The sequence below is a fragment of the Streptomyces rectiviolaceus genome, assembly GCF_039533825.1.
In the GTDB taxonomy this organism is placed as follows: Bacteria; Actinomycetota; Actinomycetes; order Streptomycetales; family Streptomycetaceae; genus Streptomyces; species Streptomyces rectiviolaceus.
This window is the reverse complement of the sequence record NZ_BAAAUG010000041.1, coordinates 64,562-119,867: the sequence shown is the minus strand read 5'-3', so window position 1 is coordinate 119,867 and position 55,306 is coordinate 64,562. Positions and strand designations below refer to the sequence as shown.

The following is a 55,306-nucleotide window of genomic DNA, read 5'->3' as shown; positions in this document are numbered from 1 at the left end:
GGGTTCGTCGAGGCCGCCGATGACGGGGTTGTGGCCTTCGAGCCACCGGTACACGTACCAGGGCCACGGGAACCCCTCACCGGGCTCGCCCTTTCCCAGCGGCGCGGGAATGGCGACGGGGAGCGAGGCCGCGAGCCGCGGCAGATGATGCACCTCGCGCTGTACGTCCGCGACGCCTCCCTCGATGCGGGGGAGCCGGACGGCCATGTCGTCGCCGAGGCGGTAGATGGCGTTGACGGTGCCGTTCGAGTCGACGGGCTCGACCGTGAGGCCCGCCCAGCCGGGGAACTGCGCGGCGAGCAGCCGGCGTACGAGGGGCGTGTCGATGTCGGCTTCGTCGGCGTGCATCTTGGCGGGGGACATGTGGGCCTTCCGGGACGGTGGGGAAGCGAGGGCCGACGCTGATCGAAGCTGGCCGGGGTGCGTCCGGTCAACAGGATTCCCCCTCACCGACGGCGGGAGGCGTGGCCCGGTGCAGGCCCGGTGCCGGGACCGCTACGAACGCCGCGCCGCGCGCCCGTAGTGCTCGGCCACCGCGTGGAACGCCTCCTTGGGCTCCCAGTGCCAGCGGCCGGACGGCCCCTCCTGGATCGTCTTGACGAGGCTGTAGCTCGCCATGTCGAGGTCGTGGCGCGGCTCGGACCTGTGCGGGGCGTCGGGGCTGACGAAGTTGTAGAGCGTCGCCGAGTAGAGGTTCATCGACTCGAAGACGTCCAGTACGTCGGTGATGTACGCCGCCTGCGTCCGCTCGCTGCGGACGAGCCCGTCCTTGATCTCGGGCGGATCCTTGGTGTAGTCGACGACGTCCCACCCCATGCCGCCCTGCTCCGGCGCGCCCCGGAACGTACACGTGCCGAATTCGGTGATCGCGACCGGCTTCCCCCAGCGTTGGCAGGGCGCCAGGTCACGCACGTATCCGGACCGACTGGGGTGATACCCGTAGTAGTTGACGCTCACGATGTCGAACAGACCCCAGTCGACCTCGTCACCCTCCGCCGCCCCGTACGTGAGCCCGCCCCCGAAGACGGACCTGCCGACCGCCGCCGCCCGCCCGATGAACCGCTTCAGACGCCGCTGCATCAGTACGGGGTCGAAGTTCCCCTTGGTGACGTTCTCGATCCGCTCCACCGCGTTGTCGCCGGGCACGATCCCCGGCACGAAGAGCACGAACTCGCAGCCCACACTCAGGTGGACCGCCGCGCCCTGCCGCCGCAGCCGCTCGGCGTGCCTGCCCGTCTCCGCGATGTGGTCGAGGATCTCCCGCTCGGGGCGGTCGGCAAGCCGGGGCTGGAGCCAGACGTGCAGTCCGCGTTCGGCTGCTTCCGTCGCGGTCGCGCCGAGCCGTTCGACGCCGTCGCCGAAGACGGAGACAGTGGTGGCGTGCAGCCGGTCCTCGATCGCGCACATGTCCTCGCGCATGCGGCCCGCGTTCCAGCCGGTCGCGGGTGTTTCCCCCGCGCCGACCTCATAGCAGACGCCGCGGTACGTGAGCCCGCGTGATCCGGGTCCGGTCGCGGCGGCCGGTGCCGCCGTCAGCAGGCCTCCTGCCGCCGCCGCGACGCCCACGGCTCCCGCCCCGGCCCTCGCCAGAAACTGCCCCCGGCTGATCCCGTCCCTACCGTCACTACCGTTACTCGGCACGGTGCCTCCCCTGTGTCCCTCCGCACGGTCCGTACGGTGGGTCCAGTCTTGTCGGCGGCGCCGCCCGGCCTCGACGGCCGTTGGTCTACGCCGTGGGCGACCTTGGTAGGAACGCGCGGCCCTGCGAGGCGACTTGAGTAGCGCGCAGCGCCTCCAGGAACGGGCCCACCGCAGGCGGAGGCACCCGGCCCCGCGCCGTCGCCGCGTACACGGCACGCGGCGGCGCGTCCTCGTCGCGCACCGGGACCAGGGTGATGTCGGGGCGGACGGACTCGGCGGCCAGGGCGGGCACGAGGGTGACGCCGAGACCGGCGGCCACATAGCCCTGCTTGGCGGTCCACTCGGCGACGACATGGGCGATCCTCGGGCGGAAGCCGTGCCGGTGCGCCTCTTCGAGGAGTGTGCCCTCGGCGTCCGCGCTGCCGGATACCCAGTCCTCTCCGGCGAGTTGAGACAGACGTACGGACGCGTGGCCCGCCAGCGGGTGGTCCGGAGGGACGGCGACGTACAGCCCCTCGTCCAGGAGGTGGTGCAGTTCGTACGCCTCCACGTCGCCGCCGCTCAGCGCCCCGCCCGTCGAGGAGACGATCGCGAGGTCGAGGCCGCCGTCCCCGAGGCGGGCGAGCAGCCCGGGCGTAAGACCCTCCTCGCGGGTGAGCGTCACGCCCGGGTGGCGGGCGCGGAACGCCGCGATGGCCCGCGGCACGAGCGCCGCGTCGGCCGTCGCGAACGCCCCGAAGCGCAGGGTTCCGCCGGTCAGGTCACGCAGGGCCGCCAACTCGCGCTGCATGGCGCGGAGTCGGGCCACTGTCTCTTCGGCGTGCGGCAGCAGCGTACGGCCGTGCGCGGTCAGGCGTACGCCCCGTGGCAGCCGGTCGAAGAGCGGGTCGCCGCCGAGCGCAGCCTCCAGGGAGGAGATCTGCCGCGAGACGGCGGACTGCGTCCAGCCGAGCTCGCGGGCGGCCACCGTGAAGGATCCGTGCCGCGAGACGTCCAGGAAGACGCGGAGCCAGACGGTGGAGAGGTCGGGCGGTGGCGGGGCCTGGACCTGGGCGGCCTGGGCCATCCGTGCGGTATGCGGAGTGGGCATGGCTGGCATGCTAGACATTCGCTTGTCGCATCACTTGCCCGGCCCTAGCGTCGGGCGCATGGAAAAGATGGAAAAGATCGCGTTCCTCGGTCTTGGGCACATGGGCGCGCCGATGGCACGCCAACTCCTCGCGGCAGGCCTTCCGTTGACGGTCTGGAACCGGTCCGCCGGGAAGGCGGAGCCGCTGGTGGCGGAGGGGGCCCGACTCGCCGCCGATCCCGCGGAAGCCGCGCGTGACGCCGATGTCGTCATCACGATGCTGGCCGGCCCCGACGCGGTGCGCGCCGTCGCCGACGCCATCGTGCCGGAGCTGCGGGCGGGGTCCCACTGGGTGGAGATGTCCACCGTCGGGCCGGATGTCGTAAGGGAGTTGGCTGCGAGGGTGCCGGACGGCGTAACTCTCGTCGACGCGCCCGTCATGGGGAGCACGGACAAGGCCGCCTCCGCGCAGCTGGGCATTCTCGCGGGGGGTGAGGCGGACGGGGTCGCACAGGTCCTCGCCTGCTTCGGTCCTGTGACCCGTACGGGCCCGCTCGGCTCGGGGGCTGCCCTGAAGCTGGTCGTGAACACGGCCGTCATCGGCGGCGTGGCCCTCGTGGCCGAGGCGATGAGGCTTGCGGACGCGCTGGGCCTTGACGAGGAGACGGCCAAGGAGGCGCTCGCCGGTGGCCCGCTCGGGGGAGCGGTGGGCCGCGCCTTCGCCACGGACGTGCACTTCGGCAGCGACCTCGCCGTGAAGGACGTGGCGCTGGCGACAGAGGTCACTCAACTCCCGGCGATGGAAGCGGTGTTGGCCCACTACAAGGCAGCCGCCGCCGACCCGGAGGTCGTCCACGAGGACATCGCGCGTGCGGTCGCCCACATCCGTTCCCGGAACACCCAGTAGTCGCGACGCAAGAGGAGTAGCCCGCACCATGCGCATAACCATCGACAACCCCGCGTCCGCGCCCCGCCCCCTGGGCCCCTACTCCCAGGTCGCCCGCGTCGAACTGGACGGCGGAGGCGCCCTGTTGTACCTCTCGGGACAGATCGCCGAAGGCGACGGCGTCGCCGCCCAGAGCCGCGGCATCTTCGAGACCCTGTCCGCCCTGCTCGAGGCGCACGGCGCGACGCTCGACGACGTCATCAACATCCGTACGTTCATGACGGACCTCGACGGCCTTCCCGAATACGCCGCCGTACGCGCCCGGTTCCTCACCGCGACGCCACCCACCAGCACGACGGTCGAGGTGCCACGGCTCTTCCGGCCACAGGCGCTCATCGAGATCGACGTCGTGGCGGCCGTCCCTGCCCCCTGATCACTCGCCTCGCGCGTCCCGCTCGCCGCCGCCCAGCAGCCCCAGGAAGGCCCTGAACGCCCCCACCATGTCCACCGATTCGGGGTCCAGGAGCCACTGGTACTGCAGCCCGTCCATCACCGCGACGAGCAGCGGCGCCGCCGCCTCCGGGGTGAGACCGCCGGGGAGCCGCTCCCCGTACTCCGCGCGCAGGACCGCCGCGAACTTCTCCCGCACCGATCCGTACCGCTCGGTGAAGTAATCCCGTGCCGGATGGCCGTCCGTGACGCTCTCGCCGAGGAGCGCGGAGAAGGTCTGGATGATGCCGGGGCGCATCGCGTTGTACTCGACGAGCGAGCCGAGCAGGTCGAGGCGGATCTCGTTCGTCGGTACCGCGTCCCACTGGTCGCGGGCCTCCAGGACGGCGACGAGCAGGGCGTCCTTCGTGGGGAAGTAGTGCAGCAGGCCCTGCTGGGTCAGGCCGACCCGCTCGGCGACGGCGCCCAGGCTCGCGCCGCGGTAGCCGCGCTCGGCGATCACCTCCAGGGCGGCCCGGAGGATCTCCGCACGCCGCTCCTCGTTTCTGGCCTTGGCCGTGGTCCTGGCCTTGGGCGCCATCGTGTCTGCCCCTTCACGTTCTCGGTCCTGCTCGCGGGACGACCGTACGTCATGCCGACATCAATATAACGTCCAGGTTACGAAAACTACCGACCTACAGGTAGACGAGGCAGGATGGAGGGAACGTACGGAACGGACTTCAACGAGGAGGTACCGCCATGGCGGGAACCCAGGGCCCCGGAGCCACGCAGGCCGACCAGGCGCGCGAGGCGGTCGTGGAGGCCGCGCTCGCCGCGCTGGATCTGGACGCGAAGGCCCGGCTGCTCGGCGGGCGTGACATGTGGTCGCTGCACCCGCTGCCCGAGATCGGCCTGGCCTCCCTCGTGATGTCGGATGGCCCGATCGGCGTGCGCGGCACCCGCTGGACCGCCGACGACCCCTCCATCGCCCTGCCGTCACCGACCGCGCTCGCCGCCACCTGGGACCAGGACCTCGCCCGCCGCGCGGGCGCCCTCCTCGCCCAGGAGGCCCGCCGCAAGGGCGTCCACGTCCTCCTCGCGCCCACCGTCAACCTGCACCGCTCGCCCCTCGGCGGCCGGCACTTCGAGGCGTACAGCGAAGACCCGTATCTGACCGGCGTCATCGGCACCGGCTATGTCCAGGGAGTGCAGTCGGGCGGCGTCGGCACGACCGTCAAGCACTTCGTCGCGAACGACGCCGAGACCGACCGCTTCACCGTCGACAACGTCGTCGGAGCGCGCGCCCTGCGCGAGCTGTACCTCGCGCCCTTCGAGGCGATCGTCACCAACGCCCACCCCTGGGGCATCATGACCGCGTACAACCAGGTCAACGGCTCGACGATGACCGAGCACCGCTATCTGGTCAACGAGGTCCTGCGCGGTGAGTGGGGCTTCGACGGCTACAACGTCTCCGACTGGATGGCCGCCCGCTCGACCACCGGCGCCGTCGAGGGCGGCCTTGACGTCGCCATGCCGGGACCGCGGACCGTGTACGGCGACGGGCTCGCCGACGCGGTGCGCGGCGGCCGGGTCAAGGAGTCGACGGTCGACGACGCCGTGCGGGGCGTCCTGCGTCTCGCCGCCCGCGTCGGCATCCTCGAAGGCGCCGAGCCCGTGGTCACCGACGTGCCCGCCGAGATCGACGGCGAGGCGCTCGCCCGTGAGGTGGCCCGCCGCGCCTTCGTTCTCGTGCGCAACGAGAACGACGCGCTGCCGCTGAGGCCCACCGCTTCCGTCGCCCTCATCGGCGCCGCCGCGCGCGATGCCCGCGTCCTGGGCGGCGGCTCCGCCACCGTCTTCCCGGCGCGCGTGATCTCCCCGCTCGACGGCCTGGCGGCGGCGCTCGGTGATGACGCCCTGACGTACGCCGTCGGCGCCGACCCGAGCGACGAACTCGCCCCCGCCGACAAGGGGTTCGAGCTGCGCGCCATCTGCCGCGACGCGGACGGCACCATTCTGGGCGAGGGCAACCTCCCCTCCGGCCAGGTCCAGTGGATCGGCGACGACCTGCCCGACGGCGTCACCCACGAGACGATGGCCTCCATCGAGGTCGTCGGCACGTTCACGCCGCGCGAGAGCGGCGAGCACTCCTTCGGCACGCGGGGCCTCGGGGCCTTCACGCTCACCGTCGGCGGCGACGTCGTCTTCGACGGGTCCGAGGTGATGGGGCCAGAGTCCGACCCCTTCGAGGCGTTCTTCGGCTCACCGGTCGAGCGCGCCAAGGTGCGCCTGACGGCGGGCGAGACGGTGGAGGTCTCCCTGCTCCACCCGCTCGACAAGACGTACGAGGCCCCGCTGCCCGGCGTCGTGTTCTCCTTCGTGCACCTCGGGCCGCGGCGTGACCCCGACGAGCTGATCGCGGAGGCCGTCGACGCGGCGCGCGGCGCCGACACGGCGGTCGTGGTCGTCGCCACCACCGAGCGCGTCGAGTCCGAGGGCTTCGACCGGCAGGACCTGCGGCTCCCGGGCCGCCAGGACGATCTTGTGCGTGCGGTGGCCGCGGCCAATCCCCGCACGGTCGTGGTCGTCAACTCCGGCTCCCCGGTGGAGCTTCCGTGGCGCGATGACGTCGCGGCGGTGCTGCTCAGCTGGTTCCCGGGGCAGGAGGGCGGCGCCGCGCTCGCCGACGTGCTGCTCGGCGCCGAGGAGCCGGGAGGGCGCCTGCCCACGACATGGGGCGCCTTCGCGGACGCGCCGGTCACCCGGGTCACCCCGGCCGACGGCGAACTCCCTTACGCCGAGGGCGTGTTCATCGGCTACCGCGCTTGGGAGAAGTCGGGCGCCACCCCTGCGTACGCCTTCGGCCACGGCCTCGGCTACACCGACTGGACGTACGAGTCCCTCGTCGTGGAGGGCACGACGGCCACGGTCCGCGTCCGCAACTCCGGCTCCCGCGCGGGCCGCGAGGTCGTCCAGGTCTACCTCGCCCCGGCCGCGAACGACGGCAACCGCCCGGCCCGCTGGCTCGCGGGGTTCGCGGGGGTCGATGCCGCCCCAGGCGAGAGCGTGGATGCGCGGATCGAACTCCCGCGCCGCGCCTTCGAGATCTGGGACGAGACCGCCAACTCCTGGTCCCACCAGGGTGGTTCGTACGAGGTGCAGGTGGGCCGCTCCATCGCCGACCGCAGGCTGAGCGAGACGATCGTCGTCTGACGCAGGCGACCGCGCGCGTTAGCGCACGGAGAAGCCGTACACCGTCTCCGACCTGTACACCCCACCCGGCCGCAGCACCGTGCTCGGAAACTCCGGCCGGTTGGGGGAGTCGGGGAAGTGCTGTGTCTCCAGGGCGATCCCGTCGCCGGGCCCGAACGGCAGCGGCTCCTCGAAGTGGTCCGCCGTGTACAGCTGGAGGCCGGGCTCCGTCGTGGCGACGGTCAGGACGCGCCCGGACGCCGCGTCGCTCAGTTCCGCCACCTCGACCGGCTGCGCGGTGACCCCCTTGTCCAGCACGTAGTTGTCGTCGATCCCGGCCCCGGCCTTCCGCGCGGCCCGGAAGTCGAACCGCGTCCCGTCGACCTCCTCGTACGCCCCCGTGGGAATCTGCACCCCGTCCGTCGGCGTGCGGCGGGCCGCCGCGATCCGCAGCTCGTGCCCGCCCGCGCCGCCGCTCCCTGCCCCGGCGAGATTCCAGTACGTGTGGTTGGTGAGGTTCACGACCGTCGGGGCGTCGGTCGTCGCCTCGTACGCGATCCGCAGCGAGCCCGCCTCGTCAAGCGTGTACGTCGCGGACACCGCGAGCCGCCCGGGATAGCCCTCCTCGCCGTCCGGGCTCACCCGGCAGATCCGCACCCCGTGCTCGACCTCCGCCGCCTCCCACACCCGCTTGTCGAAACCGGCCGTGCCGCCGTGCAGCGCGTTGGGCTCGTTGTTCCGCGCCAAGCGATACGTCCGGCCGTCGAGCACGAACTCGCCGCCCGCGATCCGGTTCGCGTACCGGCCCACCAGCGCCCCGAGGAACGGCCCGGGATGGTCGAGATAGCCCTGGAGGCCGTCGAACCCGAGAGCCACCGGCTCACGCCGCCCGGACCGGTCAGGAACTTCCGCCGACTGGATGATCCCGCCGTACGTCAGGACGCGTACCCGCACCCCGCCCCTTTCCAGGGTCCAGCGATGGACGGGCGTGCCGTCGGGGAGCGTCCCGAAGAGTTCACTGCGCATGATCGCGACCCTACGCCGGGCCGTCGGTCACTCAGGCTCCGGGATCCTTGGCCTTCACCTGCCGGTAGGCCAGCTCGGCGAGCCGCGACTGGCCGTCCTTGCTGGGGTGGAACCAGTCCCAGGGGCTCAACTGGTCGCCGTCGAAGCGGTAGTCGAAGACCGCCCCGCCGTCGTACCGGCAGCGCAGGTCCTTCGCGCACACGTCCTTGAGCACGTCGTTGTACGCGACCACGCGGCCTTGCACCGTGGCCCGCCGCTGCGTCGCCGAGGTGTCCAGGTCGTCCGGGTCCGCCAGCATCGAGGAGCAGATGCCGAGCTTCCAGATCTGCTTGCCCAGCGCGTTGGTGCGCCCCTGGGACCAGAGCCGCTTCAGATCCGGCACGGAGGTGACGTACACCTGGGTCTTGGGAAGCTCGCGCCGCAGCGTGCGCATCGCCTCCTCGAAGTCGGCGCGGAACTCGGCGACCGGGGTCATGGAATCCGCCGATGGGCGGCAGGCGTCGTTCGCGCCCGCCATCACCGTGACCAGCTCGGGGCGCTTGAGCGCCGCCTGCTCGACCTGCCCGGTGAGATCCGCCATGCGGGCGCCGGTCTTCGCGTAGTTCCAGCTGTGCCCGGCCGCCCGCTCCTTGCCCAGCAGGCGTGTCGCGAGGCTGCGCACCTCGGAGTCCGTGCCGGTCGCCCAGGACGCCTCGGGGCAGTCGGCGAGCACCGAGCAGGCGTCGAAGCCGCGGGTGATGGAGTCGCCGACGGCCGCCAGGGACTTCGGGTCCGTGTCCCAGGTCGGGGTGGGCTTGGGGGACGGCTTGTCGTGCGCCGATGGTCCCTTGGGTGCGGGGGAGTTGCCGCCGGAGGCGTCGCACGCGGCGATCGCGGTGGCGCCGAGGAGAACCGCCGTCGCGGCGGCGACGGCGGCACGCGGGCGGTGCCTTCGGTTCCGCATCCCCAGGTCCCCTCTGTTGTCGTAGGCCGATCGCTCTGTCGCCGTAGGCCGACCGCGCCGTTCAGGCGCCCCTGCGGGTGAATGGTGGGTGATTCCTGGCCTTGGGACCGACGGTACGTCACACTCCTTGTTCCGCCGCACGGTAGCCTCGCCACCCAGTGGCACCCTGCGCTTTCGGTTCCGCTAAATTACATCACGTCACATCTGTCCCGTTTTCGGGAGTTTCCCGAACGCGGGGCCGCAACGCTCGGCACGGGCCGAGGCCGCTGGGGAAGGCGAACCTCGACCCACACTGGAGGTCCCGGTGACGACACGTGGAGTTCTGTACGTGCACTCCGCACCGCGCGCGCTGTGTCCGCACGTCGAATGGGCAGTCGCGGGCGTACTCGGCGCGCGCGTCAACCTCGACTGGATCAGGCAGCCCGCGGCGCCCGGCAGCTGGAGATCGGAGTTCTCCTGGCGGGGCTCGGTCGGCACCGCGTCCAAACTCGCCTCCGCCCTGCGCGGCTGGCAGCTGCTGCGCTTCGAGGTGACATCCGAGCCGTGCCCCACGGCCGAGGGCGAGCGGTACAGCGCCACACCCGAGCTCGGGATCTTCCACGCGGTCACCGGCATCCACGGCGACATCCTGATCCCGGAGGACCGCCTGCGCGCCGCTCTGGCCCGCTCCCAGCGCGGCGAGAGCAACCTGGAGGCCGAGCTGGCCAAGCTGCTCGGCAAGCCGTGGGACGACGAGCTGGAGCCTTTCCGGTACGCGGGCGAGGGCGCGCCTGTGCGGTGGCTGCACCAGGTGGTCTGACGTACTTCCGGCACGCATGGCGAAGGGCCCCCACCGCACGGTGGGGGCCCTTCGCGTATGCGTCAGAAGTCAGACGGTCCTGAACGCGAGCACCACGTTGTGGCCGCCGAAGCCGAACGAGTCGTTCAGCGCCGCGATCCTGCCCTCGGGCAGTGCGCGGGGCTCGTCGCGGATGACGTCCGCGTCGACCTCGGGGTCGAGGTTCTCGATGTTGATCGTCGGCGGGGCGATGCGGTTCTTCAGCGCGAGGACCGTGGCCACGGTCTCCACGCCGCCCGCGCCACCGAGCAGGTGACCGGTCATCGACTTCGTGCTGGAGATGGCCATGTGGTCGACGTCGTCGCCGAACGCCTTGCGCAGCGCCTTGATCTCGGCGACGTCACCCTGCGGCGTCGAGGTCGCGTGCGCGTTCACGTGCACGATCTCGGCGGGCTTGAGGTCCGTGCCGTCGATGAGGTTCTGCAGCGCCGCCGCGATGCCGTTGCCGGACGGTTCGGGCTGCGTGATGTGGTGGGCGTCGGCCGAGATGCCCTGGCCGACGGCCTCCGCGTAGATCTTCGCGCCGCGGGCCTTGGCGTGCTCCTCGGACTCGAGGACGATCACGCCGGCGCCCTCGCCGAGCACGAAGCCGTTGCGGTCGACGTCGTAGGGGCGCGAGGCGCCCGCCGGGTCGTCGTTGTTCTTGGACATCGCCATCATGTTGCCGAACGCGACGATCGGCAGCGGGTGGATCGCCGCCTCCGTGCCACCCGCGACGACGACGTCGGCGCGGCCGGTGCGGATCATCTCGATCGCGTAGCCGATGGCCTCGGCGCCCGAGGCGCACGCCGACACGGGGGTGTGCACACCCGCGTGGGCGCCCAGCTCGATGCCGACGTTGGCCGCCGGGGAGTTGGGCATCAGCATCGGCACGGTGTGCGGGGAGACGCGGCGTACGCCCTTCTCCTTGAGCACGTCGTACTGGTCGAGCAGGGTGGTCACGCCGCCGATGCCGGAGGCGATGACCGCACCGAGGCGGTGCGGGTCCACGGACGTGTCCTCGCCCGCCTTCGCGGTGTAACCCGCGTCGGCCCAGGCCTCCTTGGCCGCGATCAGCGCGAACTGCGCCGAACGGTCCAGCTTGCGGGCCTGGGGGCGAGGAATGACCTCGCCCGGCTCAACCGCGATCTGGCCCGCGATGCGGACCGGAAGCTCGGCCGCCCAGTCCTGTTCGAGAAGACTGACACCGGAACGGCCCGCGAGCAGACCTTCCCAGGTCGAGGCTGCGTCGCCACCCAGCGGTGTGGTTGCGCCGATACCGGTGACGACCACGGTGCGATTGGTCGAGTTCACAGGAAAATTCTCCACGGTGTTGAGGGGATCAGCGGCGCCACCGCCGGGTGGCGACAGCAGAGCAGCCTTATCAGGCCTGGTGCTTGAGGATGTAGCTGGTCGCGTCGCCGACCGTCTTGAGGTTCTTGACGTCGTCGTCCGGGATCTTGACGTCGAAGCGCTCTTCGGCGGCGACGACGACCTCGACCATGGACAGCGAGTCGACGTCCAGGTCGTCGGTGAAGGACTTGTCCAGCTGGACGTCCTCGACCGGGATGCCGGCGATCTCGTTCACGATCTCGGCGAGACCGGCGACGATCTCTTCCTGAGTGGCGGCCATGTTGGCGCTCCTTCTATGTATCCAGAGGGTGTGGCGCCCGCCGCGGCAGCGGCAGGTTGGTTTACAGCCGTACGGATCGGGTGATCCGGACGTGATGCCTAGGGGAGGGTAACGACCGTGGCGGCGTACACGAGACCCGCCCCGAAGCCGATGACGAGCGCGGTGTCGCCGCTCTTCGCCTCGCCGGTCGCCAGGAGCCGCTCCATCGCGAGCGGGATCGAGGCTGCCGACGTGTTGCCGGTGGTGCGCACGTCACGGGCGACCGTGACGTGTTCCGGCAGTTTGAGAGTCTTCACCATCGAGTCGATGATCCGCTCGTTGGCCTGGTGCGGGATGAAGACATCCAGGTCGTCCGCGGTGATCCCGGCCGCGTCCAGCGCCTGCTGGGCGACCTTCGCCATCTCGAACACGGCCCAGCGGAAGACCGCCTGGCCCTCCTGCGTGATCGCAGGGAACTTGATGTTGCCCTCGCGGTCGAGCGGCAGCTTCGAGACGTCGCCGACGTGGAAGTCGTTCCACGCCACGGTCTGCTTGATCGTCTCGGACTTGTCGCCCTCCGAGCCCCAGACCGTCGGGCCGATCTGCGGTTCCTGGGACGGACCGACGATCACGGCGCCCGCGCCGTCACCGAACAGGAAGGCCGTCGCGCGGTCCTCCAGGTCGGTCAGGTCGCTCAGCCGCTCGACGCCGATGACCAGGACGTACTCCGCGGAACCCTCGACGATCATGCCCTTGGCGAGGGTGAGGCCGTAGCCGAAGCCCGCGCAGCCTGCGGAGATGTCGAACGCGGCGGGCTTGCCCGCGCCGATCTTGTCCGCGATCTCGGTCGCGATGGCCGGGGTCTGCTTGAAGTGCGAGACGGTCGAGACGACGACCGCGCCGATCTGCTCCGGCGTGATGCCCGCGTCGGCGATCGCCTTGCCGGACGCCTCGACGGACATCGCGGCCACGGTCTCCTCGTCGGAGGCCCAGTGGCGGGTCGCGATGCCGGAGCGGGAGCGGATCCACTCGTCGGACGAGTCGATCGTCTCGAGGATCACCTCGTTGGGCACGACACGGGTCGGGCGGTAGCCGCCGACACCCATGATGCGCGCGTACGGGGCGCCCTTACTGGGCTTGATCTTCGACATGCTCTCCTGGCTCCTTCTCAGGCACCCGCCGCGTCGGCGGCGGATGCGGTGTCGGCGATGAGCTCACGAGCGGCGTCGAGGTCGTCGGGTGTCTTGAGGGCCACCGTCCGCACGCCGGGCAGGGCGCGCTTGGCGAGACCGGTCAGCGTGCCACCGGGGCACAGCTCGATCATCGCCGTGGCACCCAGTTCCTTGAACGTCTCCATGCACAGGTCCCAGCGCACCGGGTTGGCCACCTGGCCGACCAGGCGGGACAGGACGTCCGAGCCGGTCGCCACGGCCAGGCCGTCACGGTTCGAGATGTACGTCAGCTTCGGGTCGGCCGGCGCGAGGGCCTTGGCGGCCTCCTCGAGCGTGGCGACCGCGGGAGCCATGTGGTGCGTGTGGAACGCGCCCGCCACCTTCAACGGTACGACGCGGCGGACGCCTTCGGGCTTGTCCTCCGCGAGGGCGGCGATCTGCTCGGCGGTGCCCGCGGCGACGATCTGACCCGCGCCGTTCACGTTCGCCGGCGTCAGGCCCAGCTTCTCCAGGTGCGGGACGGTGACATCGGGGTCGCCGCCCAGCAGCGCCGCCATGCCGGTCTCCGTGACCGCCGCGGCGTCGGCCATGGCCAGACCCCGGGTGCGGACGAGACCGAGCGCGTCGTCGTCGCTGAGCACTCCGGCGTACGCGGCGGCGGTGATCTCGCCGACGCTGTGTCCCGCGACCGCGCCGGGCTTGTTCGCGGCGAGGGCGTCACTGAGTGCCGCGGCGGAGAGCAGACCGGCGGCGACAAGGAGGGGCTGGGCCACGGCGGTGTCGCGGATCGCGTCCGCGTCGGCCTGCGTGCCGTAGTGGGCAAGGTCGAGCCCGATGGCGTCCGACCACGCGCCGAGGCGGTCGGCCGCGCCGGGGAGATCGAGCCAGGGGGTCAGGAAGCCGGGCGTCTGAGCGCCTTGGCCGGGAGCGACGAGTACGAGCACTCTCACACTCTCTCTTGTGGACGGTGCATGCCGCCCGTGGGGACAGGGACGAAGAACCGCTGGGGGAATTGTAGGGGCCCGACAAAATCCTATGGTTGGAGATCTCCGTCGGCCAGACGCCCCAGGATCAGCGCGATCCTCAGCGTGAATGCGGAGCGTACGTCGGATGGCGACCAGCCGGTGACGTCTGTCACACGTCGCAGCCGGTAGCGCACGGTGTTGGGGTGCACGAAGAGCATCCGGGCGGCGCCTTCGAGGCTGCTGGCCTGTTCCAGATAGACGCTGAGCGTCTCCAGGAGCGCGGAGCCCGCTTCCTCCAGTGGTCTGTAGATCTCCTCCACCAACTGCTCGCGCGCGGCGGGATCGCTCGCGATCGCGCGCTCCGGCAGGAGATCGTCCGCAAGGACGGGGCGCGGGGCGTCCTGCCAGGCGGCGCAGGCCTTGAGCCCGGCGGCCGCGGCCTGCGCGGACCGGGTGGCGGCCAGCAGGTCGGGGACGATGGGCCCGGCGACGACGGGACCGGCCGCGTACGGGCCGATCAGGCCCTTGGCGACCTGCAGCGGATTGTCGCTGCCGCCCGCGATGACGACGAGGCGGTCGCCGAGCACGCCGGTCAGGACCTGGAGCTTTGCGTGCCGTGCGGCGCGGCGGATGGCTTCGACGGTGAGCTCGCTGTCGCCGTCGGGCGCGGTGCCGAGGACGACGCAGACATGCTCGGGGGAGTTCCAGCCGAGCGCGGCGGCCCTGCTCACCGCCCCTTCGTCGGCTTCTCCGGAGAGCACGGCGTTCACGACGAGCGACTCGAGGCGGGCGTCCCAGGCACCCCGTGCCTCGGCGGCCTGCGCGTAGACCTGCGCGGTGGCGAAGGCGATCTCGCGGGCGTACACGAGGAGCGCCTCGCGGAGGATGGACTCATCTCCCGGGGCCGCGATCTCGTCGACCGCGGACTCCATCACCTCGATCGTCGTACGCACCATCTCGACGGTCTGGCGCAGGGTGATCGCCCTGGTCAGCTCGCGCGGGGCGGTGCCGAAGACGTCGGTGGAGATGGCCTGGGGAGCGTCGGGACGACGGAACCACTCCGTGAAGGCGGCGATGCCGGCCTGCGCCACCAGGCCGATCCAGGAGCGGTTCTCCGGCGGCATCGCCCGGTACCAGGACAGCGTCTCGTCCATGCGCGCGATGGCCTGCGCCGCGAGGCTGCCGGATGACTGCTCGAGGCGCTTCAGCGTGGCTGAGTGCGCGTGAGCCTTCCGGTGCGCGTCCTGGCGGGCGGCCTCCTCGTGGCGCGCGGCTTCCTCGTGGGCTGCCTGATGGGCGTCCTGGCGGGCTTCGTTCGCAGAGGGTTCGGGCACGGGGACAAGACTGCCTTATCGGGACGGGGGTGTGCGGTGCCGGGTCTAACGTGGGGTGTGTGATTGATGTACGACGCTCCGGCGATCGGTACCGCGGCGGGGAGCCCGGTGCCGGTATCGAGACCTTCCACGCCTTCTCCTTCGGGCCGCACTACGACCCGGACAACCTTCGCTTCGGCGCGGTCCTGGCCTGCAACGAAGAGCGTCTCGCACCCGGTGCGGGCTTCGACGAACACCCGCACAGCCACACCGAGATCGTGACCTGGGTGGCGGAGGGCGAACTGACCCACCGCGACTCGACCGGGCACGAGTCGGTCGTGGGCCCGGGGGACGTCCAGCACCTGAGCGCGGCCGGCGGCGTCCGCCATGTGGAACGCAACGACGGTGGGGCCCCCTTGGTCTTCGTCCAGATGTGGCTGTCCCCGCTCAGTCCCGGCGGCGAACCGGCCTACGAGGTGGTCCACGGCATCGCGGACTCGACTCCGTACGCGGTCCCCGCGGCGGGTGCCCTCCTCCACGTCAGGAGACTCGCCGCGGCCGAGCGCACGGCGATCCCGGACGCCCCCTTCGCGTACGTCCATGTGGTGCGCGGCGAAGTCCGCCTGGGCGGCGAGGACTTGGGGCCGGGGGACGCGGCGCGGATTGCGTCCGCGGAGGGCTTGGAGGCGGTGGCTTCGGAGGAGGGCCCGGCGGAGCTGCTGGTGTGGGAGATGTCGGGGGGCTGAGCGTCGTCGACGGTCGCCCTCGCTGTGTGCAGTCGTGCCGCCGGGGCGGCACGGGTGGGCGGTCCGGCGGTACCCCGTTTTAGTTGGGCCGCGGAACGCACGAACGCCGCCTCAGAGCTCGGAGAGCACCGCGTCAGTGAACGGAGGCCAGGCCTCGATGGCCCACGGACCGAACGCCCGGTCCGCCAGAGCGACACACGCCGCCCCCGCGTCGGGATCGACCCAGAGGAACGTCCCGGCCTGCCCGAAGTGCCCGAACGTCCGAGGCGAAGACGAACTCCCCGTCCAGTGCGGCGACTTGGAGTCCCGGATCTCGAACCCGAGCCCCCAGTCATTGGGACTCTGATGCCCGTACCCGGGAAGCACACCCTTCAGCCCCGGATGCACCACAGACATCGCCTCGGCCACCGTCCGCGGATCGAGCAACCGCGGCGCTTGCACCTCAGCGGCGAACTTCACCAGGTCATCCACGGTGGACACCCCGTCCTTGGCGGGCGACGCACTCCCGTCGAGCGAGGTGGCCCCCATCCCCAACGGTTCGAGCACGGCCTGCCGCAGATACTCCCCGAAGGGAATGTCCGTCGCCTTGGCGATGTGATCACCGAGCACCTCGAACCCGGCGTTCGAGTACAGCCGCCGTGTCCCGGCGGGCGCCGTCACCCGATGCTCGTCGAACGCGAGACCACTGGTGTGCGCCAGCAGATGCCGCACGGTCGACCCCTCGGGCCCGGCGGGCTCGTCGAGCTCGATGGCCCCCTCTTCGTACGCCACGAGCGCCGCGTACGCCGCCAGCGGCTTGGTGACCGAAGCGAGCGCGAAACGGTGCCCGGTGGGCCCGTGCGCCCCGACGACCGTGCCGTCCGCGCGGACGACTGCGGCGGCAGCGGTGGGGACCGGCCAGTTCTCGATCAACGCCAGGCTCTGCATACCTACGAGCCTAAGCGCCCTACAGGTTCAACCGCATCGAGGGGTCGGGCTTGCGCACGAAGCCGAGCGAGGCGTACAACGGCTCCGCCTCCGCCGACGCATTGAGATCGACACTTCCCGCACCACGCTCCCGGAACCAGTCGAGGAGCACCTCCATACAGGCCCGCGCATACCCACGCCGCCGCTGATCCGGATCGGTGGCGACGCTGAAGACATAGCCGACGACGCCCCGCGGATTCCCGGCCCGCCCGATGCGGTAGTCCAGAGTCCCCACCACCAGTGCCGCGAGTTTCCCGGGCCGGCCGGGCTGGTCGACGACGAACGCGGCGAAGTCGCCCGCCGGATCGGCCAGTTTGCCCCGCACGACAGCGAGGGACTCGGCATGCCAGCCGGTGTCGGACGCGGCGCCGGTCGCCGAGCCGGATGCGAACACCGAGTCGATCATCACCTGCCGCAGCCTGATCAGTTCCTCGGCATCATCTGGCGTGGCACGACGCACAACACTCATGATCGGCACCGTAGTCACCACACGAAGCGGCGTCCTCCGATTTTCCGAGGGTGTGTTTCCGTCACATGATTCCTCCCGTTCTGCTTGCTTGGAGTGCACTCCAAGGTTCTAGCGTGGTGGTCATGACGGTGATGGAGACCGAGACCACCCGCACACGGGGCCCCGCGCAGGGCGTGACCGAACCGATCACCGGCACCGCTGATAGCACCGCCGGTACCGCCGACAGCGCCACCGGCAGCGCCGACAGCGCCGGCACCAAGGCGGATGCCTGCGCCTCGGCACCCACCACGCACCCCCGTCCGAACGGACAGGACCACTACACGATCAGCGAGGTCGTCGCCTTCATCGGCCTGACCGCGCACACCCTGCGCTGGTACGAGCGAATCGGCCTGATGCCCCACATCGACCGCTCCCACACGGGCCAGCGCCGCTACCGCAACCGCGATCTGGACTGGCTGACCTTCGTCGGCAAGCTCCGCCTGACCGGCATGCCGGTGGCGGACATGGTCCGCTACGCCGAGCTGGTGCGCGAGGGCGAGCACACCTTCACCGAGCGCCACGAGCTTCTCGAACAGACCCGCCGCGACGTCCGTACCCGCATCGCGGAGCTCCAGGACACGCTCGCCGTGCTCGACTACAAGATCAACTTTTACGCTGACGCCCGCCCGGCGTCGGAGAGGCCCTGAACTGATGACCCCCGCAACTCCCGCGACCCCCGCTAGCCCCGCCACCCCCTCCACCTCCGAGTCACCCGAGGCGGCGGCTGCGACGACCGGCACCGGCGCTGAGACTGGTGAGACTCCCGAGCCGATCGCGAAGGTGCGGCTCGGGGCAGACGGCCCGGAAGTCGGCGTCCAGGGACTCGGCTGCATGGGCATGAGCTTCGCCTACGGCCCCACCGACGCCGACGAGGCCCGGGCGACCCTGGAGCGAGCCCTCGAACTGGGCGTCACCTTCTACGACACCGCCGACGCCTACGCCGCCGGTGAGAACGAGAAGTTCCTCTCCCCCTTCCTCAAGGCACACCGCGACGAGGTCGTCCTCGCCACCAAGTTCGCCCTGTCCGTCGACCCGGACGACTCGACCAAGCGGATCATCAACAACGACCCCGCATACATCCGCGCCTGCATCGACGCCAGCCTCCAGCGCCTCGGCGTGGACGTCATCGACGTCTACTACATGCACCGCCGCGATCTGGAGGTGCCGATCGAGGAGACGGTCGGCGTGATGGCCGAGCTGGTCGCCGCGGGCAAGGTCAAGCACCTCGGCCTCAGTGAGGTCACCGGCCCCGAACTCCGCGCCGCCCACGCCGTCCACCCCATCGCCGCCCTCCAGTCCGAGTGGTCGCTCTTCAGCCGGGACATCGAGCAGGGCGTGGTCCCCGCCGCCGCTGAACTCGGCGTCGCCCTCGTCCCCTACTCCCCGCTCGGCCGAGGCTTCCTCACCGGCTCGTTCGTCAGCGCCGACAAGGAGCTCGGCGGGGACGACTTCCGCCGCCATCAGCCCCGCTTCACGGGCGACAACGCCGCCGCCAACGCGGCCCTCCTCGCACCCGTCCGCACCGTCGCCGACGCCCACGGCGCGAGCCTCGGCCAGGTCGCCCTCGCCTGGGTCCAACAGCAGGCCCAGGCCCACGGTCTGGCCGTCGTGCCCATCCCCGGCACCCGCAAGCGCACCCGAGTCGAGGAGAACACCGCGGCCACCCGCCTCGAACTCACCTCCTCCGAACTCGCCCTGCTGGACCCCATCGCCGCCCAGGTCGCAGGCGACCGCTACGCCGACATGACCTTCACTTCGGCGGGCCGCGAGTAGCGAGCACTCGGCCAGGCAGGGTGGGGACCGTGCCGCGACGGCCCCACCCGGCGAGGCTCCTGGGCGGGAACCTCTGCCGCGTATTCGGCTGGGGGGGGAGGGTCCCGCAGGACCGAGGACCCGGACCCGGACCCGCAGGACCTGGACCTGGGGGGAGGGGCCCGCTGGACCCGCAGGACCGAGGATCCGGCCCTGGACCCGCAGGCCCCGGACCCGCAGGACCCGTAGGCGGCCCCGCCGTTCACGCCAGCCCCAGTGCGAAGACCGCGAACCCGGCTGCCAGGAGCCCGGCCACTGCCCGTCGCGCATGCGTGGCCCGCTTCCACGGCGCCTCGAAGCCACGGGTGTAGCGGCCTATCAGCAGCAGGAGCGCTCCGAACACCGGAAGCCAGGTGACCCGGGCGGCTATCCAGCCCCAGGTGTCGGGACCCGCCGTCAGCCCTGGCACCGTGCCACCGAGGAGCGAACCGGGCACGGCCGCCGCGAGCATCGCCGTCTGATGCCAGCACAGGATCGTCATCGCCGACAGGTTGATCACGACGACCGGCGCCCACAGGGCGGGCCTGCGCAGCAACTTGCCGATGCGCTCGCGCAACAGGATCGCCGCACCGCTCTGCGCGGCGGCCAGCGCCAGAACCAGCAGCGACGGAGGATGCGAGTTCGTCCGGGCCTCACCCGGGACGCCGACCATCGACGCCGGGTAGTGGAAGAAGAGCAGCAGAGCCGCGAAGAGGGCTGTCCCTCCGACGAGCAGCAGCCACGCACCGCGCCTGCCCAGCTTCTTCTCGCCCCAGCTGACGCCCAGTTGATAGGCGAACATCCAGCCGGGCAGCAGATTCAGCAGGCTCAGCCAGGACGGCATGGCGTCCCCGAACGGGCCGTACCGCAGGAAATCGACGACGGCGACCGAGCCGAGCAGTGGCGCCGCGGCCCATGCACCGAGCCGCCCGGCCGCCCTTGTGCACCATGGGGTGAGCGCGGTGATCACCGCATAGATCCCGACGAACCACAGCGGCTGTATCACCAGCGTGGACCCCGTGCGCAGGGTCGAACCCGGCACTCCCATCGCGTACAGCACCGGGAGCAACGCGGCCCAGACGGCCGTCACTCCGAGTACCGGACGACCAAGACGTGCCACCCGCCCGCGCAGCCATCGCCCCGTCGACTCACCGCGCTCTGCCGCCCGGCGAAAGGACAGGACGGAGGCATAGCCGCCGACCAGGAAGAAGATGCCGAGCATCTGCAGCACCCAGCTGAGCGGAGACAAGAACCCGAACGAAGCCAGGGGGCTGGCATTGTGCAGGGCGCCGTCCGCATCGAGTGTGAAGCCGCCGAGCAGCCAGTGCCCGGTCGGCACGGCGAGCAGGGCGAGCGCACGCAGTCCGTCTATGGCCCGGTCACGAGATGCGGGCGTCTTGGCGTCGATCGCCGACGCCGTCTTGTGGAGGGTGGTCAGTGGAGTGAGGGTCATGGCCGCTCTCCGATGGGGCGGGCGTCGGTGCCGGCGCCGTTGTCCGGTGTGCTGGTAGCAGTGGCCTCCGCGATGGCGGCGAAGGCCTGGAGGGAATCCGTGCCCGGGGCGAAGTAGCCGGTGTGGCCCTCGGCTCGCTCAGCGGGAACGCGTCGGGCGCCGAACCCCGGGTCGGCCGGGTCCTCGCCATGGCCGAGGCCGAACAGCTCGACGTTCGGCACGTCACCGATCCAGTCGCTCTCGTCCTTGGCCGCCCAGACGCGGGCGGAGGTGTGCAGATCGGCCACGCTGTCCGCACGCATGCCGGGGGAGCCGAGCACCACCAGGTCGGACGCGGTCAACCGCGGAGCCGCCAGGCCGCATACCACCGAGCCGTAGCTGTGGCAGAACACGGCAGGGCGTGGGGCGCCGGATGCCGCCAGGCCGTGCACGAACCGCGCGAGCCGGGGCGCGCCGGCCTCCGCTAGCCGCCCCGTCGCGGCATCGGGGCCGAGGCCGACCGGGGTGGTGTACCCGACCCAGGCGACCACGGCTGTGCCAGGGCCCGCCGCGGCGAGCAGGGAGCGTGCCATCCCGGCCGGTGTGCCGTACTCGTCCTTCGATCGGTCGAAGGTGCTCAGGTCCATGTCGGAGCCCGGCACGACAACGGATACGTGTTCGGCGCTCGCCAAGTCGCCGTAGACCTCGGCCACTTGTCCTCTGCCGCGCGGGTCGAAAGCGAGTATCTGCCGGCCGGGGCTGAGGAGCTCTTCGTACCGCGCGACGAGGGACCGGGCCCGTTCGTGGTCCTGAAGGGTGAGGCCCGGGTCTGTCTCGCGAGCCTGCTCGCGTGCGCGCTCGGTCTTCAGGGAAAGGGAGTTGGCCTCGAACCGCAGGGCGGCCGGGGCGCCGTCCAGATTGCCGACGACCGAGGGATGCCGCGTGACCAGCTTGTGCTGCTGCGCCTCGCTCAACGAGCCGAAGAACGCGGCGACTCGGGCGGGGGCCGCGGTCGCCGGATCCGGCAGTCGAACCCCCCACGTATGGTCCGCGCGCCAGGCCTGTGTGCCCGGCGGTGGGCCCGTCATCGGCTGCTGTTCATTGCCGACGGCCCAGCCGGTCGTGCCGGCCACGATCGTTGTCGTGAGTGCCGCGGCGATCAGCGTCCGCTTGCTGCGGTTCTTCCAGCCCCTGCGAGCTTTCCAAGAACGAAGGCCCATGGCCCGTCTCCCTCCCCATCTCGTGACACGCTCTGGCGTGACGAGGGGAAAGGTAGGGAGACGGTGCCCGGCGGCACCTCACACTGGAGAGCCAACTCGCAGGTGATACCGGGGTATGTGGAGCTCATACCGCGGTAGGGGGCTGAGGGCTCTACTGCTCTCCGGGCGCGATCAGGCCCGACTCATAGGCGAAGATCACGGCCTGCGCGCGGTCCCGCAGGTCCAACTTGGAGAGAACCTTGCCGATATGGGTCTTCACCGTCTGCTCGGCGAGGACCAGGCGCTCGGCGATCTCCTGATTGGACAGGCCGCGCGCGATCAGCACCAGTACCTCGGTCTCACGCGGTGTCAGACCGTTCAGCCGCAGCGACTGGTCATTGCGTGGCCGCTGTTTGGCGAAGTCCGTGATCAGGCGACGCGTCACCGACGGAGCGAGCAGCGCATCGCCCGCCGCCACCACGCGTACCGCCGAGATCAGATCGGCGGGCGGGGCATCCTTGAGGAGAAAGCCCGAGGCTCCGGCGCGCAGCGCCTCGTACACATAGTCGTCCACGTCGAAAGTGGTGAGCATCAGCACCTTCGGCACGTGCACCACGCCGGGCGGCGGGTCCAACAGGGCGCGGGCCGCGGCGAGTCCGTCCATCTCCGGCATCCGGACATCCATCAGGACGACATCGGCATGGGTGTTGCGGCTGACGTCGACACCCGCCTTGCCGTTGGGTGCCTCGCCCACGACGTCGATGTCGCTCTGGGCCGCAAGGAGTGCGGCGAAGCCGGCCCGCACCATGTTCTGGTCATCGACGATGATCACGCGGATGGTCATGCGGTGCCGGATTCCTTCTTGAGGAGGGGGAGTTGGGCCGCGACACGGAAGCCGCCGTCGGGCAGCGGCCCGGCGTCGACCGTGCCGCCGACCAACCGTACGCGTTCGCGCATGCCGACGAGTCCGTGACCTGTGCCGCTGTGCTCCAACGAGTCGGGTGCTTCGGTGGGTGGGCCGTTGACCACGAGGATCAGCAGATGCGCCTCGTCCAGGGTCACGGTGATGGTGGTGCGCGCTCCCGGCGCGTGCCGCATCACGTTCGACAGGGCTTCCTGGACGATGCGGTACGCGGACAGGTCGACGGCCGGTGTGACGTCGGCCAGCTGTGTGAGCACCGACAGTTCAGGACGGGACAGATCGATCGGTACGCCGGCGCGCACCGTCGCTTCCACCAGATGCGGCAGTCTGCTGAGCCCGGGCTGCGGGGCTCGCTCGCCCGGTGTGTCCTCGCTGCGCAGCACCGCGAGCAGCCGCCGCATCTCGGTGAGGGATTCACGGGCGCTGGCCGCGATGCTCCCGAACTCCTCGCGCGCCGCGTCCGGAAGGCCGTCGAGGCGGTAGGGCGCCGAGTCGGCCTGCACCGTGATCACCGACATGTGGTGAGCGACGACATCGTGCAACTCCCGGGCGATGCGGGCCCGTTCCTCAAGGAGAGTGCGCTGGGCGCGCTCGGCCTCGCTGATCGTCTCCTGCTCGATGAGTCTGCGCTGTGCGTCACCACGCTCGCGCAGCAGCGCGCCGAGCAGCAGCGCGACACCGCTCAGCACGATCAGCAGCACGCTGGTGTCCTGGCTGCCGTCGTCTCGGAACGCACCGAGGACGAGGCTCACTACGACGGTGACAAGCCAGATGCCCAGCAGGGTGAGGCGGCTCTCGCGCAGGGACAGCAGGAGGCACACGACCACGTAACCCACGATGATCATGGCCGTCCAGGGGGCGGGCCGGTCGTTGCTCATGGACAGCGTCACGATCGCCCCGAGGACATCCGCGGCGATCATGATGCACCAGGCTGCCAACGGGCGGCTGACCGCCAGCAGCAGCGGCGCGGCCTGGGCGACGCCCAAGGCACCTGCCAGACCGCCGCTCACCCCATAGTCGTTCGTCAGTACCTGGGTGGTCACCGGGATGAGTGTCACGACGAAGGCCAGCGCGGTGATCAGGGGCAGCAGCCGCATCCAGCGCTTGGGCGCCCGGGCAAGGAGCGGCTCGGTCCGCCCCGCGGGCGTAGAGAGGAAGGCCCCCGCTCTGCCGAGCCCCTCGCGGACGCCCGCGGTCGCACGCTGAAGGGTGACCCCGCGCCTGTCCGGCTCGGCGGCCGGTGGGCGGGGGTCCTGGTCCGGTGGTGTCGATGCGCTGCTCATGGCCTGATCAGCGTAGGCATGAAGCACGCCCTGCGCCGTCGTACCGCGGAGCTGACCTGCACCTCATACCCGGGTACGAAATGGGCCTCCCGCGATACCCAGGTATGACCCACGCCCCTGCCTTCGCAGGCCGCTGCCCCTGACCCGTCACGATGACCCAGCAGGTCGCAGCTCTCCCACACCGCCGGGTCACAGCTCCGCCAGCAGCTCGGCCTTCTTCGCGGTGAATTCCTCGTCCGTCAGCAGACCGGCCTGGTGCAGCTCGCCGAGGTGCCGGATGCGTTCCGCGATGTCCGCCGGGTCGCGGCGGGTCACCGCGGCGGTACCGGGGACCGTGCCGGGTGTCAGGGCCGGGCCCGATGTCCGTACCGCGGCGAGCACCGACGCCGCGAACGGCAGCGACTCGTGCACCGGGCCATACCCGAGACCGAAGACGACGGCCGCGGGATCCTGGTCCGCCTGCGCGGGCTGGGCGACCGGGGTCTCGCGGCGCAGCAGCCGCAGATGGCCCTCGAAGACCTCCGGAGAGCGCCACTCGACGCCGCTCAGATCTGTAACCAGGAAACTCTGGTCGCCGGCTTTCCACTTCGCGGACGAAGCACCCGTCCAGAACCACCGGAAGGCCACCGATTTGCCGTCGAAGGAGGCCTTCCCGTCGTACGCCTTGAAGTTCAGCGGAGTCTCCGGCGCGGCGACCAGGTAGCGGTCCGGAGGCCCGCAGTCGCCTGGTGGGAGCTGGGCCCGCAGCTCGTCCGCGTAGTACTCGGCCAGCGTCTCCCGCTCGGCGGGCAGCACGAGCCGGTACGGGTCGCAGCCGTCCTTGAGCTGGCCAGCTGCAGCCTCCATCAGCGGATCCGCGCCCGGTCTCGGTACGGCGTGCAGGACGACCGTCCCGCGCTTGCCAGGAGTAAGAGTCACCGCTGCGATCGCCTCGTGGGGGATGCGACGTTCACCGAGCGCCTGAAGGAGCTTCGGCGTGCGGATCCCCCGTTCGAAGCGGATGAGCACGGAGTCGGACTCGAACTCCCAGGCGGCATGAAATCCGGCCAGTACGTCACCCATGCGGCTCATCGTAGGCGGCACGCGCGCCTCCGTCCCTCCTGCGGCGTGCCGCTGTTTTGTCGATTTCTACGCGCGTCAGGCCACTGTCGTGCCGGAAAATTCCTTCCGGCACGTGTCATCCCCGCTCGCACACTGCACCGAGCGATACGAACCAGTGCCGATGTCGGCGAAGTTGCTGAGGCTCTCCGTGCCCGGCTCGAAATAGCCGGTGTGGCCGATCGCGCCCCGTGCGGACAGCACTCGCGCGCCGAAGTCCCGAGAGACGGGATCGGCACCGTGGCCGAGCCCGCCGACCTCCATGTTTGGCACATCCTGGATCCAGTCGTCGCCGTCCCTGGTGGCCCAGATCCGGGCACCTGTGCCCAGCTGCGCCGCCGTGTCGGCGCGCATGCCGGGGCTGCCCGCGACCGCGATGTCGGAGACGCGGGAGGGCAGCTGTCGCGCCGCGACCCCACACACCACCGAGCCGTAGCTGTGGCAGTACAGCGCGACAGGCGAGTGCCCGGGCAGCCCGCGCACCAAAGAGTTGAGCCGGATCGCGCCGTCGTCCGCGCGCATGGACGTGGCCGCGTCCACTCCGAGGCCGACGGGAGCGGTGTAGTCGGCCCAGGCGATCACGGCGGTACGCGCGCGCGGGCTCGCCGAGTGCTCCGCGCGGTACAGGGCCTTGGCCATGCCGACGGGCGCCGAGTACTTGCGGTTCGTCCGCTCGAAGGTCAACAGGTTCGTGTCCACACCGGGCACCACGACCGACACCCTGGAAGCCCGGTCGAGGTCTCCGAAGACCTCGGCAATACGACCCGACCCCATGGGATCGAAGGACAGGACCTGCCGACCCGGGTGCATCATCACGCCGAAGCGCTTCATTCTGCGCTCCGCCTCCTGCTGCCCGAGAGGGGAGAGCCGGTTGTCGTGCATACGCTGTCGCTCGGTCTTGCGCGCTTGGTCAAGGGCGATGTGGTTCGCGCGATATCGCAGCTCTACGGGGGCACCGTTCATGTTGCCGACCGCAAGGGGGTAGCGGGTGGCGAGACGAGTGCGCTGTTGCGCGTTGAGCGAGGCGAAGAAGTGCGCGAGCTTGCCGGACGGGGCACTGGCGTCGGGGAGGTCCCGTCCGCCGATGTGCCCGCGCTCCCAGGCGGAGAGCGAGACCGCGAGCGGCGATGCGGTGTCCTTGTGGTGGCGTACCGCGGTCCAGCCCGTGGTCGCCAGCATGACGAACACGACGGCGAGCGCGAGCAGTGCGCGCCAGACGCTGAGTTGAGGGGAGGAGTCGAAGGAAGTCACTACGGAACACCCTAGGAGAATCGTGATGCCTACCGTGCACCGGGTGAGGCAGATCACGTTTCCTGTGGGGTAATTGAGGCAAAGCGGGCGCACTCTGAGCATTTTCGTCACACTCTGTAGGTGAAGTGTGCGCGCAGCGCATCCAGGAGTGCCGCTACTGACGGTGTATCAATCAGTCACTCAGTGTGTTGATTTGTTCGATGTGTCGATCAGCCCTGCGAACCGACGCGGAGTGCGGACGCCGTCACTCTGTGCGCCAATTCTCCGCCAACGCGGGCCCCAGGTGGTCGAGATATGACTCGGTGATCGCGCGGATCGACTCCACACTTGAGTCCTCGCCCGCGCCCCACAGTCGCCCCGTCACGCGCATCACTCCGCTGAAGGCGGCCACCACCACGCGCGGTCGCGGATCTGTGTCCAGGTCGAGTCCCTCGCGCTCGGCGATCACGCGCGCGATCTCTTCCTCCATCTCGATGGAGCGGCGCAGGTGGGCGGCGAGCAGGGAAGGGGTGGACTCGATCATCTGGTAGGTCCGCATGTGGAGTTCGACCGGGACGACCTCCTCGATGGACCGGCCCATCGCGTCCCAGGCGTCGATGACGGCCCCGCGCAGGGCCACGAACGGCGTCTCGTCGGCGGGTCGTTCGCGCAGGGTCTCCACGAACCGCTGCTCCACCATCTCCTGCACGGCGAAGGCGGTCTCCTGCTTGTTGGTGAAGTACCGGAAGAACGTGCGCTGGGAGACGTCCACGGCTTCGGCGATCTCGTCGACCGTCGTCTCCTCGTATCCCTTGGTCGTGAAGAGCTCGAGCGCCGCACGCAGGAGCGCGTCACGGGTGCGCTGCTTCTTGCGCTCGCGCAGTCCGGGCCGAGAGGGCTCGCCGGAGATGTCTCCCGAGGTCTCGGCCTGCGGTTTCGCGGGGTCCGCCGCTCGCTGCTCGGTCCTCACGCCTTGGCCTTTCTCCGCAGTTCCGACCTGCTCACCATATCTGTGAGCTACGTGACAGTTACCGACTTGTGAAATGGTTTGTCAACTGTCAGTGGCTGACACTAGCCTCGAACGCATGACTAGTCAGATCACCGTCGACAAGGCGGACAAGGCGCCGGAGCCGTCGTCCGCCCCGGCCCCGGCCAAGGGGCTTCGCGGCCACCCTTGGCTGACGCTCTTCTCCGTCGCGATCGGCGTGATGATGGTCGCCCTGGACGGCACCATCGTGGCGATCGCCAACCCAGCCATCGCGAAGGACCTCGGCACCACGATGGCCGGTGTCCAGTGGATCACCAACGGCTACCTCCTCGCGCTCGCCGTAGCCCTGATCACCGCCGGCAAGCTCGGTGACCGGTTCGGCCACCGGCAGACCTTCCTGATAGGCGTGGCGGGCTTCGCCGTGGCCTCCGGGGCCATCGGGTTCTCCAGCAGCGTCGGCCTGGTCGTCGCCTTCCGGGTGCTCCAGGGCCTCTTCGGGGCGCTCCTGATGCCGGCCGCGCTCGGCTTGCTGCGCGCCACCTTCCCCGCCGAGAAGCTGAACATGGCGATCGGCATCTGGGGCATGGTCATCGGCGCCTCGACCGCCGGCGGCCCCATCGTCGGCGGCCTGCTCGTCGAGCACGTCAGCTGGCAGTCGGTGTTCTTCATCAACGTGCCCGTCGGCGTCATCGCTCTCGTGCTCGGCCTGGTGATCCTCAAGGACCACCGCGCGGAGAACGCGCCGAAGTCCTTCGACATCCCCGGCATCGTCCTGCTCTCGGGCGGCATGTTCGCGCTGATCCTGGCCCTCATCAAGGGCTCGGAGTGGGGCTGGGGCGGATCCAGGACGCTGCTCTTCCTTGCGGGCGCTGTGCTTCTCTTCGCCCTCTTCGCCTTCTGGGAGAGCAAGGTCAAGGAACCGCTCATTCCGCTGGGCATGTTCAGGTCCGTCCCGCTGTCCGCCGGTACGGTCCTGATGGTCCTCATGGCCTTCGCCTTCATGGGCGGGCTGTTCTTCGTCACCTTCTATCTGCAGAACGTGCACGGCATGAGCCCGGTCGACAGCGGACTGCACCTCCTGCCGCTGACGGCCATGATGATTGTGGCGTCGCCGATCGCCGGTGCGCTCATCACCAAGTTCGGCCCGCGCGTCCCACTGGTCGGCGGCATGGTGGCCACGGCCATCGCGATGTTCGGCATGTCCACGATGACGACGGACACCGCGACGCTGCCGATGTCGCTCTGGCTGGGCATGCTCGGCCTCGGCCTGGCGCCCGTGATGGTGGGAGCCACCGAGGTCATCGTCGGCAACGCACCGTTGGAGCTGTCCGGCGTGGCAGGCGGTCTCCAGCAGGCCGGCATGCAGGTCGGCGGTGCTCTTGGCACGGCGGTGCTCGGCGCGGTGATGGCAGCTCGCGTCGACAACGACCTTCCCGTGAACTGGGCCGACGCCAAGCTTCCGCCCATGACGCCGGAGCAGCTCGACCAGGCCTCCGCCGCGGTCCAGATGGGCGGGGCGCCCGTCCCGCCAAAGGCGCCGGAGCCGGTCGCCGAGGCGATCACCTCGGTCGCGCACGACACGTTCGTGTCCGGCATGGGCCTGGCCTTCACCGTCGCAGGCGTCGTCGCGGTCGTCGCGGCTCTGGTCGCCACGTTGACCAAGCGAGGTGCCAACGCCGACGCGGGCGCGGGAGTCGGACACATCTAGCCGCGCTCACGTGCGGCCGCGCTCACGTGTCAGGGAAAGCCCCTCAGGGTTCAACTGGGGGGCTTTCGCCTATCTGGGTGACGCACATCCGTACCCCTTCCGACGGAGCTAGCGAGTGGGTCACAGTTCTGGCAAGTGATCGACACGACACGGGAGTTGATGCAGATGCGTACGACCATGCCCACGACCTTCGCCGCGGCCGCGCTCGCCACGGTGATCCTGACCCCCGTTCCGGCCGGAGCCACGACACCGTTCACCAAGGCCGATTCCGCGACACCCGCGAGGCACGCGGGGGCAGCAGCGCCACCCAGGCTCGCCGGTTGCGGGCCGGGGGAGCTCTGTCTATGGGGGAAGGCGCAGTTCAAGGGCGCCCGACAGGCGTATGAGCTGTCCGAGATCGACATCGAGAGCTGTGTAGCGCTGCCGGAGGGGGGCAGCGCTCAAGCCCTCGCCAACCGCACGGGCCGGCCGGTCACCACGTATCAATCCGCGGAGTGCGCCGAGACGGGCGAGTTCGACACCTATCCAGGGGGTGGCACCTGGCTTCCCGAATCGCCTTATCGTGTACGGGCGTTCAAGGTATGGGAGAACTGAACGGAGACTCAGGCGGCCTCGAACCGGGGGCGGCGTCAGGCCCCGCCCCAGGCCCTGCCCCAGGCTCCGCCCCACCCGAGAGCGCCGTCACCTGCGCCCGCAGCGCTCGCACCTCCGTCGTCAGCGCCTCGATCGCCGCCGTCTGGCGCCGCTCCTCGACGTCGTCCCGGTCGAAGCGCGAGATGAACCAGGCCGCGATATTGGCGGTGACCACACCAAGGAGCGCGATGCCCGACAGCATCAGGCCGACCGCGAGTATGCGGCCGAGCCCGGTCGTCGGCGCGTGATCGCCGTAGCCGACGGTGGTCATCGTGGTGAAGGACCACCACACCGCGTCGCCAAGGGTCTTGATATTGCCGTTCGGTGACTCCCGCTCCACCGAAAGGACAGCCAGCGAACCGAACATGAGGAGGCCCACGACGGCACCGGCGACATAGGTCGTCAGCTGAATCTGAGACGCCATCCGGGCCCGGCGCCCGACCAGCATCAGGGTCGAGACGAGCCGCAGCAACCGCAGCGGCTGCAGCATGGGGAGGAGGACAGCACAGAGGTCGAGCCAGTGCGAGCGGACGAACTGCTTGCGGTGGTCGGTGAGGTAGAGGCGTACGAGATAGTCCGCGGCGAACGAGGCCCAGACGATCCACTCCACCACCGTGCAGGTGGTCGCGACGCTCTTGCTCGCGTCGGGCACCACGATGGGCACGGCGTAGGCGACGGCGAAGGCCATCGCGAGCACGAGGAGCGGACGTTGGGTGCGTCGCTCCCAGCGGAGCTGTGCCGGTTGGTGCTTTATGGGCGCTTCCATGCGCGCATCGTAGGAAACGCCGGAGGGCGGCGGGAGCCACCGCCCCACCGCCCTCCGAACGACCTACGTGCTACAGGACTCGCTCATGCCCGCCCGCCCCGCAGGGACTAGGCGTCGCCCCCAGCAGCGCCCGGGTCGGCAGCCGTGACGTCGAGCAGCTGATAGCGGTCGATGGCCTGCTTCAGGACGGAGCGGTCGAGCTTGCCCTCGCGGGCCAGCTCGGTCAGCACGCCGACCACGATCGACTGCGCGTCGATGTGGAAGAAGCGGCGTGCGGCACCGCGGGTGTCCGCGAAGCCGAAGCCGTCGGCGCCCAGGGACTGGTAGGTGCCGGGAACCCAGCGGGAGATCTGGTCGGGGACGCTCCGCATCCAGTCGGAGACGGCCACGAACGGGCCCTCGGCGCCGGACAGCTTCTGCGTCACGTACGGGGTGCGCTGCTCCTCCTCGGGGTGCAGGAGGTTGTGGCGCTCCACGTCGACCGCCTCGCGGCGCAGTTCGTTCCAGGAGGTCGCCGACCAGACGTCCGCCTTGACGTTCCACTCCGAAGCGAGGATCTGCTGGGCCTCGACCGCCCACGGGACCGCGACACCGGAGGCGAGGATCTGCGCCGGGATGGCGCCCTGCTCGCCCGCCTTGAAGCGGTAGATGCCCTTGAGGATGCCGTCGACGTCCACGTCGGCCGGCTCGGCCGGGTGCTGGATCGGCTCGTTGTAGACGGTGAGGTAGTAGAAGACGTCCTCGCTGTCGGGGCCGTACATCCGGCGCAGGCCGTCCTTGACGATGTGCGCGATCTCGTAACCGAAGGCCGGGTCGTAGGCGACGCAGCCCGGGTTGGTCGAGGCGAGCAGCTGCGAGTGGCCGTCCGCGTGCTGGAGACCCTCGCCGGTCAGCGTCGTGCGGCCGGCGGTGGCGCCCAGGACGAAGCCGCGGGCCAGTTGGTCGGCCATCTGCCAGAACTGGTCGCCGGTGCGCTGGAAACCGAACATCGAGTAGAAGACGTACACGGGGATGAGCGGTTCGCCGTGGGTGGCGTAGGCCGAGCCCGCGGCGATCAGCGAGGCCGTGCAGCCGGCCTCGGAGATGCCGTCATGCAGCATCTGGCCGGTCGGGGACTCCTTGTAGGCGAGGAGCAGTTCGCGGTCGACCGCCTCGTACTGCTGGCCGAGCGGGTTGTAGATCTTCGCGCTCGGGAAGAAGGCGTCCATGCCGAAGGTGCGGTACTCGTCGGGGGCGATCAGCACGAAGCGCTTGCCGATCTCCTTGTCCCGCATGAGGTCCTTCAGGATGCGGACGAACGCCATGGTGGTGGCGATCGACTGCTGGCCCGAACCCTTCTTCGCGGTCGCGTACGTCTTGTCCTCGGGAAGCTGGAGGGGCTTCGAGCGGACCACGCGGGTCGGGACGTAACCGCCGAGGCCCTGGCGGCGGTCGTGCATGTACTGGATCTCTTCCGAGTCGCGGCCCGGGTGGTAGTACGGCGGGGCGCCGCCCTCCAGCTCCTTGTCCGTGATCGGGATGTGCAGGCGGTCGCGGAAGCCCTTGAGGTCGTCGGCCGTCAGCTTCTTCATCTGGTGCGTGGCGTTGCGGCCCTCGAAGTTCGGGCCGAGGGTCCAGCCCTTGACCGTCTGCGCCAGGATGACGGTCGGCTGGCCCTTGTGGGCCTTGGCGGCCGCGTACGCCGCGTAGACCTTCTTGTGGTCGTGGCCGCCGCGGCCCAGGTGCAGGATCTGCTCGTCGGTCATGTTCTCGACCATGGAGCGCAGGCGGTGGTCGTCGCCGAAGAAGTGCTCGCGGATGTACGAGCCGGTCTCGGTCGCGTACGTCTGGAACTGGCCGTCGGGCGTGGTGTTGAGCCGGTTGACCAGGACGCCGTCGCGGTCCTGGGCGAGCAGCGGGTCCCAGCTGCGGTCCCAGACCAGCTTGATGACGTTCCAGCCGGCGCCGCGGAACTGCGACTCCAGCTCCTGGATGATCTTGCCGTTGCCGCGCACCGGGCCGTCGAGGCGCTGGAGGTTGCAGTTGACGACGAAGGTCAGGTTGTCCAGGCCCTCGCGGGCGGCGATGGAGAGCTGGCCGAGCGACTCGGGCTCGTCCATCTCGCCGTCACCGAGGTAGGCCCAGACGTGGGACTTGGAGGTGTCGGCGATGCCGCGCGCCTCCATGTAGCGGTTCATCCGCGCCTGGAAGATCGCGCCGAGCGGGCCCAGGCCCATGGAGACGGTCGGGAACTCCCAGAAGTCCGGCATCAGCCGCGGGTGCGGGTAGGACGAGAGCCCGTTCGGGGCCTTCGACTTCTCCTGGCGGAACGCGTCGAGCTGCTGCTCGGAGAGCCGGTCGAGGAGGAACGCGCGGGCATAGATACCGGGGGAGGCGTGCCCCTGGAAGAAGATCTGGTCGCCGCCGTCGCCCTCGTCCTTGCCGCGGAAGAAGTGGTTGAAGCCCACGTCGTAGAGCGAGGCCGATGAGGCGAACGTGGCGATGTGACCGCCGACCCCGATACCGGGGCGCTGGGCGCGCGACACCATCACGGCGGCGTTCCAGCGGGTCGCGTTCAGGACCTTGCGCTCGATCTCCTCGTTGCCGGGGAAGAAGGGCTCGTCCTTGGTGGCGATCGTGTTGACGTAGTCCGTGCTGCGCATCTCGGGCACGGCGACGCGCTTCTCGCGCGCGCGTTCGATGAGCCGGAGCATCAGGTAGCGGGCCCGTTCGCGGCCGCGTTCGTCGACCGCGGCATCAAGGGAGTCGAGCCACTCCTGGGTCTCTTCGGGATCGAAGTCCGGGACCTGACTCGGCAGGCCGCCAATGATGATCGGGTTGCGATCGGATCCGGAAGCCACGCTGTTCCTTCGCTGTTGGGGCTTTCGCCTGGGTTCTGCCTGGCTGTGAGACGTTCCCCATCGTGTACCGCGTGGGCGGAATCGTCATCTCTACTGAGAGGTAACCGAGGCCTCCGCCCGGCGGCCCTGGGGTAGGCTCGACCAAATCGCAACGATACGCCCATCCTGCCTAGCCGGTTCGTAAGGCCGTTCGGACCTCAGTTCCGTTCGGCGTCGTACGAGCGAAGTGCGAGCGGAGAAGGATCTGGCAGGTGGGCCTTGAGTTGCGGCGACACGGCCGGGAACGTCACCGTTTCAGCGGTCTTGACGGCCGGGTACTTGCGCGATCCGGTCCGCCCGTGTGGACTACCGCCAATGTCCCGCGCACGCGCGTGGATGAAGGCATTCCCGAAAACATGATCAGGAGGCAAGCCGTGAGCGCGACCGCGGACCACGCGGAGGAGCGGACCAACCCTGCCGCGAGGCTGGGTTTCCAGCCCGAGCAGGTGGTCCAGGAGATCGGCTACGACGACGATGTCGATCAGGAGCTCCGCGAGGCCATTGAAGGGGTGATCGGCAGCGAGCTCGTCGATGAGGACTACGACGACACTGCTGACGCTGTAGTGCTGTGGTTCCGCGAGGACGACGGCGACCTGACGGATGCGCTGGTTGACGCTACCCAGCTGATCGAAGAGGGCGGCGACCTCTGGCTGATGACGCCGAAGACGGGCCGTGACGGCTACGTCGAGGCGAGCGACATCAACGAAGCAGCCCAGACCGCAGGCCTCGCTCAGACCAAGAGCATCAGCGCGGGCAAGGACTGGACGGGCAGCCGTCTGGTCACGCCGAAGGCGGCAGCCAAGAAGCGGTGAAGCTGCCGCTCAGGCAGCAGGAAGTCGACTGAGCCAATCGCTGTGAGCCCCCACCGACGCATGCCGCCGGTGGGGGCTCATGCGTGCGTGGGGACGGCGCGGAGAAGTGCCCGCCCTGCGGGGTGATCGCACGAAACGCCCGTTGCGTAGGGTGGTCGTCACCCGAACAGCCCCATCGAAGGGATGCGAACTCATGGCGCTCATGGCGCTCGCTGGAATCGCGACCGGCACCAAGGCCCCGGACTTCGAGCTGAAGGACAACCACGGCCGGACCGTCAAGCTGTCGGACTTCCGCGGCGAGAAGAACGTGGTGCTGCTCTTCTATCCGTTCGCGTTCACCGGCGTGTGCACGGGCGAGCTCTGCGCGCTGCGCGACGAACTGCCGACGTTCGTCAACGACGACACCCAGCTGCTCGCGGTCTCGAACGACTCCATCCACACCCTGCGCGTCTTCGCCGAACAGGAGGGCCTGGAATACCCGCTGCTCTCCGATTTCTGGCCGCACGGTGAGGCGTCGCGTGCGTACGGGGTCTTCGATGAGGAGAAGGGCTGCGCCGTGCGCGGCACCTTCATCATCGACAAGGAGGGCGTGGTGCGCTGGACTGTCGTCAACGGCCTGCCGGACGCCCGCGACCTCAACGAGTACGTCAAGGCGCTCGGCACCCTGTGATTCCTCAGGGGTGACACCCTGTGATTCTTCAGGCGCAGAGCCTGTGGCGGCCGGGAACCGGTCACTAGGATCCACTCGTTGATCTGATGGCAAAGCACGACTGGGGCTCCCCGCCCCTGGACAACTTATTGGGAGGACTAGTGGGAGTCAGCCTCAGCAAGGGCGGCAACGTATCGCTGAGCAAGGAGGCGCCCGGCCTGACCGCTGTTCTGATCGGCCTGGGCTGGGACGTCCGCACCACCACCGGTACGGACTTCGACCTCGACGCCAGCGCCATTCTGACGAATGCCGAGGGCAAGGTCAGCAGCGACGGCAACTTCGTGTTCTTCAACAACCTGAAGAGCCCGGACGGATCCGTCGAGCACACCGGTGACAACACCACCGGTGAGGGCGAGGGCGACGACGAGGCGATCAAGGTCAACCTGGCGGCCGTTCCGGCCGACGTGGACAAGATCGTCTTCCCGGTCTCGATCTACGACGCCGAGACCCGCCAGCAGTCGTTCGGCCAGGTCCGCAACGCGTTCATCCGCGTCGTGAACCAGGCGGGCGGCGCGGAGATCGCGCGGTACGACCTCTCCGAGGACGCCTCGACGGAGACGGCGATGGTCTTCGGCGAGCTGTACCGCAACGGAGCGGAGTGGAAGTTCCGCGCCGTCGGCCAGGGCTACGCCTCGGGCCTGCGCGGCATCGCGCAGGACTTCGGCGTCAACGTCTGAGCCGAGTAACGCCCTCCGCCTTGTCGTCCGGCGCCGCACACCACGAGTGCGGCGCCGGACGTGCTCAAAACTCTTGCTCCCGAACACCGCTCCCGAACCATGGGAGCCCGGGGAATTCTTGCTCTCGAACCACGGGGAGGACCACATCATGGGCGTCACGCTCGCCAAGGGAGGCAACGTCTCCCTCTCCAAGGCCGCACCGAACCTCACACAGGTCCTGATCGGCCTCGGCTGGGACGCGCGCTCCACCACCGGAGCACCCTTCGACCTCGACGCCAGCGCGCTGATGTGCAACTCGGGCCGGATTCTCGGCGACGAGTGGTTCGTCTTCTACAACAACCTCAAGAGCCCGGACGGCTCTGTCGAACACACCGGCGACAACCTCACGGGAGAGGGTGACGGGGACGACGAGTCGCTCCTGATCGATCTCTCCAAGGTTCCCGCCACCTGCGACAAGATCGTCTTCCCTGTCTCGATCCATGACGCGGACAATCGCGGCCAGGCGTTCGGTCAGGTCAGCAACGCTTTCATCCGCGTGGTCAATCAAGCCGATCACCAGGAGCTCGCGCGGTACGACCTCTCCGAGGACGCCTCCACGGAGACCGCGATGATCTTCGGCGAGGTGTACCGCTACGGCGGAGAATGGAAGTTCCGTGCCGTTGGGCAGGGGTACGCGTCAGGTCTGCGGGGCATCGCTCTAGACTTCGGGGTCAATGTTTCGTAAAGCCGGGGACCGGCGCGGGGGAGACCGCTAAACGGGAGCCCGTACACACACGATTGGGTAGCCAGTGCTTCTGAAAACCTTCGGCTGGTCGTTCGCGGTTACCGCGCTCGGCCTGGTCGCGGCGGTGTTCTACGGGGGGTGGACAGGTTTCGGGATCGTGGCGATCCTGTCCATCCTCGAGATCTCGCTGTCCTTCGACAACGCGGTGGTCAACGCCGGGATCCTGAAGAAGATGAGTGCCTTCTGGCAGAAGATCTTCCTCACCATCGGTGTGCTGATCGCCGTCTTCGGCATGCGGCTTGTCTTCCCCGTCGCGATCGTGGCCATCAGCGCCAAGATCGGCCCGATCGAGGCTGTGCGGCTCGCGCTCAACGACAAGGACCAGTACCAGCAGCTGGTGACCGACGCTCACCCGTCGATCGCCGCGTTCGGTGGCATGTTCCTGCTGATGATCTTCCTCGACTTCGTCTTCGAGGACCGTGACATCAAGTGGCTCGGCTGGCTCGAGCGCCCGCTCGCCAAGCTCGGCAAGATCGACATGCTGTCGGTCTGCATCGCGCTGATCGTGCTGATGGTCACCGCGATGACCTTCGCCGCCAATGCCCACCAGCACGGCGGCACACATGTGGACAAGGCGGAGACGGTGCTCCTCTCCGGCGTCGCCGGACTCATCACCTATCTGGTGGTGGGCGGTCTCTCCGGGTTCTTCGAGAACAAACTCGAGGAAGAGGAGGAGCGCGAGCACGAGCAGGAGGAAGAGGCCAAGAAGAGCGGCAAGAAGGTTCCTGCTGTCGTCATGGCGGGCAAGGCCGCGTTCTTCATGTTCCTCTACCTCGAGGTCCTGGACGCGTCGTTCTCCTTCGACGGCGTCATCGGCGCCTTCGCCATCACCAACGACATCGTCCTGATGGCGCTCGGCCTCGGTATCGGCGCGATGTACGTCCGGTCGCTCACCGTCTACCTGGTCCGCCAGGGCACCCTCGACGACTACGTGTACCTGGAGCACGGCGCGCACTACGCGATCGGTGCCCTCGCCGTGATCCTGCTCGTCACCATCCAGTACGAGATCCATGAGGTCATCACCGGCAGCGTCGGCGTCCTCCTGATCGCCTGGTCCTTCTTCTCGTCCGTGCGCCGCAACAAGGCGTTGGCGCGGGCCGAAGGAAACGGCTCGGGCTCGGACGAGAAGTCCGAGGTCGCTTCCGGCGTCTGACCCAGGGTCTGACTCGTTCCCGGCGTGTGACGCGGGGCCGAGTGAGGAACGCTTCTGAACGGGGCGGCCATCGAGGAAGAGTCCTCCTGGCCGCCCCGTGGCATTCACGACGGGCCCATGGGGCCCCGGCAATTTTGGGGGCGGCGATGTCCTTCTGGGACGGCTTATTCCGTGGGCGCGCGATGGACTTCGAGTCGGGCAGCGCCGCGACCAACTCCATCGAACTCACCAAGCGGCACCCGACGGTCTCGCTCAACAAACAGGGCGCGGCCACCGGCAACCTCCGGGTCAACCTCTCCTGGCAGATGCGTACGTCCGACATCATCGGCAAGCCCAAGAGCAGCGGCCTGCTGCGGCACCCTCTGCGGATGTTCCAGCCCGACGTGGTGCAGGCGCACACCCAGGGCGTGGTCAACGTGGACCTCGACCTCGGCTGCCTGTACGAGACGGTGGAGGGCACCAAGGGCGTCGTCCAGCCGCTCGGCAGCTTCTTCGGGAGCCTGAACGCCCCGCCGTACGTGAAGCTCAGCGGCGACGACCGGTTCGGTTCGCCGTCCGGCGAGACGATCTACGTGAACCTCGACCACCGCGAGTCGATCAAGCGGCTGCTGTTCTTCGCGTACATCTACGACCAGACGCCGGCCTTCGACCGTACGCACGCCAAGGTGACGCTCTATCCCAGCAACGGCCCGCGGATCGAGATCGACCTGGACGAGCGCCAGCCGCAGGCCCGCTCCTGTGCCGTGTTCACGCTGGAGAACGTCAAGGGCGAGCTGGTCGTGCGCCGCGAGGTGAAGTTCGTGTACGGCTTCCAGGCCGAGCTCGACCGGCTGTACGGCTGGGGGCTGCAGTGGGGCCGTGGCTACAAGTCGAAGGTCGGCGGCGTCTGAGCGGCCCCGCGCGGCGGCGTCGGAACGGCCCCGTGCGGAGCCCTCACCGCAGGCTCAGCGCGTGGGGCCCTCACCGCAGGCTCAGCGTGCTCCGGGGCGCGGCTCAGGCTCCGGCGTCCTTCGCGCGCTCAGCGTGCCAGGAACTGCGGGCCCTGGGGCGGCAGCCGGAAGTTCGGGTCGGGCATCGCGGCCACGGGCTGCGGATAGCCGTAACTGGGCTGCGGGACCGGTGCCGCATGGGCGGGCGCGTGCTGTGGGTAGCCGTAGGAGGGCTGCGGGGCCGGCTGGTGGCGCGGGGGCTCGGGAGGGTAGCCGTAGGAAGGCTGCGGGGCCGGTGCGGGGAAGGGCTGCGGAGCCGGAGCCTGCGTGGCTGGGGCCGGCATCGGCTGCTGCTGGGGATAGGGCTGCGGGAGCGAGGCTTCGGTCGTCGGCTCGGGCACCGCCTCCGACTCGTCCACGGAGATGCCGAAGTCGCCGGCGAGACCTTCGAGGCCGTTCAGATATCCCTCGCCCAGGGCGCGGAACTTCCAGACGTCACCGCGCCGGTAGAGCTCGCCGCAGATCAGGGCGGTCTCGGCGCCCGTCTGCGGGGTGATGTCGAAGTACGCAAGCGGTTCGCCGTCGCCGATGGTGGCGTCGTACAGCAGGATGCGCAGCGCGCGTACGTTCTCGAAGGCGACGTTGTCGGCGGATGCGACGACCAGGACGCGGCTCACCGCGGGATCCAGGCCCGTCAGATCCGTCTGGACCGTGTCGGTCAGGCCCTCGGAGAGGCCCTGGGCGACGCGCTTCTTGCCGAGCCGCCAGACCTTGCCCGACGGGTGGCGCGGCTGGTTGTAGAAGACAAAGTCCTCGTCGGAGCGCACGCGGCCGTCGGCGCCGAGCAGCAGAGCCGACGCGTCGACGTCCGGGACGCCCTGTCCGGGGGTCCAGCGCAGCACTGCGCGGACGGCCGTGGCTTCGAGCGGGACGTTCGACCCCTTCAACATCGCGTGCGTCATGCGGTCATCCTGCCTTCCCGGTCCTGGACGGGACAACGCGGGGGTGACGGTGTGTGGCCTGTGTGTCTGACATGGCCGGGTTACCTGAATTTCATGCCCATGGGGAACCCTTGACACCCGTCCCTACGTACTATTACCGGCCACATCACGTCGGGTCGCGCCGACGAGTACAGGGGAAATCATGCGTCATTTCGGGCATATAGCCCCAGAGGTACGGCAGCGTCTCTTCCATCGGGAGCCGTGCGCCTTCACCGCGGACTCCTCCCCACGCCTGCTCGCTGCCGCCCTGGGGGCCACGCTCTACAGCCCGGCCACGCGCCCCCGCCTCGCCGACGACATCCTGAAGCAGGCCGGGCGTGGCGTGATCTCGATGGTGCTCTGCCTCGAGGACTCGATCGACGACGCGGAGGTCGTCGGCGCCGAGGAGAACCTGGTCAGGCAGTTCGCCGACCTGGCGGAGCGGGACGGCGCGGAGCCTCCGCTGCTGTTCATCCGGGTCCGGGCCCCCGAGCAGATAGCCGACCTGGCGAAACGCCTCGGAGCCGGCATCCGGCTGTTGTCCGGCTTCGTACTGCCCAAGTTCACCGAGGAGCGCGGCGTCGCCTTCCTGGAGTCGCTCGCCGTGGCGGAGGCCGCGAGCGGCCGTCGCCTCTTCGCGATGCCGGTCCTCGAATCGCCCGAGCTGCTGCACCTGGAGAGCCGCGCGGAAACCCTCGCCGGGATCGCCCGCACCGTCGACAAGTACCGCGAGCGCGTGCTCGCGCTGCGGCTCGGCGTCACCGACTTCTGCTCGGCGTACGGACTGCGCAGACCGCCGCACATGACCGCGTACGACGTCCACATCGTGGCCTCGGTCATCGCCGACGTGGTCAACCACCTCGGCCGGGCCGACGGCACGGGCTTCACCGTGACCGGGCCCGTGTGGGAGTACTTCCGCGTCCAGGAGAGAATGTTCAAGCCGCAGCTGCGCCGGAGCCCCTTCCTGGAGGGCCGGGCGGAGGAGCTGCGGCAGGCGCTCATCGAGCACGACATCGACGGGCTGCTCCGCGAGATCGAGCTGGACCGGGCCAACGGCCTGCTCGGCAAGACCTGCATCCACCCCTCGCACGTCCTGCCCGTGCACGCGCTCTCGGTCGTCAGCCACGAGGAGTTCAGCGACGCCGAGGACATCCTGCGCCCGGAGCGGGGCGGCGGCGGGGTCATGCGCTCGGCGTACACGAACAAGATGAACGAGGTGAAACCGCATCGCGCGTGGGCCGAGCGGACCCTCCAGCGCGCCGAGGTCTTCGGCGTCGCGCGCGAGGACATCGGCTTCGTCGAGCTGCTCACCGCCGGGCTCTCCGACTGACCACCGGCTCCGCCGGGCTTCTTTGGCTTCGGCCCGACTGCAAGGAACGTAAGGACTGTGCGAGGACTGTGAACGACGACGTGGTGTGGTCAGGGACGTGGGTCGCCGAGCGGCTCGGCGTGGAGTTGGCCGGGGACGCGGGGCTGAGCGACCTGCTCGGCCTCGCCCTGCGCCGCAACCCGAAGCGGGCGCACCTCCTGGTGTCGAACGTCCTCGGCAAGCATGTGCCGCAGCGCCCTTCGGTCGTGTACGCGGCCGGGCACGACCTCGGCGTCCGGGCGCGCGCGCTCCTGGGCGACGCGGAGGCGCGGCGCGCCGTCGTCCTCGGGTACGCCGAGACGGCGACCGGCCTCGGCCACTGCGTCGCGGACGGCATCGGCCTCGCGCCCTACCTCCACTCCACGCGCCGCCCGGTCGACGGCGTGCGCAGGGCGGGCGGCTTCGAGGAGTCCCACTCGCACGCGACCTCGCATCTGCTGCTCCCCGAGGACCCCAGGCTCCTCACCAGGGACGGCCCGCTGGTCCTCGTCGACGACGAGTTCTCCACCGGGAACACGGTCCTCAACACCATCCGCGCACTGCACGAGCTGTTCCCGCGCGAGCGGTACGTCATCGTGGCCCTCGTCGACATGCGCTCCCCGCAGGACCAGGGCCGCCTGGCCGACTTCGCCCGGGAGATCGGCGCGCGCGTCGACCTGATCACGATGGCGTCCGGCACGGTGAGCCTGCCGGACGGGGTCCTGGAGAAGGGACAGGCGCTGGTCGAGGAGTACGAGGCTTCGTACGACGCTTCGGCGCTCCCCGCCCCGCGCCGGGAGGCCGGCTCTGTCACCCGGGTCGACATCGGCTGGCCCGCCGGAGTGCCGGACGGCGGGCGCCACGGCTTCGCGCCCGAGCACCGGGCGGCGCTGGACGCCGCGCTGCCCGGGATGGCCGGGCGGATCGCGGAGGTGCTGCTTCCGGACGCACCGGGTCCCGCCCGCGTCCGAGCCCGCGCCCGCGTTCTCGTACTCGGCTTCGAGGAGCTGATGTACGCGCCGCTGGCCCTCGGAGCGGCCCTGGAGGAGCGGCTCGGCGGCGACACCGAGGTCCGCTACTCCACCACCACTCGCTCGCCCGTCCTCGCCGTCGACGACCCCGGCTACGCCATCCGCAGCCGCCTCGTCTTCCCCGCGCACGACGCGCCCGCCGACGGACCCGGCGAGAGGTACGCGTACAACGTCGCGGGCGGTGACTTCGACGCGATCGTCATCGTGGTCGACTCCGCCGGCGACCGCCCCGAACTCCACGCCCCCGACGGCCTGTTGGCGCAGCTCGCCGCGCACACCCCGCGGGTGCTGCTCGCCGTCGTGCCCTCGTACGTCCCCGAAAGGCCCTCCATGCTGCCCGAGCCCCTCCGCGGCCCCGACTTCTCCTCGTACGCGGCCGAAGACGTCGGCTGGCTGCTCCAGGACCTCTCGGACGTGCGGCTCGAGGCGCCCACCGAGGAGCGCGAGGAGGCGATACAGAGCGGTGGCGCGCACTACGCCGAGTCGCTGCCGGTCGAGTACCAGCCGAGCCCGCAGTACCAAGAGCTGTTCCGTGCGGCGCTCGGCACCTCCGCCGCCCGCATCGCGCAGGCCGTCGGCACCGTCACCGAGACCGTGCTCGCCGAGCGGTCGCCCCGCCCCGTCCTCGTCTCCCTTGCCCGCGCGGGCACGCCCGTCGGCGTGCTGATGCGGCGCTGGGCGCAGCACCGGCACGGCCTCGACCTGCCGCACTACGCGGTGTCGATCGTGCGCGGCCGCGGCATCGACGCCAACGCGCTGCGGTGGCTCGCCGCCCACCACGACACGGCCGACGTCGTCTTCGTCGACGGTTGGACGGGCAAGGGCGCGATCACCCGCGAACTCGCCGACGCAGTAAGGGAGTTCGAGGCATCAGGTGGCCCCGCGGGCTTCAACCCGGAGATCGCCGTGCTCGCCGACCCCGGCTCCTGCGTCCGCACCTACGGCACCCGCGAGGACTTCCTCATCCCGTCGGCCTGCCTCAACTCGACGGTGTCCGGCCTGATATCGCGCACCGTCCTGCGCGCGGATCTGGTCGGACCCGATGACTTCCACGGCGCGAAGTTCTACCGCGAGCTCGCCGACGGCGACGTGTCCCTCGACTTCCTCGACGCCATCGCGGCGCGCTTCGACGAGGTGGCCGACGCCGTCGACGCCCAGGCCAAGGAGCTGCTCTCGGCCGACAGGGCCCCGACCTGGGAGGGCTGGGCAGCCGTCGAGCGGATCAGCGAGGAGTACGGCATCCACGACGTGAACCTGGTCAAGCCGGGCGTCGGCGAGACGACGCGCGTCCTGCTGCGCCGCGTTCCCTGGAAGATCCTGGCGCGCGCGGGGGCGGGGGCCGACCTCGATCACGTACGACTCCTCGCGGAGCAGCGCGGCGTACCGGTCGAGGAAGTGGACGAACTCCCTTACACGTGCGTCGGCTTGATCCACCCTCAGTTCACGCGCGGAGCCACCGGCACGGACGGCAAGGCGGTGGCCTCCAAGTGAGCGCACATGGGAGCACGCCCCGCACGGTCCTCGTCGCCAGCGACCTCGACCGCACCCTCATCTACTCCGCCGCCGCCCTCGGCCTGACCATGCCCGACGCCGACGCGCCGCGCCTGCTCTGCGTCGAGGTGTACGAGAGCAAGCCGCTGTCGTACGTCACCGAGACCGCGGCCGGGCTCCTCGACGAGGTGGGCCGCGGCACGGTCTTCGTGCCGACGACCACGCGGACGCGCGAGCAGTACGGCCGCATCCATCTGCCCGGCCCCGCACCGAAGTTCGCGATCTGCGCCAATGGAGGGCACCTGCTGGTCGACGGAGTGTCCGACCCCGCGTGGCGGGCGGGCGTCGACCGGCGCCTCGCCGCCGAGTGCGCCTCGCTCGACGAGGTCCGCGCGCACATGGTGCGCACCGCCGACCCGGCCTGGCTCCTGAAGGAGCGGGTGGCCGAGGATCTCTTCGCCTATCTGGTCGTCGAGCGTTCCCTGCTGCCGGAAGGGTGGGTCAAGGAGCTCGCCGTGTGGGCGGAGGGCCGGGGCTGGACCGTCTCGCTGCAGGGCCGCAAGATCTACGCCGTGCCGAAGCCGCTGACCAAGAGCGCCGCGGTGCACGAGGTGGCACGCCGTATCGACGCGGACGAGATCCTCGCCGCCGGTGACTCGCTCCTCGACGCCGATCTGCTGCTCGCCGCCGACCGCTCGTGGCGGCCGGGCCACGGCGAGCTTGCGGACACGGGCTGGACGGCGCCGGGGCTCACGGTGCTGCCGGAGCGGGGTGTCGCGGCGGGGGAGGAGATCCTGCGGGGGTTCCTGCGCCATGGGTCGGCCCGCTCCTGACCTCTGGCAGGTCCGCTGCCGTTAGCCTTGGCCCATGCCCCGATACGAGTACCGCTGCCGCTCCTGTGGCGACACCTTTGAGCTGAGCCGCCCGATGGCCGAGTCCGCCGCCCCCGCGGCCTGCCCCGCCGGGCACGAGGACACGGTGAAGCTGCTGTCGACGGTGGCCGTCGGGGGTTCCTCCTCGGCGCCTGCCCCACGCGGCGGCGGTGGCGGAGGCGGCTGCTGTGGCGGGGGTTGCTGCGGCTAGCAGTTGTGGTGCGGTACCGCGCCCCGGCAGGGAACATCACCCCACGCCCGGCGGAGCCACGCCCAGCGGAGCCACGCCCGGCGGAGCGCTAACGCACCACGGTCCCGGGCCCCGCTCCCAGCAGCCCGAGCTCCGCCCGCGTGGGCGCTCCCTCCCAGTCCCCGTGCGACGCCACGGCGAAGGCCCCCGTCGTCACGGCCCGGTCGAGGCGCCCCGCCACGTCGTCCCCGTCGAGCAGCGCCGAAAGATACCCGGCGACGAACGCGTCCCCCGCACCCACGGCGTCCACCGCCCGCACCGGGCGCGCCGGAGCGTACAGCTCGCCGTCGCCGGTGTACGCGGTGGCACCGTCGGCGCCGAGCTTGACCACGACCTCGCGGACGCCCTGCGCGAGGAGCGCCTTGGCCAGGGCGTGGGCTTCACCGGCGGCTGTCGTCTCCGGTACGCACAGCGGCAGTTCGTCGTCCGACGCGATGAGGACATCGACGTACGGGATCCAGGAACGCATGACCGCGGCGGACTCCTCGTCGCTCCACAGCCGGGAGCGGAAGTTGACGTCGAGGCAGACCGTCGTGCCGTGCTCCCGGGCCAGTTGGAGGGCGCGCCGGCACGCGTCGAGGGCGGAAGGGCCCAGCGCCGGGGTGATGCCGGTGAGGTGCAGGACGCGAGGTGCGCCGGGAGAGGCGAATGCGTGCTCGACCGAGGCCGCCGTGAGGCGTGAACCGGCGGAGCCCGCACGGTAGTAGTGCACGCGGGTCACTTCGGGCAGCCGCGGCTCGAAGAGGATGAGACCCGTGGGCGCGTCCGGATCGCGGGTCGCGCCGCTGACGTCGACGCCCTCGGCACGCAGCGTGCGAAGGACCAGCTCGCCCGCCTCGTCGTCGCCGACGGCGCCCGCCCACCGCGTCGGGTGGCCCAGACGCGCGAGGCCGATGGCGACGTTCGACTCGGCGCCCGCGACGGACACGTCCATCGAACCGCCCAGCTTGAGCGGGCCGCTGCCGCGCAGGGCGACCATGGTCTCGCCCAGGGTGAGGACGTCGGTGGCGGTCCCAGGGGTAGTGGCGCTCATCGTCCGGCCCCCGCGGCTGCCCCCGCGACCGTTACGAACTCCGCCGCGCGCTTGCGCAGCGCGTTCAGGTCCCCGCCGTCCGCCGCGTCCCCGACGAGCGGGGAGCCGACGCCCACGGCGACCGCGCCGAGCGCCAAGTACTCCTCGGCGGCGGCAGCGTCCACGCCGCCCACCGGTACGAAGGGCAGGTCGGGGAAGGGGGCCCGCAGCGCCTTGAGATACGCGGGTCCGCCCATCGCCGAAGCGGGGAAGATCTTCAGCGCGGTGGCTCCGGCGGCGCTCGCCGCGATCACGTCGGTGGGGGTCAACACCCCGGCGGCGACCGGGAGTTCACACCGCAGGGCCTCGTCCACGCCGGCCCCGAGGCCCGGCGTCACGATGAGGTTGGCCCCCGCGTCCGCGGCTCGTCGCGCGTCGTCCGCGGTCAGGACCGTGCCCGCGCCCAGCCAGGCGTCGTCGCCCAGTTCGGCGCGCACCCGGCGCAGGACGCCCAACGCGTCGGCGCCGCTGAGGGAGACCTCGACGAGCGGGACACCGGACTCGACGAGCGCCATGACCGTCCGGAAGGAGGCCTCCGCGTCGGTGCCGCGGACGATGGCGACCAGGCGCCGGGTCCGCAGGGCTGTACTGAAGGCAGTGGTGAGGTCCGACATGCCCCAAGGCTCGCACAGGGCGTTCAGCCTGCCTGCTCAGGGTGGTGGGCCCCGTTTCCCTTCCCGTTCCCGTTCCCGTGCCCCCGCCCGCGCCCGGCGTGCCGCACCTGCTCGGGGTGGCGTGCCTGCCAGTACGGGTTGTCGTGCGGCAGGGCCGAGCCGACCCTCCCGTACATCCCGAAGACCATCAGCATGACGCCCACGACGAAGCTGAACAGGACGTTCTGGATGCGGAAGGCGAGGAAGTTGAAGCTGGAGTCCAGCAGGGCGAGATTGACGAAGCCGCTGAGGACGAAGAGGCAGCCCAGGACCATGTTGAGCGTCGAGGCGAAGTTGCCGCCGATCACCATGCCGACGAACAGGAGCAGTCCGACGCAGATCGACAGGACGCTGAGCGCGCCGTTGGTGTTCAGACCGGCGACGGTGTCGCCCCCGGTGTCGAAGAAGCCGACCTTGTCGATCAGGCCGAGGATGCCGAACGCGAGCAGGACGAGCCCCATCAGACCCGCGCCGACGCGGTAGATCGTGCTGAGGTGGTGGTCGACGGGAAGGTGTTCGTTCAGCGTGACGTGCCGCCTGGGCCGCTTCGCCCCTGGGTGAAGTACATGCGTGGCCATGTCCGCCTCCCTTGGTGCGCGCGGAGGCCGCTTCTGTACGTTGCTGCTGCGACGCCGGTGACGTCGGTCTGCGTACGGTGACGTCGGCGTACGTAACTCCAGGATCCGCCCGCGGGCCGCGGACCGCCAGCAGACGGGGCCGGAACCCGGCGGTCCCTGGGCGCGGCGGCCCCCTAGGCCCCCTGCCCCCGCTCCTCCCGGATCTGCGTGACCACGCGCGCCACCGCCTGCCGCACGGCCTCGGTCTCGGTCAGGAAGTGCCAGTAGTCCGGGTGGCGCCCCTCCAGGGAGGCCACCGCGCGGTCCAGGCGGGCCACGGACTCGTCGAGCGGGCGGGCGTGCCGCTGCTCCGGGGTCTGGCGGCCCGCCATGGCGAGGCGCTGGGCGTCGCGGATCGCGAAGCGGGTGCGCTCGATCTCGTGCTGGGGGTCCTTCGCCACCGCGTTGAGCCGCTGCAGCCGGTCGCCGGCGGCCGAGACCGCCTCGTCCGTCGAGTTCAGCAGGGCGCGGACCGTCGAGAGCAGGGAGGTGGCGTCAGGCCAGCGCTGCTCCTCGCGCGCCTGCCGGGCCTCCTTCAGCTTGACCTCGGCCTGCCGTACGTTCTCCGCGGTCTGGTCCGGCACGCGCTGCAGGTCCTGCCAGCAGGCTGCCGTGAACCGCCGCCGCAGTTCGCTGAGGACCGGGTCGACCTGGCCGCTGCGGGTGGTGAGCGCCTGCGCGCGCGTACGCAGCGACACAAGACGGCGGTCTATCTCGGCGGCACGCTCGGGCAGCCGTTCGGCCTCGGCGCGCACGGCCTCGGCGTCCCGCAGGACGCGGTCGGCGCGCTGCAGCGTTTCCGGCACGCCGTGCTGGCCCGCCCCTTGATTGAGCTTGGTCAGCTCGGGCCCGAGGGCCGCCAGGCGTGCGGCGAGGTCATCGGCCTTGAGCCCGGCCCCTCGTACGGCATCGAGGGCGTTGCTGGCGGCGAGGAGGGTCTGGCGGGCTCGCTCGACGGCCGGGGCGAGCCGGGCGAGCTGCGTCTCCGCCTTGTCGAGCAGCGGCCCGAGCCCCTGCTGGAACCGGTCAAGGTCCTGCTTGGCCTTGTCCAGCTCGCCCTTGGCCTCGGTGAGCTCGGTGCGTGCGCGGGCGGCGACGGAGGCCTCTAGATCATCACGGTCGAGATCGTGCGCGTCGACAGCGCTGATGTACTGACGGCTGGCCTCGTCGATCCGCCGCCCGATGGCCTCGAAATCCGAGACCGCCCGCTGCGCGGCGGGCGTGGAGTCGACGGCGACGATGGTCTCGATGGAGATCCGCAGATCCCGCTGGGCGGTGTCCAGTTCGTAGAACGCGGCCGCCGCCGCGTCCTTCGCGGCCTGGGCGTCGGCCCGCACGCTCTCCCCGCGCCCGCCGAACCACCGCCGGGTGCCGCCGCCCGCGAAGGCGGCGGGGAGGGTGAGGGCGAGGAGGGGGAGGGGCAGAAGGGCGAGCGCCACGGCATCACGGAGGGGGCTTCGACGGTCCTGGCGGTGGTCCGGGCCGGAACGCGGCCGCACGCTCCCGCAGCGACGTACATCCTCATCCGGCACCACTGACGTACTCGACTTGCTCGACGTGTCCGGTGTGTACGGCTGCGAAGGTGTCGCCGTCACTATCCCTCTCCCGTGCTGTCATCCGCCTTGCCCGGTGTCACATTCTCCCACCGGTTAATGACGAACACACGGGCCTGTTAGTTCGCGCTGCGCACCGTGACTTTGCCGTCTTCGCTGCGGGCGGACACCAGGTGCGGACTACCACTGTCGCGGGGAACGGAAACATCCACGGCCCCGTCGGCCGTCCTGGTCGCCACGTCGTACGAGACGTCGCGGCCGCCCCTCTTCTTCGGTACCTCGATGGTGACGGCTCCGTCCGCGCTGCGTGCCTCGACTCGATCGGGCACGGAGGCCAGCTCGAGCCGTACGGCGCCGTCCTTGGAGGTCGCACGGACGCGCTCCGACCGGACGCCGGTCGCATTCACCGCTCCGTCGCCGCTGTCCAGCCTCAGCGGCCCGGTGGAGTCCTTGACGGTGACGGAGCCGTCCTTGGTGCGAATGGAGAGCGGTTCTAGCATGCCACTGGCGCTCACACGCCCATCACCGTTCACCACCTTCAGGGCCACCCCACGGGGCACCTCGATGCGGTGCTTGGCCGAGCAGTCGACGAAGACACCGGAGCACTTCATGCGCAGGGTCAGCCGGTCCCCGTCCACGGCCCAGGTCACCTTGGTGTCCCCGCCGAGCGCACTTGCCCCTTCGAACCACCGCGTCACCTTGACCTCTGAGCTGCCCGACTCCCCGGTGACGAACTCCAGCGCGGAGTCATCGGAGTCGACGGTCAAGGTCTTCCCCTCCAACGCGAACGCCCGCCGCTCCGGATCCGAGTCGTCATCGGCACTGGCCCCGCAGGCACCGGCGAGAAGAACGACGGCGACGGCGCCACTGGCGGCGGCGAGGACGCGGAGGCCGCGGGGGCGGCGGGCGGTGCGGTCGGCCCGGACGGAATCCACGGAATCGATGGAATCGACGGAACGGACGGTCATGAAGATCTCCCCCTGAGCGGCTGTGGCAGGCAGTCCACGCCACGACTACAACTTCCCCGGGCGCCCTACGACCGTACGAACGAACCCCGCCCCACGGGATCCGGCACACTCCCGGATCGGGGGTGGGGTTAACCCCCTCCCTGGCCACCCCCATACGGGTTTGCAGGCCGGGGCCACAGGCAGGGTAGGCTGTCGAAACATCCCGGGCGCGTAGCTCAGCGGTAGAGCGCTGCCCTTACAAGGCAGATGTCGGCGGTTCGAAACCGTCCGCGCCCACCAGTGCGAAGACCCCCAGCCGATCATGGCTGGGGGTCTTTGACATCCGGATCTGACATCAGCGGCCATGGTCATCCACGGTCGATCCGCCGTTTGAGCATCCGGTCCATGTGACTGACTGCCTCGCGCTGCGTGTCCTGCACGACGTGCGTGTAGACGTTCATCGTCACGGCGACTCGCAGGCAACCCCATCAAGGTTACGGTCAAGCTCGGGGCGGTAACCCGGCTCCCCCGCGATCAACGGCGCCGCACCGGCAGCCCGTGCCTCGGCGCAGTTCTCGTAGTAGACGTCCGGAGCTGCTGACGACTCGGGGCTCGGCGGGGGCTCCGGCGCCTCTGTCTCCGTGGCCGTCTCCGCCGGACGCGGCGGCGGTGTGACGCTCTCACTGAGTGACGGTGACGGTTCAGCAGGCGTTGGGCTCGACAGCGAGGGGCTAGGGGTGGGGGAAGCGCTGGTTGTGACCGGCGCCTGCGGCTCATCCGCCCCATGTCCGCAAGAAGACAGGATCGCCCCCAAGACGAGTAGCCCGACTGCCACGGCAACCACAGCGGCAACGATCCGACCCAGCAGGCCCATGCCAGCCCAGCACCGCCGCGCACGCCACACCAGCCCCCGCCGCTGCTGTCCGCCGCTACCGGCCATGGCCGCTTCCGATCACCACACCAGTGCAGCACGCGCCCACACCGGCCGCATGGTGTCGCAGATCATCCGGCCCGGCCACCTCACCGCCCACCAGACCGCGACCGTCCTCGGCGTCAGCCTCGACGGCGTCCGCCAGCTCGTCCGCCGCGGTCAGCTCACCCGATCCGGCGGCAGCCCACGACAGCCCTGGTTCAAGGTCCAAGACGTCGCAGCCCTTGACGCCAAGCGCCGCACCCGCGCCGCCACTTGACGCGCAGGTCAGAGCGGTGTCACGATCCCGGTGTACAACTGTGCCCTCAACCGGCACCACAGACGCACGCGAAGCCCCGGACCGGACACCCGGCTGGGGCTTCGTCGTTTCACGGGTTCGGCGAGGGCGATGACTGGTTCCCCTGCATCTCGAGCGCGGCGGTGCTCTCCATGAAAACCCGGACCGAACGAACACGCTCGGACATCTGCCGCTTATGTGCCCACTCCTTTATCACCGAGCGGACCAAGGGAGCCTCTGCCACCATCAGGAACCCCAGGAACAAGACTCCAAAACAGAACCGCGCGAGCTGTGGCGCCGAATCCGGGTCCGGCGCCGCCAGCCAGTCGAGCGACAGCACGAACGCAACCAAGAGAGCCATCGACAGCGCGAACCAGACGACGTACAGAAACGACTGGACCGACTTCCTCCACTTGTCCTGGGCCCCTGGCTGAAGCTTCCTTCGCTGGATCTCTTGCCGCACCCACAAGGGTTGAGACTCGCCAAGACCCTCAACCAACTCGACGCTCGCAGAGGCAGCATGCAGTTCCGCCTTCCAAGCCTCCTGCTCAGCAACGCCTAGCGCAGCCAACTCCACTGACCCGACGAGGATCAGCACTGGCGCGACAGTGGCCACGGCGGCTGCAAACGGCTCAGTCATGATCACCGCGTCAGGATCCCAAACTGTGAGCCCATGAGCACGGAGGCGAGCAGCCATGGCCGGTCGCGTCGAACTCACTCAATACGACTACCGCAGGATGCGGCCCGCATCCTCGCCGTCCGACGTATGCATCGTCTGCGGCCACGGTGCAGCAGACGCCGTCGACCACATCCACCCCGTCAGCAAGGGCGGCGCCAAGCGCACTCTCCCTGGCCACCGGGTCGGCGTACCGTGGCCCCGTGGCAAACGACGACCTGGGGCGAACTCTCCGACGCCTGCGCCGCCTGGCCTCCCTGACTCAAGAGGAATTGGCCGAGCGGTCCGACGTGTCCGTAGACGTGATCCGGCAGCTTGAGCAGGGACGGAAGCACTCGGCTCGCCTGCCCACGCTTCATGCCCTAGCGAACGGTCTCGGCGTAGAGCTGACGACCCTCCTGGGCGACCCTCCCGCCGTCTCGACGGGAGAGAACGATGGCCCCCGATTCGTGGCCGTGCGACGCGCCATCATGCCCGCGCTCTGGGTGGCCGAGCCCAAAACCCCAGGACCCGACTTCTCACTGCCCGACCTGCGTGAGCAGATCGCAGAGGGCTGGACGCAGTACCACGCCGCCGAGTTCGACACCGTGATGAAGACGCTGCCCGACATGATCTCGGACGCGCGCGCCGCCACGGCAGCGCCCGACAGCACAGACCAGGGCACCGGATTCGCAGCGCTGGGCAAGGTTCTCCAGCTGGCGGGGCACGTTGCCGTGCGGATGGGGAAAACCGACCTCGCCCTGATCGGGCTGGAACGGGCCATAGAAGCGGCGGGCCGATCGTCTGACCCCCTGCTCCCCGCCATGATCGTCAACTCTGTTGCGTGGACGTACCAGCGGCAGGGCCGCCTCGGCGACGCCCTGAGTATCGCCCTGCACGCCGCCGCCGATATCAAGGACAACGGGCACACCGGCACCGCCGATGGCCTGAAGGTCTGGGGGGCGTTGACGATGTCCGCAGCCACGTCGGCCGCGCGCAGCAACGACTATGAGCGGGCCGCCTCGCTGATGGAGCACGCCGAGAAGGAAGCCGCCCGGGTGGCCAAGCTGCCTCAGGGCAGCGACAGTCGGATGGTCAGCGTCTTCAGTCCCTCCTCGGTGCGCATCGAGCGCGTCCGCCTGGCCGTGCAGTACGGGCATCCCGAGGAGGCCCTGACCCTGGCGAAGGGGATGCGACTAAGCAAGGACACCCCGCCGTCATGGCGGACGTGGCTGCTGCTGGACGTAGCCCGAGCCCATACAGATCTGAGCGACGCGGCGGGGGCGGTGAAAGCTCTGGAGTCCCTGCGGCGTGTGGCGCCGACGTGGATGCAGCACCACACCTTGGCCGTGGCCATCGTGCGCGACCTGTGGGCGCTCCCCAACCATCCTCCGGGGCTGCGGTCGTTGGCCGAGTTTCTGGGGGTCGGCGAATAGCGTCGGAAAAGTATGACGCTACATCCCTGTCACGCTGTGTAGCGCACCGATTCCATGAGTCGTACAGCGCCCCGGCGACCGTGCAACCGGCCCCGGGGCATGGCCGACTGAGATGGAGTCGACATGGGCGAGATTACGGGCCCAGGGCCAGGCGCGAGAAGCGGAGTAGGAAGCACGCTCGAGGCGCCGCCCGTGCAACTGCCCGACCCCGGTGGCCTCTCGGGGCAGCAGGTACGCGGCCGAGCCTGCGTGTGGTGCGCTGTCGCCCTCAGAAACTCGACCGCCGTCGACCTCGGCGTGCGGGAGGTAGACGCGCACGGATCGTCCGCCAGCTGGTTCCCCCGCGGCTGCCGCCCCTGCGCCATCCTCAACGCGCACAAGGCCGTCCTCGACCACTCACAAGGGTGCCTGCGGTGCTACGACAACCCCGCCCGCTGCGCCGAAGGCCAAGCCCTGCGGCAGAAGCTGCGCGAGGTGCGGGGATGAGCGAGGGCACTCGGTTCTGCGGACACTGCGATCAGCCGATCACCCAGGGCCAGAAGGTCAGAACCTTCGCGAAGGTCTCCATCTCGGCTGGCGGCATCACGATCCGGCTGCACGAGAGGTGCGCGGAGCGGGCGGCCTACGTCCGGCGCTTACCTCGATAGTCCCCTGTGCCGTGGCCACGTCGGACAGCCCACGGCACGGGAAGGGGCGGCCCGCCCGTTTGTGAGCCTCGTTGGCGGGCGGGCCGCTCATCACTCTCCCGCCAGCCCCGTACCCCGTAGCTCTTGGGGCGGGCGGGGCCAGCGCTCCCAAGCGGGGGCACACGTCCACACCAGGAGGAAGACGTGACCGTAGCGTTAGAGCATTCCGCCGCAACCCGCACCCGCGAGCCGCAAGAGCTGCTCAACGCGGTCGCTCCGCACATCACGGAACTGACCGTCAACATCTTCGACTCCGGCATGACCATCTGGGACCGCGAGATCGCGCTACTCCTGCGAGATCACACGATGGTCCGCGACATGGCCGAGCGGATCCTCGGCAACGCAGTCATGTACGTCATGGGCTCAATCGAAAACCAGGACGTACACCTCGGCGTAGGCAAGCTCGTCGACATCGGCGTTCACCAGCTCATCCTCGACACACCCGTGTGGTGGGGCATCTGCCGTCTCTACAACGGCGGCCGGTTCAAGCACCACGCCCCGTTCATCGAGCGCCGCCGCGACGGTTTGTGCCTGCGCACCGGCGACTTCCTGAAGACCCAGGGCTGGGCGATCGACGAGGAACTGTGGGCCATCGATGGCGCCGACTGCTCCCCGTGCGACGACAAGGTCCCCGACAGCCACTGAGCCCGCTACAGTCGCCCCCGTCCTCACGGCTCCCGAGGGCGGGGGCTCCCGCATCCCGACGACCAGAGGAACAGCTGTGCCCGTACCCCACGACATCCCCGCCGAGACCGAACTCTGGGACACCTTCGCCGAGTCCGCGTTCAAGTCTGACGCAGAGCCCTCGTTCTGCTGGACGCAGTACGCCGGACACGGCCCCGGCACCGAACTGCTGGGCACTCCAGAGTCCGTGCTGGAGATCGGCTGCGGAACCGGCCGTGCCCTCGCCCACCTCGCCGAGCAGGGCGTCAAGGCCACCGGGGTCGACCTGTCGCCGCGCATGGTGGAGCTCGCCGGTGAGCGGTGGGCGCCCCTCGGGGTACGGATCGAGCAAGGGGAGATTCTCGACTGGCTCGCTGCCGATGAGAGCCGGTACGAAGCCGTGTACTCCATCTTCGGCGCGGCCTGGTTCACCGACCCGTCCCGTCTCTTCCCCCTAGTCCGTGAGCGTCTGGTTCCGGGGGGCGTCTTTGTGTTCTCTCAGCCGCCAGCCATCCCGGGCGCCTACGGGCCGCAGGGCATGTACAAGGGCGGTTTCGCGGGGAGGGCGATGTTCACCTACCGCTACAGCTACAAGCCGGCGGTGTGGGAGCGGCATCTGCTTCGGGCTGGCTTCGCTGCTGTCGAGGCGACGGTGGTGGAAGCGCCGAAGGCTGGACACATCGGCACCCTCATCGTCCAGGCCCGCGCCTGACCGGGCCCCGCTTGGCCCCGGCCGGGTATCGCTCGGCCGGGGCCGCTCCATGTCTCGACCGACTACCTGCGCGGCACACTGCTCTCGCAGACCTGGCAACGGGGCCCAGGAAGGAACGGCAGTCTCCAGCCCGTATCCGGGATGACCGTGTACGCCGATGCCACCTCGTGCGGGAGCTGCTGCGCATCGACGTCGTAAGCGTGCACCACCGCACCTGGCTTTCGATCTGCACGGTGATCGTCCGCTTCGCTCACTTCTATCGCAATCTTCCAGTTCGTCATGCGGTGAGTATGGGCTTGTCTGCCCCGCTCGCACCAGAAATCGCAGCTACTGATTGTGACCACACCCCAGAGGCGTTATGGGTGCAAGTTGGGGTTGGCCCACACGCAGCTCCATGTCTGGTGCCCCCTAGTGCGTGTACGCACGATGCGAGACAATGGAGTTGCGCCTGTTCAGCCCCCTCATAGCAGGGGGCTGTTGCGTGAGCGATGCGTGAGCGGAGGCCCCGTCGGGGCCCGGGACTCCCGGAGGTGGCGGGAGCGAGAGATGTCTCTGACCAGCACACGCCAGGATGACCGGAGTGTGTCAGAGCGAGCCCGAGGGACACCTCTGGTCTTACAAGGCAGATGTCGGCGGTTCGAAACCGTCCGCGCCCACCAGTGCGAAGACCCCCAGTCGATCATGGCTGGGGGTCTTCGCGGTTCAAGGGCCCGCTTGGATGTACCGAGGTGACGATCACTCCGCTGAGCTGGGGTTTTTGCGCTGGTTGGCGTTGAAGCGCGCCTTCTTCTGACGATTCCCGCACGTGTTCATGTCGCACCATTTGCGGGTGCGACTCTGGCTGGTGTCGAAGA

The 55,306-nt window shown here is 69.9% G+C and carries 55 protein-coding genes, 1 tRNA gene and 1 pseudogene; 25 read left to right on the top strand and 32 right to left on the bottom strand.

Annotation, left to right across the window (positions count from 1 at the left end; all coding sequences use genetic code 11):
• The 3 genes from ABD378_RS14380 to ABD378_RS14370 all read right to left on the bottom strand — a co-directional run.
• The coding region (locus tag ABD378_RS14380) for a phosphotransferase (RefSeq protein ID WP_344521164.1) at positions 1-363 on the bottom strand (363 nt) is incomplete at its 3' end.
• A 132-nt stretch (positions 364-495) separates the two neighbouring features.
• Positions 496-1,566 carry a glycoside hydrolase family 113 protein gene (locus tag ABD378_RS14375; RefSeq protein WP_344521162.1) on the bottom strand — a complete coding sequence of 357 codons (1,071 nt, stop codon included), beginning with the start codon at positions 1,564-1,566 and terminating at the stop codon, positions 496-498.
• A 160-nt stretch (positions 1,567-1,726) separates the two neighbouring features.
• Positions 1,727-2,740, bottom strand: coding sequence for a LysR family transcriptional regulator (locus tag ABD378_RS14370; protein WP_386545236.1), 1,014 nt, complete (start codon positions 2,738-2,740; stop codon positions 1,727-1,729).
• 58 nt (positions 2,741-2,798) lie between these two features.
• On the opposite strand from ABD378_RS14370, the gene ABD378_RS14365 reads away from it, so the two are divergent.
• Positions 2,799-3,617 carry an NAD(P)-dependent oxidoreductase gene (locus ABD378_RS14365; protein ID WP_344521288.1) on the top strand — a complete coding sequence of 273 codons (819 nt, stop codon included), beginning with the start codon at positions 2,799-2,801 and terminating at the stop codon, positions 3,615-3,617.
• A 28-nt stretch (positions 3,618-3,645) separates the two neighbouring features.
• Positions 3,646-4,029 carry a RidA family protein gene (locus tag ABD378_RS14360; protein WP_344521158.1) on the top strand — a complete coding sequence of 128 codons (384 nt, stop codon included), beginning with the start codon at positions 3,646-3,648 and terminating at the stop codon, positions 4,027-4,029.
• Here ABD378_RS14360 and ABD378_RS14355 read toward each other — a convergent pair whose 3' ends face one another.
• Complete coding sequence (locus ABD378_RS14355) at positions 4,030-4,626, bottom strand: TetR/AcrR family transcriptional regulator (protein ID WP_344521156.1); 597 nt, start codon at positions 4,624-4,626, stop codon at positions 4,030-4,032.
• Between the two features lie 158 nt (positions 4,627-4,784).
• On the opposite strand from ABD378_RS14355, the gene ABD378_RS14350 reads away from it, so the two are divergent.
• Positions 4,785-7,238 carry a glycoside hydrolase family 3 protein gene (locus ABD378_RS14350; RefSeq protein WP_344521154.1) on the top strand — a complete coding sequence of 818 codons (2,454 nt, stop codon included), beginning with the start codon at positions 4,785-4,787 and terminating at the stop codon, positions 7,236-7,238.
• Between the two features lie 18 nt (positions 7,239-7,256).
• Here ABD378_RS14350 and ABD378_RS14345 read toward each other — a convergent pair whose 3' ends face one another.
• Together ABD378_RS14345 and ABD378_RS14340 are read right to left on the bottom strand one after the other, a co-directional pair.
• Positions 7,257-8,243: an aldose epimerase family protein gene (locus ABD378_RS14345; RefSeq protein ID WP_344521153.1), complete on the bottom strand. Its 987-nt coding sequence runs from the start codon at positions 8,241-8,243 to the stop codon at positions 7,257-7,259.
• Between the two features lie 31 nt (positions 8,244-8,274).
• A complete protein-coding gene (locus ABD378_RS14340) occupies positions 8,275-9,186 on the bottom strand; it encodes an SGNH/GDSL hydrolase family protein (protein WP_344521151.1) in 912 nt (303 codons plus the stop codon).
• A gap of 304 nt (positions 9,187-9,490) precedes the next feature.
• Between ABD378_RS14340 and ABD378_RS14335 the strand changes: the two genes are divergently transcribed.
• Entirely contained in the window at positions 9,491-9,985 is a 495-nt protein-coding gene (locus tag ABD378_RS14335; protein ID WP_344521149.1) for a DUF3145 domain-containing protein, read from the top strand.
• Between the two features lie 69 nt (positions 9,986-10,054).
• Here ABD378_RS14335 and fabF read toward each other — a convergent pair whose 3' ends face one another.
• The 5 genes from fabF to fasR all read right to left on the bottom strand — a co-directional run bounded on the left by fabF (position 10,055) and on the right by fasR (position 14,960).
• Positions 10,055-11,317, bottom strand: a complete 1,263-nt coding sequence (gene fabF / locus ABD378_RS14330) for a beta-ketoacyl-ACP synthase II (protein WP_344521147.1) — start codon at positions 11,315-11,317, stop codon at positions 10,055-10,057.
• 70 nt (positions 11,318-11,387) lie between these two features.
• Positions 11,388-11,636, bottom strand: a complete 249-nt coding sequence (locus ABD378_RS14325) for an acyl carrier protein (protein ID WP_160504853.1) — start codon at positions 11,634-11,636, stop codon at positions 11,388-11,390.
• 98 nt (positions 11,637-11,734) lie between these two features.
• On the bottom strand, positions 11,735-12,766 hold the full coding sequence (locus ABD378_RS14320; RefSeq protein ID WP_344521144.1) for a ketoacyl-ACP synthase III: 1,032 nt from the start codon (positions 12,764-12,766) through the stop codon (positions 11,735-11,737).
• 17 nt (positions 12,767-12,783) lie between these two features.
• Positions 12,784-13,731, bottom strand: coding sequence for an ACP S-malonyltransferase (locus ABD378_RS14315; protein ID WP_344521142.1), 948 nt, complete (start codon positions 13,729-13,731; stop codon positions 12,784-12,786).
• An 89-nt stretch (positions 13,732-13,820) separates the two neighbouring features.
• Positions 13,821-14,960: a fatty acid biosynthesis transcriptional regulator FasR gene (gene fasR, locus ABD378_RS14310; protein ID WP_344521286.1), complete on the bottom strand. Its 1,140-nt coding sequence runs from the start codon at positions 14,958-14,960 to the stop codon at positions 13,821-13,823.
• Positions 14,961-15,145: 185 nt separating this feature from the next.
• On the opposite strand from fasR, the gene ABD378_RS14305 reads away from it, so the two are divergent.
• Positions 15,146-15,811 carry a pirin family protein gene (locus ABD378_RS14305; RefSeq protein WP_344521140.1) on the top strand — a complete coding sequence of 222 codons (666 nt, stop codon included), beginning with the start codon at positions 15,146-15,148 and terminating at the stop codon, positions 15,809-15,811.
• 111 nt (positions 15,812-15,922) lie between these two features.
• Here ABD378_RS14305 and ABD378_RS14300 read toward each other — a convergent pair whose 3' ends face one another.
• Together ABD378_RS14300 and ABD378_RS14295 are read right to left on the bottom strand one after the other, a co-directional pair.
• Complete coding sequence (locus ABD378_RS14300) at positions 15,923-16,738, bottom strand: serine hydrolase domain-containing protein (RefSeq protein WP_344521138.1); 816 nt, start codon at positions 16,736-16,738, stop codon at positions 15,923-15,925.
• Positions 16,739-16,757: 19 nt separating this feature from the next.
• Positions 16,758-17,246, bottom strand: a complete 489-nt coding sequence (locus tag ABD378_RS14295) for a GNAT family N-acetyltransferase (protein ID WP_344521136.1) — start codon at positions 17,244-17,246, stop codon at positions 16,758-16,760.
• A gap of 131 nt (positions 17,247-17,377) precedes the next feature.
• Between ABD378_RS14295 and ABD378_RS14290 the strand changes: the two genes are divergently transcribed.
• Positions 17,378-17,932 carry a MerR family transcriptional regulator gene (locus tag ABD378_RS14290; RefSeq protein ID WP_386546824.1) on the top strand — a complete coding sequence of 185 codons (555 nt, stop codon included), beginning with the start codon at positions 17,378-17,380 and terminating at the stop codon, positions 17,930-17,932.
• 184 nt (positions 17,933-18,116) lie between these two features.
• Complete coding sequence (locus ABD378_RS14285; protein ID WP_344521284.1) at positions 18,117-19,058, top strand: aldo/keto reductase; 942 nt, start codon at positions 18,117-18,119, stop codon at positions 19,056-19,058.
• A 241-nt stretch (positions 19,059-19,299) separates the two neighbouring features.
• Here the strand turns inward: ABD378_RS14285 and ABD378_RS14280 are convergent, their stop codons facing one another.
• From ABD378_RS14280 to ABD378_RS14250, 7 genes are all read right to left on the bottom strand, one after another.
• Complete coding sequence (locus ABD378_RS14280) at positions 19,300-20,529, bottom strand: acyltransferase family protein (RefSeq protein ID WP_344521132.1); 1,230 nt, start codon at positions 20,527-20,529, stop codon at positions 19,300-19,302.
• Positions 20,526-21,728 carry an alpha/beta hydrolase gene (locus ABD378_RS14275; protein WP_344521130.1) on the bottom strand — a complete coding sequence of 401 codons (1,203 nt, stop codon included), beginning with the start codon at positions 21,726-21,728 and terminating at the stop codon, positions 20,526-20,528. Before ABD378_RS14275 ends, ABD378_RS14280 begins: the two co-directional genes overlap by 4 nt.
• A 151-nt stretch (positions 21,729-21,879) precedes the next feature.
• Positions 21,880-22,551 carry a response regulator gene (locus tag ABD378_RS14270; protein WP_344521128.1) on the bottom strand — a complete coding sequence of 224 codons (672 nt, stop codon included), beginning with the start codon at positions 22,549-22,551 and terminating at the stop codon, positions 21,880-21,882.
• A complete protein-coding gene (locus ABD378_RS14265; RefSeq protein ID WP_344521126.1) occupies positions 22,548-23,912 on the bottom strand; it encodes a sensor histidine kinase in 1,365 nt (454 codons plus the stop codon). Before ABD378_RS14265 ends, ABD378_RS14270 begins: the two co-directional genes overlap by 4 nt.
• A 189-nt stretch (positions 23,913-24,101) precedes the next feature.
• On the bottom strand, positions 24,102-24,983 hold the full coding sequence (locus tag ABD378_RS14260) for a DUF4429 domain-containing protein (protein ID WP_344521282.1): 882 nt from the start codon (positions 24,981-24,983) through the stop codon (positions 24,102-24,104).
• A 66-nt stretch (positions 24,984-25,049) separates the two neighbouring features.
• Positions 25,050-26,261: an alpha/beta hydrolase gene (locus ABD378_RS14255; protein WP_344521124.1), complete on the bottom strand. Its 1,212-nt coding sequence runs from the start codon at positions 26,259-26,261 to the stop codon at positions 25,050-25,052.
• Between the two features lie 244 nt (positions 26,262-26,505).
• Entirely contained in the window at positions 26,506-27,150 is a 645-nt protein-coding gene (locus ABD378_RS14250; RefSeq protein ID WP_344521280.1) for a TetR/AcrR family transcriptional regulator, read from the bottom strand.
• A 175-nt stretch (positions 27,151-27,325) separates the two neighbouring features.
• Between ABD378_RS14250 and ABD378_RS14245 the strand changes: the two genes are divergently transcribed.
• A complete protein-coding gene (locus tag ABD378_RS14245) occupies positions 27,326-28,936 on the top strand; it encodes an MFS transporter (protein WP_344521122.1) in 1,611 nt (536 codons plus the stop codon).
• Positions 28,937-29,113: 177 nt separating this feature from the next.
• Positions 29,114-29,530 (top strand): peptidase inhibitor family I36 protein, encoded by a 417-nt coding sequence (locus ABD378_RS14240; protein WP_425583844.1) that lies wholly within the window; start codon positions 29,114-29,116, stop codon positions 29,528-29,530.
• On the opposite strand, the gene ABD378_RS14235 is transcribed toward ABD378_RS14240, so the two are convergent.
• Positions 29,511-30,335: a potassium channel family protein gene (locus ABD378_RS14235; protein ID WP_344521121.1), complete on the bottom strand. Its 825-nt coding sequence runs from the start codon at positions 30,333-30,335 to the stop codon at positions 29,511-29,513. The two genes, ABD378_RS14240 and ABD378_RS14235, sit on opposite strands and share 20 nt — an antisense overlap.
• 107 nt (positions 30,336-30,442) lie before the next feature.
• A complete protein-coding gene (aceE, locus tag ABD378_RS14230; RefSeq protein WP_344521119.1) occupies positions 30,443-33,175 on the bottom strand; it encodes a pyruvate dehydrogenase (acetyl-transferring), homodimeric type in 2,733 nt (910 codons plus the stop codon).
• A 413-nt stretch (positions 33,176-33,588) separates the two neighbouring features.
• On the opposite strand from aceE, the gene ABD378_RS14225 reads away from it, so the two are divergent.
• The 6 genes from ABD378_RS14225 (at position 33,589) to ABD378_RS14200 (ending at position 38,239) form a co-directional block, all read left to right on the top strand.
• On the top strand, positions 33,589-34,026 hold the full coding sequence (locus ABD378_RS14225; protein WP_249590132.1) for a DUF3052 domain-containing protein: 438 nt from the start codon (positions 33,589-33,591) through the stop codon (positions 34,024-34,026).
• A gap of 202 nt (positions 34,027-34,228) precedes the next feature.
• Positions 34,229-34,696, top strand: coding sequence for a peroxiredoxin (locus tag ABD378_RS14220; protein WP_344521117.1), 468 nt, complete (start codon positions 34,229-34,231; stop codon positions 34,694-34,696).
• A gap of 140 nt (positions 34,697-34,836) precedes the next feature.
• Positions 34,837-35,412 carry a TerD family protein gene (locus tag ABD378_RS14215; RefSeq protein WP_344521115.1) on the top strand — a complete coding sequence of 192 codons (576 nt, stop codon included), beginning with the start codon at positions 34,837-34,839 and terminating at the stop codon, positions 35,410-35,412.
• 148 nt (positions 35,413-35,560) lie between these two features.
• Positions 35,561-36,136 carry a TerD family protein gene (locus ABD378_RS14210; RefSeq protein WP_249593058.1) on the top strand — a complete coding sequence of 192 codons (576 nt, stop codon included), beginning with the start codon at positions 35,561-35,563 and terminating at the stop codon, positions 36,134-36,136.
• 64 nt (positions 36,137-36,200) lie between these two features.
• Positions 36,201-37,349, top strand: coding sequence for a DUF475 domain-containing protein (locus tag ABD378_RS14205; protein WP_344521113.1), 1,149 nt, complete (start codon positions 36,201-36,203; stop codon positions 37,347-37,349).
• 146 nt (positions 37,350-37,495) lie between these two features.
• Positions 37,496-38,239: a TerD family protein gene (locus ABD378_RS14200; protein ID WP_344521112.1), complete on the top strand. Its 744-nt coding sequence runs from the start codon at positions 37,496-37,498 to the stop codon at positions 38,237-38,239.
• Between the two features lie 128 nt (positions 38,240-38,367).
• Here ABD378_RS14200 and ABD378_RS14195 read toward each other — a convergent pair whose 3' ends face one another.
• Positions 38,368-39,240 (bottom strand): TerD family protein, encoded by an 873-nt coding sequence (locus tag ABD378_RS14195; protein ID WP_344521110.1) that lies wholly within the window; start codon positions 39,238-39,240, stop codon positions 38,368-38,370.
• Between the two features lie 181 nt (positions 39,241-39,421).
• Between ABD378_RS14195 and ABD378_RS14190 the strand changes: the two genes are divergently transcribed.
• The 4 genes from ABD378_RS14190 (at position 39,422) to ABD378_RS14175 (ending at position 44,211) form a co-directional block, all read left to right on the top strand.
• Positions 39,422-40,588, top strand: a complete 1,167-nt coding sequence (locus ABD378_RS14190; RefSeq protein ID WP_344521108.1) for an HpcH/HpaI aldolase/citrate lyase family protein — start codon at positions 39,422-39,424, stop codon at positions 40,586-40,588.
• Between the two features lie 68 nt (positions 40,589-40,656).
• Complete coding sequence (locus ABD378_RS14185) at positions 40,657-43,128, top strand: phosphoribosyltransferase (RefSeq protein ID WP_344521106.1); 2,472 nt, start codon at positions 40,657-40,659, stop codon at positions 43,126-43,128.
• A complete protein-coding gene (locus tag ABD378_RS14180) occupies positions 43,125-43,961 on the top strand; it encodes an HAD family hydrolase (protein ID WP_344521104.1) in 837 nt (278 codons plus the stop codon). The genes ABD378_RS14185 and ABD378_RS14180 overlap by 4 nt, the downstream gene beginning before the upstream one ends.
• A gap of 34 nt (positions 43,962-43,995) precedes the next feature.
• Entirely contained in the window at positions 43,996-44,211 is a 216-nt protein-coding gene (locus ABD378_RS14175; protein ID WP_344521102.1) for an FmdB family zinc ribbon protein, read from the top strand.
• Positions 44,212-44,299: 88 nt separating this feature from the next.
• On the opposite strand, the gene ABD378_RS14170 is transcribed toward ABD378_RS14175, so the two are convergent.
• The 5 genes from ABD378_RS14170 to ABD378_RS14150 form a co-directional block, all read right to left on the bottom strand.
• Complete coding sequence (locus tag ABD378_RS14170; protein WP_344521101.1) at positions 44,300-45,283, bottom strand: sugar kinase; 984 nt, start codon at positions 45,281-45,283, stop codon at positions 44,300-44,302.
• Positions 45,280-45,936 carry a bifunctional 4-hydroxy-2-oxoglutarate aldolase/2-dehydro-3-deoxy-phosphogluconate aldolase gene (locus tag ABD378_RS14165; protein ID WP_344521100.1) on the bottom strand — a complete coding sequence of 219 codons (657 nt, stop codon included), beginning with the start codon at positions 45,934-45,936 and terminating at the stop codon, positions 45,280-45,282. The genes ABD378_RS14170 and ABD378_RS14165 overlap by 4 nt, the downstream gene beginning before the upstream one ends.
• A gap of 23 nt (positions 45,937-45,959) precedes the next feature.
• Positions 45,960-46,553 (bottom strand): DUF4383 domain-containing protein, encoded by a 594-nt coding sequence (locus ABD378_RS14160; protein ID WP_344521098.1) that lies wholly within the window; start codon positions 46,551-46,553, stop codon positions 45,960-45,962.
• A 173-nt stretch (positions 46,554-46,726) separates the two neighbouring features.
• The gene (locus tag ABD378_RS14155; RefSeq protein ID WP_386546827.1) at positions 46,727-48,127 is read right to left on the bottom strand and encodes a hypothetical protein; all 1,401 of its coding nucleotides are present in this window, start codon (positions 48,125-48,127) and stop codon (positions 46,727-46,729) included.
• 137 nt (positions 48,128-48,264) lie between these two features.
• Positions 48,265-49,113 carry a DUF4097 family beta strand repeat-containing protein gene (locus ABD378_RS14150; RefSeq protein WP_344521095.1) on the bottom strand — a complete coding sequence of 283 codons (849 nt, stop codon included), beginning with the start codon at positions 49,111-49,113 and terminating at the stop codon, positions 48,265-48,267.
• A 204-nt stretch (positions 49,114-49,317) separates the two neighbouring features.
• Between ABD378_RS14150 and ABD378_RS14145 the strand changes: the two genes are divergently transcribed.
• Positions 49,318-49,392, top strand: a tRNA-Val gene (locus ABD378_RS14145).
• 68 nt (positions 49,393-49,460) lie between these two features.
• Here ABD378_RS14145 and ABD378_RS44315 read toward each other — a convergent pair.
• Both ABD378_RS44315 and ABD378_RS14140 read right to left on the bottom strand, forming a co-directional pair.
• Positions 49,461-49,556, bottom strand: a pseudogene (locus ABD378_RS44315) (tyrosine-type recombinase/integrase); the annotation flags it as partial.
• Positions 49,556-49,966, bottom strand: a complete 411-nt coding sequence (locus ABD378_RS14140; RefSeq protein WP_344521093.1) for an excalibur calcium-binding domain-containing protein — start codon at positions 49,964-49,966, stop codon at positions 49,556-49,558. The pseudogene ABD378_RS44315 and the gene ABD378_RS14140, both read right to left, overlap by 1 nt.
• Positions 49,967-50,030: 64 nt before the next feature.
• Here ABD378_RS14140 and ABD378_RS14135 point away from each other — a divergent pair, with 64 nt between their 5' ends.
• Positions 50,031-50,282 carry a hypothetical protein gene (locus ABD378_RS14135; protein ID WP_344521092.1) on the top strand — a complete coding sequence of 84 codons (252 nt, stop codon included), beginning with the start codon at positions 50,031-50,033 and terminating at the stop codon, positions 50,280-50,282.
• A gap of 109 nt (positions 50,283-50,391) precedes the next feature.
• Here ABD378_RS14135 and ABD378_RS14130 read toward each other — a convergent pair whose 3' ends face one another.
• Positions 50,392-50,946 (bottom strand): hypothetical protein, encoded by a 555-nt coding sequence (locus ABD378_RS14130; protein WP_344521091.1) that lies wholly within the window; start codon positions 50,944-50,946, stop codon positions 50,392-50,394.
• Between the two features lie 233 nt (positions 50,947-51,179).
• Between ABD378_RS14130 and ABD378_RS14125 the strand changes: the two genes are divergently transcribed.
• The 4 genes from ABD378_RS14125 to ABD378_RS14110 all read left to right on the top strand — a co-directional run bounded on the left by ABD378_RS14125 (position 51,180) and on the right by ABD378_RS14110 (position 54,452).
• Positions 51,180-52,391 carry a helix-turn-helix domain-containing protein gene (locus ABD378_RS14125; protein ID WP_344521090.1) on the top strand — a complete coding sequence of 404 codons (1,212 nt, stop codon included), beginning with the start codon at positions 51,180-51,182 and terminating at the stop codon, positions 52,389-52,391.
• Positions 52,392-52,583: 192 nt separating this feature from the next.
• Positions 52,584-52,877 (top strand): hypothetical protein, encoded by a 294-nt coding sequence (locus tag ABD378_RS14120; RefSeq protein WP_344521089.1) that lies wholly within the window; start codon positions 52,584-52,586, stop codon positions 52,875-52,877.
• 344 nt (positions 52,878-53,221) lie between these two features.
• Positions 53,222-53,722, top strand: coding sequence for a glycine-rich domain-containing protein (locus ABD378_RS14115; RefSeq protein ID WP_344521088.1), 501 nt, complete (start codon positions 53,222-53,224; stop codon positions 53,720-53,722).
• 76 nt (positions 53,723-53,798) lie between these two features.
• The gene (locus ABD378_RS14110; protein ID WP_344521087.1) at positions 53,799-54,452 is read left to right on the top strand and encodes a class I SAM-dependent methyltransferase; all 654 of its coding nucleotides are present in this window, start codon (positions 53,799-53,801) and stop codon (positions 54,450-54,452) included.
• A 735-nt stretch (positions 54,453-55,187) separates the two neighbouring features.
• Here the strand turns inward: ABD378_RS14110 and ABD378_RS14105 are convergent.
• Positions 55,188-55,306: CGNR zinc finger domain-containing protein (locus ABD378_RS14105; RefSeq protein WP_344521274.1), on the bottom strand; the 119-nt coding region annotated here is incomplete at its 5' end.

What these genes read in the sequence shown, in the direction of transcription:
- ABD378_RS14345 (WP_344521153.1), bottom strand. Translation starts at nt 8,243, where the DNA reads ATGCGCAGTGAACTCTTCGGGACGCTCCCCGACGGCACGCCCGTCCAT.
- ABD378_RS14260 (WP_344521282.1), bottom strand. Translation starts at nt 24,983, where the DNA reads ATGAGCCGCATGGGTGACGTACTGGCCGGATTTCATGCCGCCTGGGAG.
- ABD378_RS14210 (WP_249593058.1), top strand. Translation starts at nt 35,561, where the DNA reads ATGGGCGTCACGCTCGCCAAGGGAGGCAACGTCTCCCTCTCCAAGGCC.
- ABD378_RS14370 (WP_386545236.1), bottom strand. Translation starts at nt 2,740, where the DNA reads ATGCCAGCCATGCCCACTCCGCATACCGCACGGATGGCCCAGGCCGCC.
- ABD378_RS14360 (WP_344521158.1), top strand. Translation starts at nt 3,646, where the DNA reads ATGCGCATAACCATCGACAACCCCGCGTCCGCGCCCCGCCCCCTGGGC.
- ABD378_RS14135 (WP_344521092.1), top strand. Translation starts at nt 50,031, where the DNA reads ATGGCCGCTTCCGATCACCACACCAGTGCAGCACGCGCCCACACCGGC.
- ABD378_RS14160 (WP_344521098.1), bottom strand. Translation starts at nt 46,553, where the DNA reads ATGGCCACGCATGTACTTCACCCAGGGGCGAAGCGGCCCAGGCGGCAC.
- ABD378_RS14355 (WP_344521156.1), bottom strand. Translation starts at nt 4,626, where the DNA reads ATGGCGCCCAAGGCCAGGACCACGGCCAAGGCCAGAAACGAGGAGCGG.
- ABD378_RS14270 (WP_344521128.1), bottom strand. Translation starts at nt 22,551, where the DNA reads ATGACCATCCGCGTGATCATCGTCGATGACCAGAACATGGTGCGGGCC.
- ABD378_RS14190 (WP_344521108.1), top strand. Translation starts at nt 39,422, where the DNA reads ATGCGTCATTTCGGGCATATAGCCCCAGAGGTACGGCAGCGTCTCTTC.
- ABD378_RS14280 (WP_344521132.1), bottom strand. Translation starts at nt 20,529, where the DNA reads ATGACCCTCACTCCACTGACCACCCTCCACAAGACGGCGTCGGCGATC.
- ABD378_RS14350 (WP_344521154.1), top strand. Translation starts at nt 4,785, where the DNA reads ATGGCGGGAACCCAGGGCCCCGGAGCCACGCAGGCCGACCAGGCGCGC.
- ABD378_RS14320 (WP_344521144.1), bottom strand. Translation starts at nt 12,766, where the DNA reads ATGTCGAAGATCAAGCCCAGTAAGGGCGCCCCGTACGCGCGCATCATG.
- ABD378_RS14275 (WP_344521130.1), bottom strand. Translation starts at nt 21,728, where the DNA reads ATGGGCCTTCGTTCTTGGAAAGCTCGCAGGGGCTGGAAGAACCGCAGC.
- ABD378_RS14245 (WP_344521122.1), top strand. Translation starts at nt 27,326, where the DNA reads ATGACTAGTCAGATCACCGTCGACAAGGCGGACAAGGCGCCGGAGCCG.
- ABD378_RS14295 (WP_344521136.1), bottom strand. Translation starts at nt 17,246, where the DNA reads ATGAGTGTTGTGCGTCGTGCCACGCCAGATGATGCCGAGGAACTGATC.
- ABD378_RS14325 (WP_160504853.1), bottom strand. Translation starts at nt 11,636, where the DNA reads ATGGCCGCCACTCAGGAAGAGATCGTCGCCGGTCTCGCCGAGATCGTG.
- ABD378_RS14220 (WP_344521117.1), top strand. Translation starts at nt 34,229, where the DNA reads ATGGCGCTCGCTGGAATCGCGACCGGCACCAAGGCCCCGGACTTCGAG.
- ABD378_RS14235 (WP_344521121.1), bottom strand. Translation starts at nt 30,335, where the DNA reads ATGGAAGCGCCCATAAAGCACCAACCGGCACAGCTCCGCTGGGAGCGA.
- ABD378_RS14340 (WP_344521151.1), bottom strand. Translation starts at nt 9,186, where the DNA reads ATGCGGAACCGAAGGCACCGCCCGCGTGCCGCCGTCGCCGCCGCGACG.
- ABD378_RS14170 (WP_344521101.1), bottom strand. Translation starts at nt 45,283, where the DNA reads ATGAGCGCCACTACCCCTGGGACCGCCACCGACGTCCTCACCCTGGGC.
- ABD378_RS14175 (WP_344521102.1), top strand. Translation starts at nt 43,996, where the DNA reads ATGCCCCGATACGAGTACCGCTGCCGCTCCTGTGGCGACACCTTTGAG.
- ABD378_RS14285 (WP_344521284.1), top strand. Translation starts at nt 18,117, where the DNA reads ATGGGCATGAGCTTCGCCTACGGCCCCACCGACGCCGACGAGGCCCGG.
- ABD378_RS14195 (WP_344521110.1), bottom strand. Translation starts at nt 39,240, where the DNA reads ATGACGCACGCGATGTTGAAGGGGTCGAACGTCCCGCTCGAAGCCACG.
- ABD378_RS14300 (WP_344521138.1), bottom strand. Translation starts at nt 16,738, where the DNA reads ATGCAGAGCCTGGCGTTGATCGAGAACTGGCCGGTCCCCACCGCTGCC.
- ABD378_RS14290 (WP_386546824.1), top strand. Translation starts at nt 17,378, where the DNA reads ATGGAGACCGAGACCACCCGCACACGGGGCCCCGCGCAGGGCGTGACC.
- ABD378_RS14365 (WP_344521288.1), top strand. Translation starts at nt 2,799, where the DNA reads ATGGAAAAGATCGCGTTCCTCGGTCTTGGGCACATGGGCGCGCCGATG.
- ABD378_RS14200 (WP_344521112.1), top strand. Translation starts at nt 37,496, where the DNA reads ATGTCCTTCTGGGACGGCTTATTCCGTGGGCGCGCGATGGACTTCGAG.
- ABD378_RS14240 (WP_425583844.1), top strand. Translation starts at nt 29,114, where the DNA reads ATGCCCACGACCTTCGCCGCGGCCGCGCTCGCCACGGTGATCCTGACC.
- ABD378_RS14265 (WP_344521126.1), bottom strand. Translation starts at nt 23,912, where the DNA reads ATGAGCAGCGCATCGACACCACCGGACCAGGACCCCCGCCCACCGGCC.
- ABD378_RS14165 (WP_344521100.1), bottom strand. Translation starts at nt 45,936, where the DNA reads ATGTCGGACCTCACCACTGCCTTCAGTACAGCCCTGCGGACCCGGCGC.
- ABD378_RS14140 (WP_344521093.1), bottom strand. Translation starts at nt 49,966, where the DNA reads ATGGGCCTGCTGGGTCGGATCGTTGCCGCTGTGGTTGCCGTGGCAGTC.
- ABD378_RS14150 (WP_344521095.1), bottom strand. Translation starts at nt 49,113, where the DNA reads ATGACCGTCCGTTCCGTCGATTCCATCGATTCCGTGGATTCCGTCCGG.